This is a genomic window from Protofrankia sp. Cj5 (assembly GCF_917627405.1).
GTDB lineage: Bacteria > Actinomycetota > Actinomycetes > Frankiales > Frankiaceae > Protofrankia.
The window spans coordinates 1-56,553 of the sequence record NZ_CAKJTO010000017.1 but is presented as its reverse complement, the minus strand read 5'-3'; the positions used below and the strand labels follow the sequence as shown (position 1 = coordinate 56,553).

At 69.9% G+C, this 56,553-nt stretch carries 50 protein-coding genes and 2 pseudogenes; 32 read left to right on the top strand and 20 right to left on the bottom strand.

Annotated features, from left to right (window positions below):
- The 6 genes from MJ777_RS06205 to MJ777_RS06180 form a co-directional block, all read left to right on the top strand.
- Window positions 1-870: peptidoglycan-binding protein (locus MJ777_RS06205; protein ID WP_239374015.1), on the top strand; the 870-nt coding region annotated here is incomplete at its 5' end.
- A 20-nt stretch (window positions 871-890) separates the two neighbouring features.
- Window positions 891-1,532, top strand: coding sequence for an ABC transporter ATP-binding protein (locus MJ777_RS06200; RefSeq protein ID WP_255720375.1), 642 nt, complete (start codon window positions 891-893; stop codon window positions 1,530-1,532).
- A complete protein-coding gene (locus MJ777_RS06195; protein ID WP_239374012.1) occupies window positions 1,532-2,728 on the top strand; it encodes an ABC transporter permease in 1,197 nt (398 codons plus the stop codon). The genes MJ777_RS06200 and MJ777_RS06195 overlap by 1 nt, the downstream gene beginning before the upstream one ends.
- A 174-nt stretch (window positions 2,729-2,902) precedes the next feature.
- Window positions 2,903-4,057: a glycosyltransferase family 1 protein gene (locus MJ777_RS06190; protein WP_239374009.1), complete on the top strand. Its 1,155-nt coding sequence runs from the start codon at window positions 2,903-2,905 to the stop codon at window positions 4,055-4,057.
- A 164-nt stretch (window positions 4,058-4,221) separates the two neighbouring features.
- Window positions 4,222-5,352, top strand: coding sequence for a glycosyltransferase family 1 protein (locus tag MJ777_RS06185; protein ID WP_239312062.1), 1,131 nt, complete (start codon window positions 4,222-4,224; stop codon window positions 5,350-5,352).
- Between the two features lie 240 nt (window positions 5,353-5,592).
- Window positions 5,593-6,498 (top strand): glycosyltransferase family 2 protein, encoded by a 906-nt coding sequence (locus tag MJ777_RS06180; RefSeq protein ID WP_239374018.1) that lies wholly within the window; start codon window positions 5,593-5,595, stop codon window positions 6,496-6,498.
- Between the two features lie 106 nt (window positions 6,499-6,604).
- Here MJ777_RS06180 and MJ777_RS06175 read toward each other — a convergent pair whose 3' ends face one another.
- Complete coding sequence (locus tag MJ777_RS06175) at window positions 6,605-9,955, bottom strand: NAD-glutamate dehydrogenase domain-containing protein (protein WP_239373991.1); 3,351 nt, start codon at window positions 9,953-9,955, stop codon at window positions 6,605-6,607.
- A 141-nt stretch (window positions 9,956-10,096) separates the two neighbouring features.
- Between MJ777_RS06175 and MJ777_RS06170 the strand changes: the two genes are divergently transcribed.
- Entirely contained in the window at window positions 10,097-11,170 is a 1,074-nt protein-coding gene (locus tag MJ777_RS06170) for a sugar phosphate nucleotidyltransferase (RefSeq protein WP_239312073.1), read from the top strand.
- Between the two features lie 97 nt (window positions 11,171-11,267).
- On the opposite strand, the gene MJ777_RS06165 is transcribed toward MJ777_RS06170, so the two are convergent.
- Window positions 11,268-12,110, bottom strand: coding sequence for a DUF3105 domain-containing protein (locus MJ777_RS06165; protein WP_239312075.1), 843 nt, complete (start codon window positions 12,108-12,110; stop codon window positions 11,268-11,270).
- A 250-nt stretch (window positions 12,111-12,360) separates the two neighbouring features.
- Between MJ777_RS06165 and MJ777_RS06160 the strand changes: the two genes are divergently transcribed.
- From MJ777_RS06160 to MJ777_RS06150, 3 genes and pseudogenes are all read left to right on the top strand, one after another.
- Window positions 12,361-12,702 (top strand): hypothetical protein, encoded by a 342-nt coding sequence (locus MJ777_RS06160; protein ID WP_239345935.1) that lies wholly within the window; start codon window positions 12,361-12,363, stop codon window positions 12,700-12,702.
- Window positions 12,703-12,713: 11 nt separating this feature from the next.
- Window positions 12,714-12,776, top strand: a pseudogene (locus tag MJ777_RS23020) (hypothetical protein); the annotation flags it as partial.
- 4 nt (window positions 12,777-12,780) lie between these two features.
- Complete coding sequence (locus MJ777_RS06150; protein ID WP_239373988.1) at window positions 12,781-13,128, top strand: hypothetical protein; 348 nt, start codon at window positions 12,781-12,783, stop codon at window positions 13,126-13,128.
- A 36-nt stretch (window positions 13,129-13,164) separates the two neighbouring features.
- Here the strand turns inward: MJ777_RS06150 and MJ777_RS06145 are convergent, their stop codons facing one another.
- The 4 genes from MJ777_RS06145 to MJ777_RS06130 all read right to left on the bottom strand — a co-directional run bounded on the left by MJ777_RS06145 (window position 13,165) and on the right by MJ777_RS06130 (window position 17,559).
- Window positions 13,165-14,196 carry an Rpn family recombination-promoting nuclease/putative transposase gene (locus tag MJ777_RS06145; protein ID WP_239373986.1) on the bottom strand — a complete coding sequence of 344 codons (1,032 nt, stop codon included), beginning with the start codon at window positions 14,194-14,196 and terminating at the stop codon, window positions 13,165-13,167.
- Window positions 14,197-14,545: 349 nt separating this feature from the next.
- A complete protein-coding gene (locus MJ777_RS06140) occupies window positions 14,546-15,859 on the bottom strand; it encodes a coenzyme F420-0:L-glutamate ligase (RefSeq protein ID WP_239373983.1) in 1,314 nt (437 codons plus the stop codon).
- Window positions 15,852-16,871: a 2-phospho-L-lactate transferase gene (gene cofD, locus MJ777_RS06135; protein ID WP_239373980.1), complete on the bottom strand. Its 1,020-nt coding sequence runs from the start codon at window positions 16,869-16,871 to the stop codon at window positions 15,852-15,854. The genes MJ777_RS06140 and cofD overlap by 8 nt, the downstream gene beginning before the upstream one ends.
- A gap of 112 nt (window positions 16,872-16,983) precedes the next feature.
- Window positions 16,984-17,559 (bottom strand): TetR/AcrR family transcriptional regulator, encoded by a 576-nt coding sequence (locus tag MJ777_RS06130; protein ID WP_239345940.1) that lies wholly within the window; start codon window positions 17,557-17,559, stop codon window positions 16,984-16,986.
- Between the two features lie 441 nt (window positions 17,560-18,000).
- Here MJ777_RS06130 and MJ777_RS06125 point away from each other — a divergent pair, with 441 nt between their 5' ends.
- The 3 genes from MJ777_RS06125 (at window position 18,001) to MJ777_RS06115 (ending at window position 22,232) form a co-directional block, all read left to right on the top strand.
- Entirely contained in the window at window positions 18,001-18,279 is a 279-nt protein-coding gene (locus tag MJ777_RS06125; RefSeq protein ID WP_239308134.1) for a hypothetical protein, read from the top strand.
- Between the two features lie 169 nt (window positions 18,280-18,448).
- Complete coding sequence (locus MJ777_RS06120) at window positions 18,449-21,130, top strand: bifunctional FO biosynthesis protein CofGH (protein ID WP_239373976.1); 2,682 nt, start codon at window positions 18,449-18,451, stop codon at window positions 21,128-21,130.
- A gap of 862 nt (window positions 21,131-21,992) precedes the next feature.
- Window positions 21,993-22,232: a WhiB family transcriptional regulator gene (locus MJ777_RS06115; protein ID WP_239308173.1), complete on the top strand. Its 240-nt coding sequence runs from the start codon at window positions 21,993-21,995 to the stop codon at window positions 22,230-22,232.
- Between the two features lie 32 nt (window positions 22,233-22,264).
- On the opposite strand, the gene MJ777_RS06110 is transcribed toward MJ777_RS06115, so the two are convergent.
- From MJ777_RS06110 to MJ777_RS06100, 3 genes are all read right to left on the bottom strand, one after another.
- Complete coding sequence (locus tag MJ777_RS06110; protein ID WP_239308135.1) at window positions 22,265-22,519, bottom strand: hypothetical protein; 255 nt, start codon at window positions 22,517-22,519, stop codon at window positions 22,265-22,267.
- Window positions 22,520-22,606: 87 nt separating this feature from the next.
- The gene (gene manA, locus MJ777_RS06105; RefSeq protein ID WP_239373973.1) at window positions 22,607-23,821 is read right to left on the bottom strand and encodes a mannose-6-phosphate isomerase, class I; all 1,215 of its coding nucleotides are present in this window, start codon (window positions 23,819-23,821) and stop codon (window positions 22,607-22,609) included.
- A gap of 309 nt (window positions 23,822-24,130) precedes the next feature.
- Window positions 24,131-24,697: a metallopeptidase family protein gene (locus MJ777_RS06100; RefSeq protein WP_239308137.1), complete on the bottom strand. Its 567-nt coding sequence runs from the start codon at window positions 24,695-24,697 to the stop codon at window positions 24,131-24,133.
- A 161-nt stretch (window positions 24,698-24,858) separates the two neighbouring features.
- Here MJ777_RS06100 and MJ777_RS06095 point away from each other — a divergent pair, with 161 nt between their 5' ends.
- From MJ777_RS06095 to MJ777_RS06080, 4 genes are all read left to right on the top strand, one after another.
- Window positions 24,859-25,206 carry a DUF3499 domain-containing protein gene (locus MJ777_RS06095; RefSeq protein WP_239308138.1) on the top strand — a complete coding sequence of 116 codons (348 nt, stop codon included), beginning with the start codon at window positions 24,859-24,861 and terminating at the stop codon, window positions 25,204-25,206.
- 214 nt (window positions 25,207-25,420) lie between these two features.
- Complete coding sequence (locus MJ777_RS06090; protein WP_239308139.1) at window positions 25,421-26,785, top strand: phosphomannomutase/phosphoglucomutase; 1,365 nt, start codon at window positions 25,421-25,423, stop codon at window positions 26,783-26,785.
- Window positions 26,782-27,009, top strand: coding sequence for a Trm112 family protein (locus tag MJ777_RS06085; RefSeq protein ID WP_239308140.1), 228 nt, complete (start codon window positions 26,782-26,784; stop codon window positions 27,007-27,009). Before MJ777_RS06090 ends, MJ777_RS06085 begins: the two co-directional genes overlap by 4 nt.
- A gap of 85 nt (window positions 27,010-27,094) precedes the next feature.
- The gene (locus MJ777_RS06080; RefSeq protein ID WP_239373970.1) at window positions 27,095-28,321 is read left to right on the top strand and encodes an SIS domain-containing protein; all 1,227 of its coding nucleotides are present in this window, start codon (window positions 27,095-27,097) and stop codon (window positions 28,319-28,321) included.
- Window positions 28,322-28,342: 21 nt separating this feature from the next.
- Here MJ777_RS06080 and MJ777_RS06075 read toward each other — a convergent pair whose 3' ends face one another.
- Window positions 28,343-30,841 carry a transglycosylase domain-containing protein gene (locus MJ777_RS06075; protein WP_239373967.1) on the bottom strand — a complete coding sequence of 833 codons (2,499 nt, stop codon included), beginning with the start codon at window positions 30,839-30,841 and terminating at the stop codon, window positions 28,343-28,345.
- 403 nt (window positions 30,842-31,244) lie between these two features.
- Between MJ777_RS06075 and MJ777_RS06070 the strand changes: the two genes are divergently transcribed.
- Complete coding sequence (locus MJ777_RS06070) at window positions 31,245-31,448, top strand: hypothetical protein (RefSeq protein WP_239308143.1); 204 nt, start codon at window positions 31,245-31,247, stop codon at window positions 31,446-31,448.
- A gap of 41 nt (window positions 31,449-31,489) precedes the next feature.
- Here MJ777_RS06070 and MJ777_RS06065 read toward each other — a convergent pair whose 3' ends face one another.
- Window positions 31,490-31,909 (bottom strand): MerR family transcriptional regulator, encoded by a 420-nt coding sequence (locus MJ777_RS06065; RefSeq protein ID WP_239308144.1) that lies wholly within the window; start codon window positions 31,907-31,909, stop codon window positions 31,490-31,492.
- Between the two features lie 146 nt (window positions 31,910-32,055).
- Between MJ777_RS06065 and ahcY the strand changes: the two genes are divergently transcribed.
- Window positions 32,056-33,327 carry an adenosylhomocysteinase gene (gene ahcY / locus MJ777_RS06060; RefSeq protein ID WP_239308145.1) on the top strand — a complete coding sequence of 424 codons (1,272 nt, stop codon included), beginning with the start codon at window positions 32,056-32,058 and terminating at the stop codon, window positions 33,325-33,327.
- A 176-nt stretch (window positions 33,328-33,503) separates the two neighbouring features.
- On the opposite strand, the gene MJ777_RS06055 is transcribed toward ahcY, so the two are convergent.
- Window positions 33,504-34,502 carry an RDD family protein gene (locus MJ777_RS06055; protein ID WP_239373964.1) on the bottom strand — a complete coding sequence of 333 codons (999 nt, stop codon included), beginning with the start codon at window positions 34,500-34,502 and terminating at the stop codon, window positions 33,504-33,506.
- Window positions 34,503-34,742: 240 nt separating this feature from the next.
- Between MJ777_RS06055 and MJ777_RS06050 the strand changes: the two genes are divergently transcribed.
- Window positions 34,743-35,750 (top strand): stage II sporulation protein M, encoded by a 1,008-nt coding sequence (locus tag MJ777_RS06050; protein WP_239308147.1) that lies wholly within the window; start codon window positions 34,743-34,745, stop codon window positions 35,748-35,750.
- Between the two features lie 137 nt (window positions 35,751-35,887).
- Here MJ777_RS06050 and MJ777_RS06045 read toward each other — a convergent pair whose 3' ends face one another.
- The 5 genes from MJ777_RS06045 to MJ777_RS06025 form a co-directional block, all read right to left on the bottom strand.
- Window positions 35,888-37,183, bottom strand: coding sequence for a DUF58 domain-containing protein (locus tag MJ777_RS06045; protein WP_239308174.1), 1,296 nt, complete (start codon window positions 37,181-37,183; stop codon window positions 35,888-35,890).
- A gap of 68 nt (window positions 37,184-37,251) precedes the next feature.
- Window positions 37,252-38,241: a MoxR family ATPase gene (locus MJ777_RS06040; RefSeq protein WP_239345959.1), complete on the bottom strand. Its 990-nt coding sequence runs from the start codon at window positions 38,239-38,241 to the stop codon at window positions 37,252-37,254.
- A gap of 134 nt (window positions 38,242-38,375) precedes the next feature.
- Entirely contained in the window at window positions 38,376-39,662 is a 1,287-nt protein-coding gene (locus MJ777_RS06035) for a DUF4350 domain-containing protein (RefSeq protein ID WP_239373961.1), read from the bottom strand.
- Complete coding sequence (locus MJ777_RS06030; RefSeq protein ID WP_239308149.1) at window positions 39,659-40,300, bottom strand: DUF4129 domain-containing protein; 642 nt, start codon at window positions 40,298-40,300, stop codon at window positions 39,659-39,661. Before MJ777_RS06030 ends, MJ777_RS06035 begins: the two co-directional genes overlap by 4 nt.
- A gap of 5 nt (window positions 40,301-40,305) precedes the next feature.
- Window positions 40,306-41,361 (bottom strand): hypothetical protein, encoded by a 1,056-nt coding sequence (locus MJ777_RS06025; RefSeq protein ID WP_239373958.1) that lies wholly within the window; start codon window positions 41,359-41,361, stop codon window positions 40,306-40,308.
- Window positions 41,362-41,835: 474 nt separating this feature from the next.
- On the opposite strand from MJ777_RS06025, the gene MJ777_RS06020 reads away from it, so the two are divergent.
- The 4 genes from MJ777_RS06020 to secA all read left to right on the top strand — a co-directional run bounded on the left by MJ777_RS06020 (window position 41,836) and on the right by secA (window position 47,755).
- Complete coding sequence (locus MJ777_RS06020) at window positions 41,836-42,672, top strand: ComF family protein (RefSeq protein WP_239308151.1); 837 nt, start codon at window positions 41,836-41,838, stop codon at window positions 42,670-42,672.
- A gap of 194 nt (window positions 42,673-42,866) precedes the next feature.
- Entirely contained in the window at window positions 42,867-43,592 is a 726-nt protein-coding gene (gene hpf, locus MJ777_RS06015) for a ribosome hibernation-promoting factor, HPF/YfiA family (RefSeq protein ID WP_239308152.1), read from the top strand.
- Between the two features lie 123 nt (window positions 43,593-43,715).
- The gene (locus MJ777_RS06010) at window positions 43,716-44,426 is read left to right on the top strand and encodes a response regulator transcription factor (RefSeq protein WP_239308153.1); all 711 of its coding nucleotides are present in this window, start codon (window positions 43,716-43,718) and stop codon (window positions 44,424-44,426) included.
- Window positions 44,427-44,803: 377 nt separating this feature from the next.
- On the top strand, window positions 44,804-47,755 hold the full coding sequence (secA, locus tag MJ777_RS06005) for a preprotein translocase subunit SecA (protein ID WP_239373955.1): 2,952 nt from the start codon (window positions 44,804-44,806) through the stop codon (window positions 47,753-47,755).
- Window positions 47,756-47,938: 183 nt separating this feature from the next.
- Here secA and MJ777_RS06000 read toward each other — a convergent pair whose 3' ends face one another.
- On the bottom strand, window positions 47,939-48,520 hold the full coding sequence (locus MJ777_RS06000) for an Rv3235 family protein (RefSeq protein ID WP_239308155.1): 582 nt from the start codon (window positions 48,518-48,520) through the stop codon (window positions 47,939-47,941).
- 33 nt (window positions 48,521-48,553) lie between these two features.
- Window positions 48,554-49,855: a LysM peptidoglycan-binding domain-containing protein gene (locus MJ777_RS05995; RefSeq protein WP_239373934.1), complete on the bottom strand. Its 1,302-nt coding sequence runs from the start codon at window positions 49,853-49,855 to the stop codon at window positions 48,554-48,556.
- A gap of 203 nt (window positions 49,856-50,058) precedes the next feature.
- Between MJ777_RS05995 and MJ777_RS05990 the strand changes: the two genes are divergently transcribed.
- Complete coding sequence (locus MJ777_RS05990; protein ID WP_239373931.1) at window positions 50,059-50,268, top strand: hypothetical protein; 210 nt, start codon at window positions 50,059-50,061, stop codon at window positions 50,266-50,268.
- 23 nt (window positions 50,269-50,291) lie between these two features.
- Window positions 50,292-50,870, top strand: coding sequence for a hypothetical protein (locus MJ777_RS05985; RefSeq protein ID WP_239308157.1), 579 nt, complete (start codon window positions 50,292-50,294; stop codon window positions 50,868-50,870).
- A gap of 19 nt (window positions 50,871-50,889) precedes the next feature.
- Here the strand turns inward: MJ777_RS05985 and MJ777_RS05980 are convergent, their stop codons facing one another.
- Window positions 50,890-51,138, bottom strand: coding sequence for a helix-turn-helix domain-containing protein (locus MJ777_RS05980; protein ID WP_239308158.1), 249 nt, complete (start codon window positions 51,136-51,138; stop codon window positions 50,890-50,892).
- 290 nt (window positions 51,139-51,428) lie between these two features.
- Here MJ777_RS05980 and MJ777_RS05975 point away from each other — a divergent pair, with 290 nt between their 5' ends.
- From MJ777_RS05975 to MJ777_RS05950, 6 genes and pseudogenes are all read left to right on the top strand, one after another.
- Complete coding sequence (locus MJ777_RS05975) at window positions 51,429-52,205, top strand: SAF domain-containing protein (RefSeq protein ID WP_239308159.1); 777 nt, start codon at window positions 51,429-51,431, stop codon at window positions 52,203-52,205.
- Window positions 52,202-53,515, top strand: a complete 1,314-nt coding sequence (locus MJ777_RS05970) for a P-loop NTPase (RefSeq protein ID WP_239308160.1) — start codon at window positions 52,202-52,204, stop codon at window positions 53,513-53,515. The genes MJ777_RS05975 and MJ777_RS05970 overlap by 4 nt, the downstream gene beginning before the upstream one ends.
- A gap of 566 nt (window positions 53,516-54,081) precedes the next feature.
- A complete protein-coding gene (locus MJ777_RS05965) occupies window positions 54,082-54,576 on the top strand; it encodes a transcriptional regulator (protein WP_239308176.1) in 495 nt (164 codons plus the stop codon).
- Window positions 54,577-54,684: 108 nt separating this feature from the next.
- A complete protein-coding gene (locus MJ777_RS05960; protein WP_239308161.1) occupies window positions 54,685-55,662 on the top strand; it encodes a patatin-like phospholipase family protein in 978 nt (325 codons plus the stop codon).
- Between the two features lie 126 nt (window positions 55,663-55,788).
- Window positions 55,789-56,271 carry a hypothetical protein gene (locus MJ777_RS05955; RefSeq protein ID WP_239308162.1) on the top strand — a complete coding sequence of 161 codons (483 nt, stop codon included), beginning with the start codon at window positions 55,789-55,791 and terminating at the stop codon, window positions 56,269-56,271.
- Between the two features lie 90 nt (window positions 56,272-56,361).
- Window positions 56,362-56,553: pseudogene (locus MJ777_RS05950) on the top strand (1-pyrroline-5-carboxylate dehydrogenase); the annotation flags it as partial.

Sequence of the window (56,553 nt, the reverse complement as noted above, 5' to 3'; positions counted from 1 at the left end):
TTTGAGTCCACGGCGGCCGGCACGCTCACCTGGCTGCCCAACGTCGGTGACACGGTGGACCGGGGCCATGCCCTGCTGCGCGCCGATGAGCAGCCGGTCGTGCTGCTCATCGGCGACCTGCCCATGTACCGCCCGCTCGCGCTCGACACGGTCGGCAACGATGTCAGGCAGTTCGAGACCAACCTACAGGCACTCGGGTACACCGGCTTCACGGTCGACCAGCGGTACACCGCCGAGACCGCGGCCGCGGTCAAGCGCTGGCAGCGGGACCTGGGCCGGCCGCAGACCGGCACGGTGGACGTCGCCGCGGTCATCTACCTGCCCGGACCGGTCCGGGTCGCCAGCCGGGTGGCCCGGCTCGGCGCGGCCTCGACCGGCCAGCTGCTCACCTACACCGGCACGACCAAGGTGGTGACCGCCCAGGTCCCGGCGCAGAACACGGCGTGGGCGGTCAAGGGCGCCACCGTGGACATCGTGCCGCCGGCCGGGGCTGCCGTACCCGGCGTGGTGGCGGACATCAGCACGCAGGTGAGCACCCAGCCCAGCGGCGACGATGTGAACGCCCCGGCCGGCGGCGGTGCCCAGCAGGCCACCGTGGCGGTCACTGTCACCATCGCGAACCAGGACGCGCTCAACGGGCTGGACCGGGCGCCGGTGAAGGTGCGGCGTGTGCTGGAGCGGCGGGAGAACGTGCTGACGGTACCGGTCATCGCGGTGCTCGCGCCGATCGAGGGAGGGTATGCCCTGGAGATCGTCGACGGCGGCCACAGCCGGGTGCTGCCGGTGCGGACCGGGCTGTTCGCGGACGGCCAGGTGGAGGTCAGCGGCGCTGGCATCGACGCCGGTATGACGGTGAAGGTAGCGGCGTGAACCCGGCTGCGGTGGTCCGGATGCGCGATGTGTCCAAGATGTACCCGGGCGGGGTCGCCGCGCTCCGCAACGTCGATCTGACTATTCACAGCGGGGAGATGGTGGCCGTCGTCGGCCGGTCCGGTTCCGGGAAGTCGACGATGCTCCATATCATGGGTACCCTCGACCGGCCGTCCAGCGGCAGCGTGTACCTGGACGGACACGATGTGGCGGCCCTGCCCGACCGCCGGCTGTCCGCACTGCGGGCGCGCCGCATCGGCTTCGTCTTCCAGAACTTCCACCTCGCCGACGGTGTGCCGTGCCTGGACAACGTGGCGGACGGGCTGCTCTACGCCGGCGTCCCGATCCGCGAGCGTCGCCGGCGTGCCGAGACGGCGCTGGACCGCGTCGGGCTCGGCCACCGGCTCCGGCACCGGCCGCACGAGCTCTCCGGCGGTGAGCGGCAGCGGGTCGCTATCGCCCGCGCCGTGGTCGGTGCCCCCGCGCTGCTGCTGACGGACGAGCCGACCGGCAACCTGGACACCGGCTCAGGCGCCGCTGTGCTGGACATCCTGTATGAACTTCACACGGCCGGCACCACCGTCGTGGTCATCACCCACGACCGGGAGATCGCTGACCGGCTGCCACGCCAGGTGCGCCTTCGTGACGGGCAGGTGGTCTGATGGCCGGCGCCCTGCCCGCCGCCACCCGCCTCGGCCTGGCCGACACGCTCCGGGCCGGTTCCGCCGGCCTGCGTTCCCGCCCGCTGCGGGTGGGGCTCGCGACCCTGGGCATCTCGCTCGGGATCGCGGCGCTGGTCGCGGTCCTCGGCGTCTCGTCGTCCAGCCGCGCTGATCTGGACCGTCGGCTGGACCAGCTCGGCACCAACCTGCTCACCGTCGTGCCCGGCCAGACCGTGCTGGGGGAAGGAGCCGAGCTGCCGGCCGAGTCGGTGCGGATGACGGCCCGGATAGCCCCGGTGTATTCGGTGTCGGCGACCGGGCGGATCAACGCCTCGGTCTACCGCAACGACCACATCGACGTGGGCGACACCGGCGCCATCGCGGTGCTGGCCGCCCAGCCGGGACTGCTGGGCACAGTCGGCGGCGGTGTCGCCGAGGGGCGCTGGTTCAGCCGCGCGACCTCGATCCTCCCCGCTGTCGTCCTCGGCGCCCGAGCCGCGCGGGAACTCCAGGTCCACCTGCCCGGCACCCGGGTCTGGCTGGGCGGCCAGTGGTTCGGCCTGGCCGGCGTGCTCGAGCCCGTCCCGCTCGCCCCCGAACTGGACAACGCGGCCCTGGTTGGATGGACCGCCGCGCAGACGGCTCTCGGCTTCAACGGCCACCCCACGACGCTCTACACCCGATCGGCGGCGCCCGAGGTGGAGGCTGTCCGTTCGGTGCTGCCAGCCACCGTGAACCCGCAAAGCCCGTACGAGGTCCGGGTCTCCCGTCCCTCCGAGGCGCTTGCCGCCCAGCGCGTCACCCACCGCACGCTCGACGGTCTCCTCCTCGGGCTCGGCGCGGTAGCCCTCGTGGTCGGCGGGGTCGGCGTGGCCAACACCATGGTCATTTCCGTCCTGGAGCGGCGTGGTGAGATCGGCCTGCGTCGGGCCCTCGGTGCCACCCGGGGACAAATCCGCCTGCAGTTCCTCATGGAATCGCTGCTGTTGGCCGGCCTCGGCGGCGTCGGTGGTGTGATCATTGGTGTGCTCGCCACGGGCGGGTACGCGCTCACGCAGCACTGGCCGGTGGTCATTCCGCTGGCCGCCTGGCTAGGTGGCGTGCTTGTCACGCTGCCGGTCGGCGCGGTCGCGGGTCTCTATCCCGCCATCCGCGCCGCCCGCCTCACTCCGGTCGCCGCGCTGACCACGCCATGACAGGAGCTTTTTCGGTTGATCCTCCGGTTGGTCCGGGCGGGTGCCCGGCCGGGAGCGCCGCCGGGCTGCCCACGGCCCGTCGCATCGCCGCGACGGCGCCCGGACACCGGCTCCGCGCCCTGGCGGGACCCATACCGGTTGACGCCGGCGATCACTGCGCAAGGATGCTGTTCCGTGCGGATCGGATTCCTTGTTGAACAGATGCTGGCACCGGTGCCGGGTGGGACCGGGCGGTACTCGGCGGAACTCGCCGCCGCGCTCGCCCGGACAGCGCGGCCGGGTGACGTGGTCATCAGCTGGTGCGCCTGGCGGGGCAGCCTCGAAGCGGACAGCGCGGCCGTGCCGGGTGTGGTCGGTCCCATCCGGTTACCGCTGCCCCGGCGGGGGCTTGCCGCCGCCTGGCCGCGCGGCCACGGGCCGGCACCGAGCGGCGTGGGCGTGGTGCACGCCCCGACGCTGCTCGTCCCGCCCCGGCGGGACGGGGTGGGGCTCGTGGTCACGATCCACGACGCGGTGCCGTGGACCCATCCGCACACCCTGACCCCGCACGGGGCGCGGTGGCACCGGCAGATGGGTGAGCGCGCGGCTCGCCGGGCCGACGCCGTGATCGTGCCGACCAGGGCCGTCGCCGCCGACCTCCAGCTACATCTGGCGATCCCGGACGACCGGCTGCACGTCATCGGCGAGGGGGTGGCCGACGCGGTCAGGACCGTCCCGGCGGACGCGGACGCTCGCGCGGCCCGGCTCGGTCTGCCCACCGGCGGGTATCTGCTCACCCTGGCCACCCTCGAGCCGCGCAAGGGCCTGGACACCGCGCTGGCCGCGCTGGCCGAGCCCACCGCGCCCGGCCTGCCGCTGGTACACGTCGGTTCACCGGGCTGGGGCGGGCTGGACCTGCGGGCCGAAGCCCAGCGGGCGGGCCTCGACAGCGGCCGGGTGCACCCGCTTGGGCGCCTTGACGACCCCGACCTTGCCGTCGTCCTGTCGCGGGCCACGGCGCTGCTCGCGCCCAGCCGGTCGGAGGGGTTCGGGCTGCCGGTCCTCGAGGCGATGGCCCATGGCGTCCCCGCGGTCGTCTCCGACATACCCGCCTTCGCGGAGATCGGTGGGGACGCCGTGGTCACCGTGCCGGTGGCGGACCCGGCGGCGCTCGCCCAAGCGACCGCCGCCGTGGTCGCGGACGACGGCCTGCGGCGTGGGCTGGCTGTGGCCGGACGGGCGAGAGCAGCCGCTTTTAGTTGGAATGGGGCGGCAGAGACCGTCTGGTCCCTCTACCGTCAACTTACCGACTCCCGGGCCTTGACCACCAAGGATCGGGGGCCGGCGTAGTCTTGCCAGCGGGCCGAAGATGGCGCAATCGTGGATCTTCCAGCGTTGTCGGTGGCCCTAAGGAACCTAGTAGGCCAAAGACCGTGCGGGCGTGATCTTTCGTGCGGCTGGAGGCCCTGAGGGAGCTAGCGGTGAGAAACATGCCGCCAGTCGGAAGGAGCGCCGTGTCTCCCCGGGTGCTCGTCGACGCAACCGCGGTTCCAGCCGATCGCGGCGGCGTCGGTCGCTATGTCGACGGGCTGGTGGCTGCCCTGGACGCGGCAGGCGCCGACCTGGCTCTCGTCTGCCAACGGTCCGACTATGAACGGTACGGCCGGTTGGCCCCGCACACGGACGTGGTGCCGGGGCCGGCCGCGATCGCCCACCGGCCGGCCCGTCTCGCCTGGGAGCAGACCGGCCTGCCGCTGGTCGCCCACCAGGTGGGGGCGCAGGTCATCCATTCGCCGCATTACACTATGCCACTGCGTACTTCCCAGCCCGTGTGCGTGACCATCCATGACGTCACCTTCTTCACGGAGGCGGAGATGCACACCGCCGTGAAGGGGACATTCTTCCGCTCGGCGATGCGCACGGCCGTCCGCAAGGCCAAGAGAATCATCGTTCCGTCCAAGGCCACCCGGGACGAGCTCATCCGGGTCCTGGACAGTGACTCGACGGCGACGGACGTCGCCTACCACGGTGTGGACACATCGACCTTCCATCCGCCCACGGAGGAGGACAAGCGCCGCGTCCGCCTCCGGCTCGGCCTGGCTGACAGCCGGTATGTCGCTTTCCTCGGCATGCTCGAGCCCCGCAAGAACGTGCCGAACCTGATCCGCGGCTGGGCCGAGGCTGTCCACGGGCGTGCGGACGCGCCCGCGCTGGTGCTTGCCGGCGGCTCGGGCTGGGACGACGACGTGGATGCCGCGGTCGCTTCGGTGCCGTCCCACCTGAAGGTCATCCGGCCGGGCTACCTGCGTTTCTCCGACCTCCCCGGCTACCTGGGCGGGGCGTTGCTGGTCGCCTACCCGTCCCATGGGGAGGGTTTCGGGCTGCCCGTGCTGGAGGCCATGGCCTGCGGCGCGCCGGTACTGACGACTCCGCGGCTCTCCCTGCCCGAGGTGGGCGGCGACGCGGTCGCCTACACGCAGCCGGACATCGACTCGATCGCCCACGAGATGGGCGCGTTGCTCGACGACGCCCAGCGGCGCGGGGCGCTGGCGCGGGCCGGGCTCGCCCGCGCCAGGGAGTTCACCTGGGCGGCGAGCGCCGAGACGCATCTGGCGAGCTACGCGCGGGCAGCCGCTGACACCTGACCAGGCGGCCCTGGCCGGCCGGCCGGCCAGGGCCCGCACAGCCTGCCCCGATGCCCGACCCCGATGCCTGGCCCGGGAACGCCGATGGCATCCTGGCCCGAGCGGAACGTTCTCACATACACAGGGTGGGCGGGCGGGGATGATGAAGGCGGGCTGGTGAACGTGCGGGACGCGGCAGCTTCGGCACGTTCACACGATCAGCGGGGCGAGCGGCCGGAGCCTGCCGCCACCGAACCGGAGATTCGTGTCGTGGTCGTGGGCTACCACTCCGGTGAGGTGCTCGGTCCGTTCATGGACTCCCTGACCAAGGCCACGGCAAGGTCCTACGAGGTGGTTGTCGTGGACAACTCGCCGGTGCTGGATGAGGGCACGGCCAGGGTGGCCGAGCGCGGCGAGGTCCGGCTGGTGCGCGCTGGGAGCAACCTCGGGTACGGCAGCGCGGCCAACCGGGGTGCGGCCGGTGCCGGTGCGCCGTGGCTGGTGGTGGCCAACGCCGACATCGCGTTCACGCCTGGATCGCTCGATGAGCTTCTGGACGCGTCGGGCCGCTGGCCGGGAGCGGGGGCCTTCGGTCCGGCGATCACGAACCCGGGAGGTGTGCTCTACCCGTCCGCCCGCGAGCTTCCCTCGCTGGGGCGCGGGATCGGCCACGCCCTGCTCGGCTGGTGCTGGCCGGCGAACCCGTGGACGACGGCCTACCGCCGGGACCGGGCCACCCCGGTCGAGACGACCGCCGGCTGGCTGTCGGGGTCGTGCCAGCTGCTGCGGCGGCAGGCGTTCGAGGCGGTCGACGGCTTCGACGAGGCGTACTTCATGTTCATGGAGGATGTGGATCTGGGCCGCCGCCTCGGCCTGCTCGGCTGGCAGCTGGTCTACGTCCCCACCGCCGTCGTCGAGCATCTGGGCGGTCATTCCACGAAGCGCACCTCGCGACGGATGGTGATCGCGCATCATCGCAGCATGCTCCGCTACCTGTCCCGGCAGTACCCGTCGCGGCGTTACCTGCCGTTGCGGCTCGCTATCGGGGTGGGCCTGGGGCTGCGGCTGCTCCTCGCGCTCGCGCTCGCGGACGACAGCGCGGGAGCCCGGGTGACCCGGTCCGCTGCCGAGCTGCCGGCCAGCCGCCGCCCCAGCGCGGGCCACTGAGAGCGCGGACGGCTGAGAGCGCGGCCGAGAACGACCGCGAGGATCGGGCGGGCCGCCGTCCGCTGGGGACTGGCAGGGGGACGCTGACAGGCCGCCGTGCTGTGGATCACTGTCGCGGGATCAGCTCGCTCAGCCGGCCGGCCACGACGGAGATCATGGCGCTGGACAGACGCGGCGCCGCGGCCACATCGTCGACGACGGCGCGGACCCGGTCGGCCCGTGCCCCGGTCGCGATTCTGTCGATGGCCGCGTCCAGGTCGAACTCGGGCGTGGCCATGGCCGCCTCGGTCAGCGCCGACCGGGCACGGGCGACGTCCGCCCGCAGGGTCGCCGCGGCGATGTGCTCCCAGTACGACTGGCCCGGCAGCTGCGCGCCCCGGCCGATGAGGTGCGCGAGGCCCAGGCGTCCCAGGCCGAGCCGTGTCCCGATGGCCGTGTAGGCGTGCAGCACGTCACTTGGTTCCAGGTCGTTGCGCAGGGCGATGTCGACGATGTCGAGCGCCGGGCTCATCGCGTCGAGCCACGCGACGCGCTCGGCGAGGCGCGCGGGCAGGCCACGCTCGTAGAGCTGTTCGGCCAGCCGCAGGATGCCGGCCAGCTCCTGATCGGACCCGGCCGTGGCGAGCACCGATGGCAGGGCCGCCGTCACCTCCCGCATCCCGTCGGCGTATCGGGTGATCTCCGCCGCGATGTCCAGCGGCGACCGGCGGGCCCGCAGCAGCCACAGCGCGGATTCCTCCTGGACGAAGTGGCAGTGCAGCAGCGCCTCGGCGGTGGGATCGGTGGAGCCCACGGCCGGGCGTGCCCGGCTGCCGCCGTCTCCGAGGCAGTGGGTGTCCATGGCCGCCCAGATGTCGGTCAGGCCGAGCAGCTCCCGGGTGATGACGAAGGCCCGGGTGCCCTGGACGGTGTCCGCGCCGGTCAGTTCACGCAGCCGGTGGAGGAAGCCTGCGCCGACCCGGTCGATGACCGAGTTGGCGAGCTGGGAGGCTATGATCTCCCGCCGCAGAGGGTGCCGGCCGAAGTGCTCCCGCAGCAGCTCCCGCAGTGACGCCGGCAGGTAGGTGTCCAGGGTGGGCCCGCCGACCGGCTCGTCGGGCAGGCTCGACGCCAGCAGCGACCGGGCGACCATCCGCTTGGCGTAGGCGTGCAGGACGGCGATCTCCGGTCGGGTGTAGGTGCGTCCCGCCGCAAGCCGGGCGTCGAGCTCCTCGGCGTCTGGCAGGCTCTCCACATCCGGGTCGATCTCGCCGGTCTCCACCAGATGGCTGATGAACCGCGACAGCCCGTCCGCCATGGACATGGCATGCCGTTCGGCCGCGCTCAGCGCCAGGGCCTGGCGGGCGGAGTCGGTCAGGACCGCTCGCGTGACGTCACCGGTGGCCGACACCAGCAGCCGCTCGCGATCGGCCCGGTCGATCGCTCCCTTGTTGATGGCCAGGTCAAGGCCAATCTTGATGTTGACCTCCCGATCGGAGCAGTTCACTCCGGCGGAGTTGTCCACGAAGTCGGTGTTGCAGCGTCCGCCGTGCATGGTGAACTCGACCCGGGCGGCGTCGGTGAGGCCGAGGTTCCCGCCCTCGGCCACGACCCGGGCGCGCAGCTCGGTCGCGTTGACTCGCATCCCGTCCCGGGCCTTGTCCCCGACCGCGCCGTGTTCCTGCGTGCTTGCCTTGACCCAGGTGCCGACACCGCCGTTCCACAGCAGGTCGACCGGTGCCCGCAGCACCGCCCGGACCAGGGCGTCGGCGGGCAGCGCGTCGTCGCCGACCCCCAGCAGCTCCCGTACCTGTTCGGTCAGCGCGATCTGTTTGGCCGACAGCGCGAACACGCCACCGCCGGCCGACAGCACCGACCGGTCGTAGTCGTCCCAGCTGCTCCCGGGCAGCGCCGCGAGGCGTTCGCGCTCGGTGAATGAGCGGGCCGGGTCGGGGGCGGGGTCCAGAAATATGTGTCGATGATCGAACGCGGCGACCAGCCGGATGTAGCGGGAGAGGAGCATGCCGTTACCGAAGACGTCCCCGGACATGTCACCGATGCCGACGACGGTGAGCGGTTCGCGGTCGGCGTCCACGCCCAGCTCGGCGAAGTGACGGCGGACGGATTCCCAGGCACCCCGGGCGGTGATGCCCAGCGCCTTGTGGTCGTACCCGCTGCGGCCACCCGAGGCGAAGGCGTCGCCGAGCCAGTAGCCGCTCGACGCCGCCACCTCGTTGGCGAGGTCGGAGAAGCGTGCGGTGCCCTTGTCCGCCGCGACCACCAGGTAGCTGTCCGGCTCGTCCCGGCTGACCAGGCCAGGCCTGCGGACGGTGACACCGCCGACCCGGTCGTCCACGAGCGCCAACAGCGCCCGCATGAACTCCGCGTAACAGGACCTGGCCAGCGCGGCCAGCTCGTGGGGGTCCGCCGGTGGACGCCGCAGGACGAAGCCGCCCTTGGCGCCGTCCGGCACGATGATGGCGTTCTTGACCCGCTGGGACTTCATCAGGCCGAGAATCTCGGTGCGCAGGTCCTCCTGGCGGTCGGACCACCGGATGCCGCCCCGGGCCAGCCGCGCCCCGCGAAGATGCAGCGCGTCGAACCGCCCGGAACTGACGAAGGTCTCCGCCTCGGGGACCGGCGGCGGCAGCCAGGGCAGCCCCGCTGACATGATCTTGATGGCGAGCGTGTCCGGCGCGTCCACCGTGAGTGCCTCGGGCTCGGGACGGCGGCCGGAGCCGGGAGACGCCGCCGGTGGGTAGAACGTCGTCCGCACAACCGCGAGGACGAGGTCGCGCAGCCGGCGCAGGACTGTGTCGTCGTTGATGCTGGTCACCCACGCCAGCGCGGCCTCCAGCCGGGCGTGCAGCCGGCTGCCGTGCGCGGGGCTTGCCCGCAGCGGGTCCAGCCGGGCATGGAACAGCGCGACGAGATCGTGCGCGTAGGACGGGTGGGCGGTCAGGATCCGGTGGGCGTAGCGGGTGCCCAACGACGTCCCGGCGAGGCGCAGGTAACGGAACATGGCCCGCAGCAACGCCACCTCCCGGGCGGTGAGGCCAGCGGTGAGGACGAGCGCGTCGAGGCTGTCGCTGTCGATGTCCCCGCGCGCGAGGCCCGCCAGGATGCCGCGCAGGCCGTCCATCTGCTTGATGGCGGCATCGGCGAGCTCCGGTGTGGTGCGCACGTGGTATTCGTCGAGGCTGGCTGTGCCGCCAAGCGGGTCCGGTTGCTTCGGCAGGCTGCGATGGGTTGTCGCGCGCAGGCCGAGGTTGGTCAGCACCGGTATGACGTCGGCTATGGGCGGCCCGTCGCCGTGCCAGGCGAGCCACACCGTGAGCGTGGCGGGACCGCTGCCGTCGGTGCGGGCGGCGGCGAAGCCCGGTTCTCTGCCGTCGGCAAGCGCGGCCATGGCCGTCTCGGCGCCCGGCCGGACGTTGCTGGAGGAGACCCGATAGTCGGCGGGCCACTGGCGCACCACGTCTTCAGCATCGCCAGTGCGGCCCGTCCGCGCATTCCGGCGGGCCGTCCGGGCTGGTGAGCGGGTGTCCGCGACCCGACGTCACCGCAGTGCCCCAACATCGTGCGTCGGGGCGCGGGGCCTCTGGGACACTCACGCTCTATGGACGCTGTGATGCTGGTCGGGGGACAGGGTAGTCGCCTGCGCCCACTGACGATGTCAGCACCGAAACCGATGCTTCCGGTCGCCGGCGTTCCGGTGACCGCCCACATGCTCGCCCGCGCGCGCGATGCCGGGATCACCCGCGTTGTCCTCGCCACCGCGTACCGGGCCGAAGTATTCGAAGAGTACTTCGGCGACGGCTCCGCGCATGGTCTGGAACTGGAGTACGTCACCGAGGCCGAGCCGCTGGGAACGGGCGGCGCGATCCGTAACGTCGTGTCGCGGCTGCGCGCCGCGCCGGGCGAGCCGGTGGTCGTCTTCAACGGCGACATCCTGTCCGGCCTGGACATCGTCGCGCTGGTGCGCCGTCACCGGGACACCGACGCGGCCGTCACCCTGCACCTGACCGAGGTTGGTGACCCGCGCGCGTTCGGCGTGGTCCCCACCGACGCCGACGGCCGGGTCACCCAGTTCCTGGAGAAGACACCCGACCCGCCGACCAACCGGATCAATGCCGGCTGCTACGTCTTCCGGCGGTCCGTGATCGACGGCATTCCGGCCGGCCGGCCGGTCTCGGTCGAGCGGGAGACCTTTCCAGGACTGCTGGCGTCCGGCGTTCTCGTGGCCGGTTATGTCGACAGCACCTACTGGCTCGATCTGGGCACTCCGGACGCGTTCATCCAGGGGTCGCGGGACCTGGTGACGGGGCGGATCGCCTCCTCCGCGCTGCCGGGACCGGTCGGTGATCAGCTGCTGTTGCCGGGTGCCTCCGTCGCCGGGGACGCCAAGATCAGTGGTGGCGCGGTGGTGGGCGCTGGCACGACGGTCGGTGCCGGCGCCACGGTGGACGGTGCGGTGCTCTTCGACGGAGCGGTCATCGGTGAGGGTGCTGTGGTGCGCGGGTCGGTGGTGGGCGCTGGCGCGGTCATCGGCGCGCGGGTGTCACTTGACGGGGTCATCGTGGGTGACGGCGCGCGGATCGAGCCCGGCAACGAGCTGCGGGCTGGCGTCCGGGTGTTCCCCGGTGCCGTTCTGGGGGCGGGCAGCATCCGCTTCAGTTCGGACCGCGCGTGAGCGCGGTGAGGCGGCGCCCGCCCGCTCCAGCCCGGCACCCCGGTCGCGTTCCGCTCAGCGCTGGTGACCCGACAACAGCGCCCGCGTCAGCGCCGCGTCACCGCGTCGCGGCGGCCGTGTCCGCTGGCGTGGGCGTGCCTGCTGAGGCAGGCGTGCCTGCTGAGCTGGGCGCGGTGGTCCCGGGACCCGGTCCGGTGGGCTGCCGCGCGCTGCCGGCGATGGTTGGGCTCAGGTCGAGCGGGCCACCGGCCGCACCGGACTCGGGTGCGGTGGGGGAGTCCCACACCGCACCGGCCGGGCTGGGGTTGGCATAGGTCCCCACGAACTCCTTGATGGCCGCCTCGGACACGACCGCGCACCGCTGGGTCCGGTCCCAGGCGGTCAGTACGAAGTGCTTGTTCTCGGTGAACTCGCCGCGTTCCCAGGGGACGGCGATGAACCGGTCACCGGCCGACTCCGCGGCGGCGCGCAGCGCGGTCACCTGGTCGTCGGGGAGTTTCGCGTCGTACCAGCCGATGACGAAGCCGTGTTCCAGGTTGTGGACGGCACGCTCGATCCGCAGGTTGGGAATGCGCTCGTAAAAACGGTAGGCGTCCGGCAGCGGGCTGGAATCGTGGTTACCCGATGACGGCGGCGCGACGGTGTAGTCGACGGTCTGGTTGGCCGCGACGTGGGTGCTGCCGTGGGAGGCGTCGTTGACGACGCCGGTGCATCCGGCCGCGGTCGCGGCCGTGCTCGCCCTGGTGACGTAACCGACCGAGCGGCTCTGGTCCTTCGCCCGGTTGTCCAGCAGCGCGTACACGATGATGCCGGCCAGTAGCGTCAATGCGGCCAGGCCACCGATTCCGTAGATCAGAAAGGAACGTCGGCGCTCCTGGCGCCGCTGTTCGCGCCGGAGCGTGTCGAGCCTCGCGTTGCGTTCCGCACTCTTTTTTCCCACAGCGCACGATCCTACGGAGGGCCGGCCGGCATCCACCCGGCTCGTCCGTCCTGGTAGGCCCCACCGGGGGGCGTACGGACCTCAGTTTCTGATCACTCGACTGGCGAACACCCAGCCGCGCCCGAAGATCCTCTAAAGCAACGCGGAGAGCATCGATTCCTTCGACTACCCCTACCTGCCGTTCTACGCCGGCACGGCCTACACAGCGCTCTCCAAGTCCGAGAAGGCGCGAACCTTCGCCCAGCAGGCGGTGACGTTGTACGACGCGGCGGCGGCGAACTGGCCGGTCGCGCGGGCCCTGGCCCGGGTCGACCTCGCGCTCGCCGCGGTGCGACAGAAGGAACCGGACGGGGCGTGCGCCGTGACCGTCGAGGCGCTGGAGATCTGCGCGACCGAACGCCCGGTGGATCTGATCGTTCGCCGCACTGGTGAGGTCGTTCGGGAGCTGCGCCCCTACCAGGAGCTGTCGGCCGTCCGCGACCTGTACGAGCGCCAGACGAACCTGTCCCGCACGGTCCGCGGCACGCAGCGGGCCCCTTCCAACCCCGGCGCCGGTTCAGCGGCACATGATCGACAGGCGGACATCCTCTAGTAGATCTTCATCTGAGCGGTAAGGTCGCGTTCGTCGCCGGTGGTTCCCGCGGCATCGGCCGGGCGATCGCGTCCCGCCTTGCGGCCGAGGGCTGCCGGGTCGGGATCCGCGGACGCGATCGCCGACGCCGCCCTGAGCGACCCGGCCCTCGACCCCGACCGCGGCAGCTTCACCACCGCCCTGCAGACCGCCCGTGACCAGGTCATCAAGGCCGCCGGCGTGATCGACGGCGAGACCGTCGACCTCGTTGGCGTTATCGGCCGCGCGGTCCTGGCTGATCTGCTCCCCGACCGGCGCCTGCGTATCAGCCCCCGTGTCGTCAAACGCGCGATCTCCAACTATGCCGCCAGCACTGCCAAGGGCCGGCTTCACGGACCCAGCTACAAAGCCACCGTCAGCGTTGACATCCTCGCCCCAGCACCTTGACAGAGACCACCCCCGCCAAACTTCACGGCATTGGGGCTAGCCGAAGAGCTGGTCGAGGGTGTCGGCGGTCAGAACGCGGACGGTCCAGGTCCGCAGCTGGTCAGCGGAGGCGTTACGCACGGTGGTGAGCAGCGTCTCGGGAAGCGGGCCGAACTTGAGCGTCAGCTGCTGGACGAGGGTCTCGACACGGCCCTCGGCGCGGCCTTCGACCCGGCCTTCGACACGGCCCTCGGCGCGGCCTTCGACCCGGCCTTCGACACGCCCCTCGACACGGCCTTCGGCACGGAGCTGCTCGGCGATGGTCATGTAGGCCTCCTCCGCGTCAGAACCAAGAGCGGTAATCAAATCATGCAGCTGATCACGGATCTCTGCCTCCCCGACCAGCTCAATGTAACGCAGGAGAGCAGCGAACTCCTCCCTACCATCAGGACCATCCAGAACCGCCCGCAACTCATCCGCCCACGGCCCCAGCTCCTTCACCAGCCACGGATTCCCCGGAGCGATCTTCAAAAGGAGCAGCGTCAACCGCACCGACGCCGTCAACGGCCGCTCCCGCAGCGCCCGCGCATCAACCCCGACCAGATCATCGAGAAGAAACCGGAACCGGGGCAGATACTCCCGCCACGCCTCGATCAGCTCCACGTCCAGGTCGACCAGGTCGGCTACCTCCACCGGTGCGGTCCAGGCACGGTCGTTGTGGTGCACGACCAGCGGGATCACCGCGGGCAGCCGGCTCGCCCGGGGATGATCGGCCAGGTAGCGGTCCCAGATCCGCACGACATAGCGCAGCATCCGGAACGCCATCACCGGGTCGTTGCCGCTCTGGTGCTCGATCAGTACGTAGACGAACGCCTCCCGGCCGTCCAGCGGCGCGGTGAACAACAGATCGGTATGCCGCCACCGCAGCGTGGCATCCACCAGGCTCCCGGGCACGAGCGCCAGCTTGTCCAGGTCAAGCCGGGCCACCAGCCCTGGTGGCAGTACCGCCCGCACCTGGGACGCCGCGTTCGACGGCGTCCCTAAAATCCGGCGGAACACCGCGTCATGAGGTGTGGACGGATTCGACATGACCGCACCGTACCGACACCCACCGACGCACCAGCCTGCCGCCACGCAACATGGCAGTGGCCGCTTTTGTCGTCTCCGCGTGTATTGCCGATGGGTGGCCCTGATGATGGTGACCGCCACGTCACTTCCTGCCGCCGGCCGCACCCCAGCCGGAGCGTCCATCACGGCGGCGCCATCCGCGGCCATCAGGCACCGCCCCCGGTCAGCGCCCGCGCCGCTACCGGCCGGGATCCGTCACCGGGCGTGATAAGGGCAGGTACGAGGGCCGACACAACCAGGCTCGCTTTGGCCTGGTTCTGCGTGGATGCTGTCCGAGCCTCCCCGAGGGACGCCTCTACCGCGGACGGCTCTACCGGGCGACGACGAAGGCCGCGACATCCCGCGCCGGGCGGTCGGCAGGTGCCTGCGCCGGATGCCCGATGCCCACGGCGCCCATGGGCTGCCACTCATCCGGCAGCCGCAGGACGGCGCGGACCACCTTCGGGCAGAACAAGGTGCTCGACACCCAGCATGATCCCAGGCCGTCCGCGGCCAGGCAGATCAGCATGTTCTGCACGCCGGCCCCCATCGCGACCAGGAACATCCGCTCCTCGGCGGCGGCCCGCCGGCCATCCGGGTAGGCGTGGGCGCCGTCGGCGGCCAGGCAGGGGACGACGAGCACGGGTGCCCGGCGCAGCACGTTCCCACGGGCGAGCCGGCGCGCGACCGCCGCCTCGCCGAAGCCGTCGGCGACCAGGTCCGCTGCCCACGCCGTGGCCATCGCGTCGAGCAGCTGGTCGCGGGCTTCGGTCACGACCACGAACCGCCACGGTGTGGTGTGGTGCGGCGCGGGTGCCGTCAGCGCCGCCGCGAAGGCACGCTCGATGGCGGCCGGATCCACCGGCCGGTCGCTGAACTCCCGGATGGTCCGCCGGGCGGTGACCGCAGCCCGCTGGGCTTCAGCGGTGCCGAGCCGGAACATGTCCTCGGCCGCGGGGCGTACCAGCGCCCGGGCCCCTCGGCCGTCGTCGGCGAGCGGGCGCAGCCCGCGCACCAGCGCCACCGGCACGCCGGTCAGTTTCCCCTTGACCAGGTCGGCGGCGGCGGCCAGCTCGTCCGCTTCGGCGATCTCGGTCATGCCCAGTTCGTTGCCGTACGGGTCGACATCGCCGATATGGCTGCGCAGCGCGGCCATGCCCGCGACGCCGATCGCGTGGTCGGTCAGGCCGGCCCGCCACGGCCGGCCGGCGGTGTCGCTGATGATGACAGCGACCCGTACGCCCAGGCGGTCGCGCAGCCCGGCCGCCAGCGCCCGAGCGCTTGCGTCCGCGTCGACCGGCAGCAGGGCTATCTCGTTTTTGATCACATTGGACGCGTCCACCCCGGCGCTGGCGATGACGAATCCCTGCCGGGTCTCCACGATTCGGGTCGGCCCGCGCCGGGCCACCTCGCGGACGGTCTCGGCCTCGACGGCGGCCAGCCGGGCCGTCTCCCGGTCGCCGTCGACGCGCAGCAGCCGTCCTTCCGCCTTGGAGACGATTTTTGAGGTGACGACGAGGACATCGCCGTCGCGCGGCTGGAGGCCACCGGTGGCCAGCGCGGTCACGATGAGCGCGGCGAGGTCGTCACCGGTGCGCACCTCGCCGATGCCCGATATGGCGATGATCTCCAGGGTGTCAGACACCGGCGAGTTCCAGGGCCGCGCGCACGATCTCGGCGGTCGCCGCGACGTCGGTCATCAGCAGCGGCCGGGCCCGCACGGTGACTCCGGGCACCTCGGTACCGGTGTCGGCGGTGTCAACCAGCCAGCCATCGAGAATTCCGTCCCGGGTAACCGGGTCGCGGACGGTCGTGCTGTCAGCGGTTGCGCTGTCAGTGGTTGTGCCGCGCTGGGCGGTGTGGTGACGGGCACCGTAGTGGGTGCCTACCGCGCCCGCACTGGTCGCCACACCGATCGCGGTGAGGCAGGCGTCCGCCATGCCGCGGACGGGCGCGCCGCCGATGATCGGCGACACGCCCACGACTGGAGCGGGCGTCTGTGCCAGCGCCGCGCGTATCCCGGGCACGGCGAGGATCGACCCGATGGACACCACCGGATTCGACGGCGGGAGGAGCACGACATCGGCGTTGGCAAGCGCGTCGAGCACGCCGGGCGCGGGTCGTGCGGCCTCGGCGCCTATCGAAACGATCTCTATGGCTGGTGTGGCGGCACGCATCCGCAGCCACCACTCCTGAAAATGCACGGCCCGGCGGCCTGCGTCGGTCATCACGACGACGTGCGTCTCGACCCGTTCATCGCTCATCGGCAGCAGGCATACCCCGGGTTTCCACCGGTCGCAGAGCGCGGCTGTGACGTCGGTGAGCGGGTAGCCGGCGGCGAGCATCCGGGTGCGCACGAGATGCGTGGCGAGGTCGCGGTCGCCGAGCCCGAACCAGGTGGGACCTGCCCCGTAGGCCGCCAGCTCCTCGGCCACAGTGAATGTCTCGCCATGGCGGCCCCAGCCACGCTCGGGGGAGACGCCGCCGCCGAGCGTGTACATGACGGTGTCGAGATCAGGACAGATCCGCAGGCCGTGCAGGGTGATGTCGTCGCCGGTATTGCCGATCACCGTGATTTCGGCATCCGGCAACACGGCCTTCACTCCGGTCAGGAAGCGGGCTGCGCCGATGCCACCCGCAAGAGTTGTGATCTTCATCCGATACCCACGTCCCGCCGTCCTGTCACCGGTCGCTCCCGTCCGCGCGGTGTCCTGACCGTAGCCCCGGCGGGACGAGCTTCCTCGACGGCACCCGCCGTGGTCGGATGTCTCAGGGGGAGAGGGCCGTGCCCGTCCGCGCCTGCGGCTGGCGGGTTGTGAACGACGCAAGCAGATAGCGTACGAGGCTGCTGGTCGGCCGTGCGGGAGCCGGGTTGGCCAGGCCGCCCTCGATGGTGGCCACGACCGCGTCCGCGGCGATTTCCCGATCGGGCTCGGTCACCCGGTCCGCGACTGTCGCCAGGGCCAGGTCGTGGAGCCAGGCATGCAGGCGTTCGTGGTACTCCATGACTGTGGGTGAGTGTGGTGCTCGCTCGGCCACACATGGGTGCAGGGACCGCCGGCGTTCGACCGAGTCGAGGGCGGCGAACAGCTTCTGGGCCGGATCACCGGCGAACGTGTCGATCCGGTCGACCTCACCGTCGAGGAGCCGGTTGAGAACCGCGGCGAACGCATGGTCTTTTGATCGGAAGTACCAGTAGACGGACCCTGGCTCGATGCCCGCGGCTCGCGCGATTTCGGCAATGGATGTGGCGGCGAAGCCCCGGGCGAGGAACTGCTGTTCAGCGACGGCCAGCAGCGCGTCAATCCGCTCCTCGCGCGGAACCTCCTGGCGGTTACGCGGCACCTGATCAGTTTAACGGCCCGGCGTCCCGCGGGTCGCGGGACGCCGGGCCGTCCGGTCACATTGACCGGGGCCGAAGCCGGCATGATCATATTTTTCCGCGCTGCCAGTGGGCCATCAGGCCCCGCCGCGAGGTGCTCGATGGATGCCATCGGATGGCCTCGGCCCGCGGCGGTGGATCGACGGTGGATGCGTCGGGTGCGCGATCCCGAATCGGAATGTTCATCAGCTGCTTTCACCGAAAGCAGCTGATGATCTTTTTGAGTTCTATCTCTTGATTTTGCTTCGAGAGCGTGGTGAGACTGATGGCATGCGCCGATCCGCGTAGCGGACCAGCGCACTGGAGCAGCGGGTGGTCTGCCAGGCGACCTGCACGTCCGGCCTGCTGCCCGCCGCGGCTGCGAACATCTCGCACCCAGCGCTGGAACAGCGGAAGGACGGTCCATGCCTGAGATCACGAAGAGGCCGCCGATCGCGATGAGGCACACTCTCGACGCCCTCACCGCCACACTGGCCCGGGCCCTGGCTGGCGCGCGCCACCCGCAGGTGGAGGCTGCCCGGCGGTCTCAGCTGCGCCAGTGGGCAGGTCGTTCGCCGACACAGCGCGACGCCGCCGCGGAGCGCTGCGACCAGCTCGCGGCCCGCTGCCGGATGTACCACACCCTCGGTGTCGTTGGTCGGTTCCGCAGCGTCAGTCCGTCGTGTCCGGGCCGGTCGGGATGATCGGCCGACCTGGCGGCGACCGCGGGCAGGTCGTTCGGTCGCCGATCGTTGGGCGGTGATCCCGGCGGCTGGCTCGTGCGGCGGAGAAGGAGCGCGCTCTGGGGCGTGGGCCGGTGGACGCTCCTGGCGATGCTGATTGCTAGATGACCATTGGGGTTCGGGGGAGCGGATGACGAGAGCAGGGAAGCCCGCCGACGGTTCGGTCGGCATCGGCGCGCGGCCGGTACCGACCGCCGTACCGGTGGCGCCCGGTGCCGCGGCACTACGGCGCGCGCTGCGGCGGGCCCGTGACGGCGCGCTCCTCGATGCGGTGGAGGCGGCTGTCCTGATGGCCGCCCGTGGAGACGATCTTGCCGATCTGTCCGGGTCGGCCGCGCGGGTCCGTGCCGCCGGACTGCGCTCGGCCGGCCGGCCGGACACGATCACCTATTCGCCGAAGGTGTTCATCCCGCTGACCAGGCTGTGCCGGGACAGGTGCCATTACTGCACCTTCGCGACCGTCCCGCGGCGGTTGCCCGCGCCCTATCTGAATCTCGACGAGGTCGTCGCCATCGCCCGCCAGGGCGCGGCGGCAGGATGCGCGGAGGCGTTGTTCACCCTGGGGGACCGCCCGGAGGATCGCTGGCCCGCCGCGCGCGAATGGCTGGATGCGCACGGCTACGACTCGACCACCGGGTATCTGCGGGCGGCGGCCATCGCCGTTCTGGAGGAGACCGGGCTGCTGCCGCATCTGAACCCGGGCGTCCTGTCGTGGGAGGAGCTGGCCCGGCTCAAGCCGGTCGCCCCGTCCATGGGGATGATGCTGGAGACGACCGCGGCCAGGCTGTGGTCTGAGCCAGGCGGCCCGCACTACGGCTCGCCCGACAAGGAGCCGGCGCGCCGGTTGCGGGTGTTGGAGGACGCCGGTCGCCTGGCTGTCCCGTTCACCACCGGCCTGCTGCTGGGGATCGGCGAGACCCGGTTGGAACGGGCCGAGACCCTGTTCGCGATCCGGGAGGTGGCGCGGCGTTACGGCGGTGTCCAGGAAGTGATCGTGCAGAACTTCCGGGCCAAGGACGGCACGGCGATGGGTGGCGAGCCGGACGTCGGCGCGGCGGAGCTGGCGGCCGCGGTCGCGGTCGCCCGGCTCGTTCTCGGGCCGTCAGTCCGGTTGCAGGCGCCGCCGAACCTGGTCGATGCCGACGAATGCGCGCTTCTGCTTGCCGCGGGCATCGACGACTGGGGTGGGGTGTCCCCGGTCACCCCGGACCACGTCAACCCCGAACGCCCCTGGCCGGCGGTGGAGACGCTGGCCGCGCTCACGCGGGCGGCGGGCTTCACGCTACGGCCGAGGCTGACCGTCTATCCGCCCTATCTCGGCGAACCGTGGCTGGACCCGCGGCTGCGATCCCACGTCGACGCCCTGGCCGGTCCGGACGGCCTGCTGCGCTCCGCGGCCACCGCGGTGGGGCGGCCATGGCAGGAGCCCGACGGCGGCCTCGCGAACAGCGGCCGGGTCGATCTGCACGCCGCGATTGACGTCACCGGCCGCCAGGCCGACCGCCGAGCGGACTTCGCCTCCGTGTACGGCGACTGGGACGCCCTGCGTGCGCGGGTCAGCGCGGCCGGTACAGGTGCTGACGGAGTCGTCGGCACGGGGGCGCGTGCGCGTGCGGGGGTGCCGCCGGCGCGCCTCGACGACGCGGAGCGGGCCGCGCTGCGCCACGCCACCCGGGACCCGGCGGGGATCAGCGACGCGGACGCACTCGTGTTGTTCGGCGCGGCCGGCACGGCCCTGGCGGAGCTCTGCCGGCTCGCGGACGACCTGCGCCGGGACACGGTCGGGGACGACGTCACCTACGTCGTCAACCGGAATATCAATTTCACGAATGTCTGCTACACGGGATGCCGGTTCTGCGCGTTCGCGCAGCGGCGCAACGACGCCGACGCCTACACCCTCTCCCGGCAGGAGGTCGGCGCCCGTGCCGAACAGGCGTGGGCGGCCGGCGCGACCGAGATCTGCATGCAGGGCGGCATACACCCGGACCTGCCCGGGAGCGCGTACTTCGAGCTGGCACGCGAGATCAAAAGTCGGGTGCCAGCCGTCCACCTGCATGCCTACTCGCCGATGGAGGTCGTCAACGGCGTCACCCGGACAGGCCTGTCCATCCGTGACTGGCTGACCGCCGCTCGTGAGGCGGGTGTCGACTCGATTCCCGGGACGGCCGCGGAGATCCTCGATGATGACGTGCGATGGGTGCTGACCAAGGGCAAACTGCCGGCCGCGAGCTGGGTGGAGATCATCACAACCGCGCACGAGATCGGTCTGCCGTCGTCCGCCACGATGATGTACGGGCATGTCGACACGCCGGCCCACTGGCTGGCCCATCTGCGGCTGCTGCGGCGCATCCAGGAGCGTACCGGAGGGTTCACCGAGTTCGTGGCGCTGCCGTTCGTCCATCACAGCTCGCCGATCTATCTGGCTGGCGTGGCCCGGCCCGGCCCCACCGTTGAGGAGAACCGGGCGGTACACGCGATGGCCCGGCTGTTGCTGCACGGCGCGATCGACAACATCCAGTGCTCGTGGGTGAAACTCGGCGTGGACGGCTGCCATCAGGTCCTTCGCGGTGGTGTCAACGATGTCGGTGGGACCCTCATGGAGGAGACCATCAGCCGCATGGCGGGCTCCCAGCACGGGTCGGCCCGATCCATCGCCGAGCTGGAGGCCATGGCGGCCGGCGCGGGCCGGCCCGCCCGCCAGCGCACCACGACCTACGGAGCCGTCGGCGCGGAGCGGTTCGCCGCGGCCCGCCCGGATGCCGCGGCCGGGTCTGTCGGCGGTGCGCGCAGGGTCCTTCCGATCATCTCCTGACGGGTCCTCGGTCCCGATCTCGCCGTCCCGGTGATGTGATCGTCTGCCCGGCCGGACAATGGTCCCCAAGGATCGTCATCCACCCGGGGCCCGTGTTCTGGATGCCGGCCGGGCTGCGGCCTCGGGCCGGGTCCCCATCGCGATCGATGCCCGCGCGCCGCCAGGGCCGTTGATGCCGGTTGCGAGCGCTGGTTGTCCCAGCGTGCCGTCGACGTCTCGGAAGCACGGTGTCCACGGATGTCAGGTGGATGAGAGGAGATGTCATGAGCAGGACAATTCATGACGGACTCATGCAATTTCGGACGGTAAGATGGCCTGGTCGGGGGGTGCGAGGGGTTGACGTGTGTTGCTCAGGGCGGCGAAGGGGGACCCTCTGTAACGGCATCTTGCTACCGTGAGCTATTGTCTGATCGCTGGTTGTAGAAGATGTTGCGCTGGTGGGGTTGACGTCGCTGAGTTCGGCGCGTGTAATTACCGGCGTGTCATTTCCCCCGCCGGTGGGGAAAGTGCGATAAAGCACTCGCCCGGCCGGTGTGGACACCAGTCACCTGCGCGCCGGCGCCCGGGGGGTGGCCGACCGCACCGCGACGGGTCTGGAGGAGTCCACATGGAACGCACCGACGCGGGCGTCCGCATCGTTCTCGCTGAAACGCACCGACCCCGCGCCGCGCTGTCCGCCGGGATGGCTGTTGACCGATGGCCGAGGCAGTCTGACCCCGGCCACCACGGTGGCGGAGAGCTGGTTACCGTCAAATTTGATCTTGATGCTGGCCCCGACGGTGAGCCTGCCGGATCGGCGCATCCCGATGAGACAGCCACCGAACATTACGATCATGATTCGGCCAACATCATCGAACTCGATATGGACGACATCCTCGCCGACCCACCGGAGTGGCAGGAGCGCGCGCTGTGCGCCCAGACCGATCCGGAGGCGTTCTTTCCGGAGAAGGGCGGCTCGACCCGCGAGGCCAAGCGCATCTGCTCGGGCTGCGAGGTCAGGAGCGAGTGCCTGGAGTACGCGCTCGACAAGGATGAGCGGTTCGGGATCTGGGGCGGCATGTCCGAGCGTGAACGGCGCAGGCTGCGCCGCCGAGCGGTCTGACCGTCGCGAGGGGAAGGCCGGCGGGCAGGCGTTCACCGCACGGTGAACGCCCGATCGTGCCCAACGGGCACGTCACCACCAGCCGAGGGCCTCGCGGGTGGGCACGGCGCCAGCCGGCGGATCCCGGTGGCTGCGGCCCGGCTGGCGGCCCCGGCCGGCTCGGCACGGTCGGTGTCAGCGTTGACCGGGCCGGACGCGGGGCGACGCGCGTTGGAGCGCCCGAGGATAGGACTGTCCGGCTCGTGGCTCCCCGCATCCCGCCCGGCCGCGTTGTCGTCGGTCGCCACCCAACACCAGGGTGACTCCCTCCTCCGCCTCGCGATGCACACACCCCAGCCCCGCTCCTTGATCCACGCCCCTATTGCCGGTCGCTCTTATCCAGGCGAGGCGAGGAACACCCGGCCCACACCGGTGAGCCTGAGCCGTGTCGACTCCGATGATCCCGGGGCGAGCAGGGCCGCCTGGCCGCGGTGAAGCCTGATGGTGCCCGTGCCCGTGCCGCCTACCTCGACGGTGCCGTCGGTGACCAGCAGGATGGCCGGACGCGTGACCGTCACGCCGTCACCGCCTGGTGGGGCACCGGCCGGCAGGTCGCAGATCGCCTCAGCCAGCAGGAAGTCGTCAACAGGAACATCCCAGGTACGCACGGTGATCCCAGTCGTCGCCAGCGTCGTCCGGGGGATGAGCACCGGGGCCGGGGCCGGCGTGGGGTCAAGGACATCCAGCAGCTCGTCGACGTCGATGTGTTTCGGTGTCAGGCCGCCGCGCAGCACGTTGTCTGACGTAGCCATGATCTCGATGCCGACGCCGTGGACATAGGCGTGCAGCAGGCGTGCGGGCTGGAACAGCGCCTCGCCAGGCCGCAGTGATATGTCGTTGAGCAGCAGCGCCGCGGCGATTCCCACATCGCCGGGGTGCGTCGCGGCAAGCCGGCGCACCAGGTCGGCGGCGGACGCCACCGCCGGTGCCGCCGGTGCCGCCGGTGGTTCGAGCATCGCGGCCGCCTCGGCCAGACCGCGGGCAAAACCGTGTGCCTGGTCGGCGGGCATCGTCAGCAGCGTGCGCAGGACCGTCGCGGCGCCCGCGGCCGGATCCCGCTCAAGCGGCGCGAACGCGGCCTCGAGCGGCGGATAACCCAGGCCATGCACAACGGCGAGGGTCCGCTGCGGGTCACGGACGCCGGCCAGCGCGCGGAAAGGCGTGAGCGCGACGATCAGTTCGGGTTTGTGATTGCGGTCCCGGTACCGCCGCTGGGCGGCATCGCGCGGTACGCCGGACCGTTCCTCGTCGTCAAAGCCGGTCTGCGCCCGTGTCGTGTCCGGGTGGACCTGCAACGAGAGAGCCTTCTCCGCGGCGAGAACCTTCAGCAGGAAAGGCAGCGGGCCGGCGACATCGGCGGCTGGCCGCCGCCCGTTGGCGGTCTCGACCTCGGACGGGGCGCCTGGATGGGTGCCAAGCCACAGCTCCGCGGCTGGTTCGCCGGTGGGCGTCTCACCGAGCAGGTCGTAGATGGCGCTGGGCGAGCCCCAGTCGTAGGTGCGCACCCGCCCGAACAGCCGCAGAATCCGGTCGGGCGTCCCGGCGGTCACTGTTGTCCGTCCTCCTTCTGGTGAACTGCTCAGGGCGCTTGCGCGCTGCTCAGGGCATGCGGTCCGGAGGGCATGCGGGCACGGCCGCGCGGCTGCTCAGCCGGCTGGCGCAAGCCCCGAGCGAGCGGAAGGTGTGGTGTCTGTGGGTGTCCTGGCCTGGTCGGGAAACCGGCATACCGCGTCCGTCACATGCCTGGGGACAACCCGCGGGCGAGAGTGAGAGCGACCGGCAACAGGGACGCGGCGTCGCGGTGTTGGGGCACGCACCTCAACTTCGCTCCTTGATCCACACCCCTGTTGCCGGCGCTCTTATTCGTCTTCGTGCCAGCCGTGGCCTTCCGGGTCGATGACCTCCGGTTCCACGCCGAGCATGTCCGCGACCTTGTGAATGAGAACGTCCAGGATGAGTTCGGCGAGGTCGTCGGTGTCCATCGCGCGGGCTTCCAGCGGCCGGCGATAGATGATGATTCGGTGCGGCGTCGCGGAGCGTCCCCGGCCGGCGGGCGGCTGATGGTGCGCCAGCGGCACGGGTTCGTCCGGGCCGAGGACAGCGGGCAGGGGCGGAACGTCCTCGACCGCAAACTCGACGTCCGACAGTTCGGCGGACCAGCGGTGCTCGAGGTGCTCCACGGCATCGAGGACGAGGTCGTCGAAGCGTTCCCCACGGCTGCGGTAGGCGGGGACCTCCGGGGGGAGGAGCGCACCGCGCAGACCGCGCCCGCGCCGGTCCCGGCGACGCGATACCGGGATGGGAGGCTGAGCGGCCGGGAAGTCCGGCCCGGGGGTTCCCCAGGATGCGCCGGGAGAGGCGTTGTCCGCCATGGCGTGAGCGTACGGCTCGCGAGCGGCAACCGTACCGACGCCCTCCGGATCCATCGGGTGAATTTCCCCTCGGTTACTCTGACGTATCCAGGTGTGTCCGTCGGTTCAGCTGGTAGGTACGGAGCGTCGTTGACTGCTTACCATGGCTCCGCGGCTGGCTGCGACACGGCGGGTGGTGGTGGCCGTCGCCCGTTCCGGGGGCTACCGTCCGGAACGTGAAGCCTCGGCGCTGCTCCCGCTCGGCATGTTCAGCGGCCGCGGTCGCCACGCTCACGTACGCCTACGCCGAGTCGACGGCCGTCCTCGGGCCACTCTCCCCATACGTCGAGCCGCATTCCTACGACCTGTGTGGAACGCATGCCGACCGCCTCACTGTGCCACTTGGTTGGGCGGTCGTGCGGATCGAGGGTGAGCCCAGGCACAGTGCAGCCTCTGATGATCTTGAGGCGCTCGCGGACGCGGTTCGTGAGGTGAGCCGACCAGCAGGCCGCGAGGATCCGCCCGATCCGTCCACACCCGCAGGTCGACGCGGTCATCTGCGGGTGCTGCCCCGACCGAGCTGAGGCCGCCCTGGCGCCCGTCCGGCGGGCATATCCGCTGGGGCGGGCCGTCCGGCTCGCCGCGCGTCGTGGCCAGTGCAGCCGGAGTGGACCCGGCGTCGGTAGGGTCATCGGCGTTGGTACCAGTACCAGTGTTGGCCAGCGTTCCTTGTGCCGCGGGCGCGCGAGCGGAGTGATGATCGCGTATCTGCCGGTCAACCGGGGGAAGGGCGGAAGGGTGCGCGATCTATCGCGGATCTTCAAGGCATATGATGTGCGGGGGATTGTGCCGTCGGAGCTGGACGCGGACATCGCTCGCGCGGTTGGCGCCGCGTTCGTGCGCGTGCTCGCGGCCCCGCGGGTCGTTGTCGCGCGTGACATGCGCGGCTCGTCGGTCCCGTTGTCGGAGGCGTTCGCCGACGGCGCCGCGGGCCAGGGCGCGGACGTCATCATGATCGGGCTTGGCTCGACCGACCTGCTCTATTTCGCCGCCGGTTCGCTGGACATCCCGGGAGCGATGTTCACCGCCTCCCACAACCCGGCCACATACAACGGCATCAAGCTGTGCCGGGCCGGTGCGGCTCCGATCGGGGTGGACAGTGGTCTCGGTGACATCCGGGCACTGGTCGAGGCGGGGGTCCCGGCGTTCACCGGGCCGCGTGGCGCGATCACGCACCGGGATCTGCTGGCGGCCTACGCCGAGCACCTGCGTACCCTGGTCGACCTGTCCGCGATCCGGCCCCTGCGGCTCGTGGTGGACGCGGGTAACGGTATGGGCGGCCTCACCGTCCCGGCCGTGTTCGACGGCCTGCCGTTGACGGTCCACCCACTGTACTTCGAGCTGGACGGGTCGTTTCCCCATCACGAGGCCAACCCGATCGAGCCAGCGAACCTGCGTGACCTACAGGCCGCGGTCCGCGCCACCGGCGCTGACATCGGGCTCGCTTTCGATGGCGACGCGGACCGCTGTTTCGTCGTCGACGAGCGCGCCGAGGGCGTCTCACCGTCCACCATCACCGCGCTGGTCGCTGAGCGGGAACTCGCCCGGGAACCGGGGGCCACGATCATCCACAACGTGATCGTCAGTAATGCCGTGCCCGAGCTCGTCTCCAGGCTTGGTGGCGTCCCGCTGCGCACCCGTGTCGGTCATTCGTTCATCAAGGCGGAGATGGCCCGCACCGGCGCGGTCTTCGGCGGCGAGCACTCCGGCCACTTCTACTTCCGGGATTTCTGGCGGGCCGACTCCGGGATGCTCGCCGCGATGCACGTCCTGGCCGCGCTCGGCGAGCAGGACCAGCCGCTGTCGCGCCTTCTTGATGGCTATGCCCCGTACGCGCTCTCCGGTGAGATCAACTCTGTGGTCGCGGACGCCGGAGTTACCATGGCCGAGATCGAGAAGGCGTATGTGGGCCTCGCGACCGGTATCGACCATCTCGACGGGCTGACCGTCTCTCTCGGGGGCGGTGTCTGGTTCAACCTTCGTCCGTCCAACACCGAGCCGCTGCTGCGCCTGAACGTGGAGGCCCCCGACCATGTCACGATGTCCCGGGTGCGGGACGAGGTCCTCACCCGCATCCGTCCCGGAAGGGAGACCGACCGTTGAGTCTCGATCCACTCCTGCTGGAGATTCTCGCCTGTCCGTGCCCGGCCCATGCCCCGCTACGCGCGGAGACGCTCGCCGGTGAGCCCGTCCTGGTCTGCACCTCGTGCGGCCTGGCTTTCCCGGTCCGCGACGAGATCCCGGTGATGCTGCTCGATGAGGCCGTCCCCTTCGGCGGGGACGTGCCGGCCGCGGATGTGCCGGGCGGGGTTCCCAGCTCTCCCTGAACCCGAACAGGCCTGGCTGCCTCCGTTGTCCGCGGGTACCTGTCAGGATGCTCCTTCGGGTAGCTGCGGGGAGGGCGGGCGGCACGTGCGGGAACTGGGACGGGCGCTGGGGGCGATCGTGGACGAGGCCATTCTGGATGACGTCGCTCGGCTGACGGCGGCCGATCCGGCCGGAATGTTGCTGCATGTGGCGTCATCGGCCCGCCAGGTCAGGGAGTCCGCGGCGCTGGCCGGAGAGGCCCGGCTCGATTCACTCGCCGCCGGCGGTCGCCCACGTGCCGTGTTCGTTGCCGGGGCCGCCGGCTCGGAGGCGCTCGGCGCGGCCTTGGCCGCTGTGGCGGGGCCGCGGTGCCCGGTCCCGGTGTTCGGGGACAACGGCTACAGCCTGCCCGGGTGGGTGGGTGTCGCCGACGTCGTGTTCGCGATGTCGGCCTCGGGACGCGATGCGCGGACGCTGACCGCGTTGCGGGAGGCTGATCGTCGCGGTTGCCGGGCGGTCGTCGTGGGCGCACCCGATTCGCCGCTGGCCGTGCTGGCCGGCCGGGCGCGGGCGCTGTTCGTTCCCGTTCCGGTGGTGGATGACAGGCCCACCCGCGCGAGTTTCTGGGCGCTGCTGGTCCCCGCGGTGGTTGCCGCGCGTGCTCTCGGCCTCGTCCCCAGCGAGGCCGGGGGACCGGGCGCGATCGAGGCCGCGGCGGAGCGGCTGGAGGAACTGGCCGTGCGCTGTCGACCCACCAGCGAGACCTTCGTCAGCCCCGCCAAGGAGCTGGCGCTCGCGCTTGCCGGTTCGTTGCCGTTGCTGTGGGCGACCACCCCGCTGGCCGCCGCCGCGGCCCGTCGCGCAGCCGATCAGCTGGCTGCCGATGCTGGTTACCCCGCGTTGCTCGGCACGCTGCCAGCGGACGCGGGCGCCCAGGCGGGCGTCCTGGATGGCGCGTTCGGAGTCCGCGCCACCAGGGGCGGTGCCGCTGGTGCCACCATCGGCGGCGGTGCGGCCGAAGATCTTGAAGATTTCTTTCGCGACCGGCTGGCGGAGACGGAGCAGGTGCGGCTCCGTCTTGTGCTGCTGCGTGACCAGACCGAGGAGCATCCGGCGGTCACCCGGCAGGCCGATGCCGCGATCGCCGCCGCCGCCGAGCGTGGGATCGGGGTCACCGAGCTGACCGCGCAGGGGGCGAGCCGGCTGGAACGGCTGGCGTCCCTGGCCGGCCTGTTCGATTACGCCGGTGTCTACCTCGCCCTTGTTCTTGGCCTTGATCCCACCCCGGTCGCCGCGGCCCGCGATCTCGACGTCCGCCCGGCACCGAACTGACGCCGACGGCCAGCCCGTCGGCTAGCGGGACCGGGCCGCTGTGGCTGGCGGTGCTGTCGGCAGGATGGCGCCCAACGACGGTGTGGTAGCTCCGGGCTGGGCTATCGTGACGCCCGGCAGCGGCCCAGCCGTCGTGGGTGCGGGTGCCGGTTGCGGCGGGGGAGTGGAGAGCAGACCGCCCTTGGTGCCTTGGGCCACCGTCGGATCGGCCTTTGACATCGGCATTGCCGGCACGCCGGTGAGCGCTTGGCGCAGCGAGCGGCCCCAGATGATCGCTGGAAGATCCCCGCCGAACACCCGGGGCCATGTCCGGCCGTCGGCGACGACTCCTTTGAGGGGGTTCCCCTGCGCCCCCTTGGGATTGCCGACAGCGACGGAGGCGGCTATCTGCGGGGTGTAGCCGACGAACCACGCAGCCGAGTAGTTGTCCGTGGTGCCGGTCTTGCCGGCGGCTGGCCGCCCGATCGCCGCCGCGTTCGGGTATCCCGTGCCCTGGGTGATCACTCCGGTGAGGACGCTCGTCACCGTGTCGGCGACACCGGCGGACACCGCCCGCCGGCAGCTGGGTGCGGGGGCAATGTCCACGTTCTGCTGGCTGGAGTCGGTGGCCGACAGGACATAACGCGGGTCACAGTGGACGCCGTGGGCGGCAAGCGTGGCATAGGCGTCGGCCATGTCCAGCGGGGTGACACGCTCGGAGCCAATGGCTATCTCCCCCTTTGCGGGGGAGACTTCCTTCAGGTAGGAAGCCGGGATCCCGAGCCGGGTCGCCATGCTGACGATGGCCGGTACGGAGATTTTCTCCGCGAGCTGGATGTAGTAGGTGTTCACCGAGTCCCAGGTTGCCTTCGACATGTCGTAGATGCCGCTTTCCTCCGGTTCGGCGTTGGCGAAGCCGGTGGGACAGTCACCGCCGCTGCGCGGATCCCCCCGGGGGAACCGCTTGGAGACGTAGCATGCGGGCGAATAAAACTGGGTGTTGAGCCCGTACCCCGCCTCCAGCGCGGCGGCGAGCGCGAAGGTCTTGAACGTGGAGCCGGGCTGGAACACCGCCGTGGTCGGCAGCGGCTCCTTGGTCTGATTGGCCGCGGCGTTGGAGCCGAAGGCCCGGTTCACCGCCATCGCCAAGACGTTGCCGGTGCCCGGTTCGATCACCACCTCGGTGGCTGACACCGGGTTGCTCGGCGCTATGACGGCATTGACCGTGTCCTGGACCGCGGCCTGGATCTTGGGTTGCAGGGTGGTCCTGACGACCAGCCCGCCTTCGTGGACCCGCCGGGCACGCTCGGCCTCGGTCGCGCCGAGCGCGGGATCGGCCAGCAGCTGGGTGCGCACGAAATCGCAGAAGAAGGGCGCGGTCGACGTCTCGCACGAGTCCTGCGCCGCGGCCGCGGCGGCACGCACCACCGTGACCGGGGTGGCCTTCGCCGCATCCGCGGTGGCCGAGTCGATGTAACCGAGTTCGGCCATCCGGTCCAGGACGACGTCCCGGCGCACCCTGGCGGCATCGGGATGGTTCACCGGGTCGTACAGGGACGGGCTCTGCACGAGCCCGGCCAACAGCGCCGCCTGGGGGAGCGTCAGATCGGTGATACGTACATGGAAGTAGTTCTGGGCGGCGGTACCGACGCCGTAGTTGCCGTTGCCGAAGTAGGCGATGTTGAGGTAGCGCTCGAGGATCTCGTCCTTGGTGAGGCTGTTCTCCAGGGCGACGGCGTACCGGGCCTCCTGGAGCTTGCGCTGGAGGGACGTCCCGGCGGCGTCCTCGCGCTGTTGCTTGGTGCGCGCGTTCTGGAGCAGCACGTTCTTGACATATTGCTGCGCCAGTGTTGACGCGCCCTGTTGGACGTCGCCTGCCGCGCTGTTGCGCAGCGCCGCCCGGACGACTCCCTTCACGTCAACCCCGCCGTGGATGTAGAAACGCGCGTCCTCGATGGAGACGATGGCCTGCCGCATGACCGTTGGAATGGCCTTGCCGTCGACCACAGTGCGGTTCTCCTGGCCGCGCAGGGTCGCGATGACACTGCCGTCCGCGGCGAGGATGGTGGAAGTCTGGGGCAGCGGTGGCGTGACCAGCTCGGCGGGCAGGCTCAGGTAATGGTCGGCCGATGCCTTGGCGAACAGGCCGACCGCGCTGATCATGGGTAGGAACAGCAGCGCGAGGCCGATGCCCGCGGCGGTGACGACCAGCCCGATCCGGCTGAGCCGGCCCCGCCGGCCACCACCGTTGCCGCCGCCATCGCCGCCGGTCACCACGTCGCCGGTCACCACGTCGCCGTCATCGGCTGCGGGCGCGCTGGCGTCCATGCTCGGCGGCGGCTGTCCGTTTCCGCTGGCGGTAGCGGAGCCGGCGGTACCGGCCGCGCTCGCCAGGCCACCGCCGTTCGCCAGGCCACCGCCATTCGCAAGGCCACCGCCGTTCGCAAGGCCATCGTCCGGTCTGTCGGAACCCGCCGCGACAGCGGCGGCATCCGATGCGCGACGCTGCGCTCGTGCGCGGAACGCGGAGTCTCTCTGCACGGCGGTAACGTCACCTTCCATGATTCAGTGAGCTTCGGCCCACGGGGAGATTCTGACCGACCCCCGTGGCGGAGCTGTACCCGGCGCGCTTGCCCGCCCCCGCATGGGGCTACGTTGTGCGCGGCGCCGCCAGGCTGTACGCGGAGCGGTCGATTGGGTGCGGCTGGTCACCGTGCCGTACCTCGGAGATGTGCGTGTGCATGTGCGGCGGCATGAGCGAGCCCACGTCCTGCCAGGCCCGCGGGGAAGGTCCCACATATCCGGATTGTGCTTACCGTGCTCCGTGCAACCGCGTTCCATACAGTGGTCCCGTGGCCACGGGACCACTGTATGCCGGCCCACTGCGTGCCGGCGTGGAGGCGGACAATACTAACGATATCGGTAATTTCGGCGGGCAGGCCAGGTGAGCGCTGAACCAGCCGCGGGCGACCGGCCCGAGTCGGTCACCCGCGAGGTCAACATGTTGTGTCCGACCTGTGAAGGCCTTGGGTGTGTGACGCTGCTTCAGGTGGCCAGGCTGAGTGGTGAGCCGTGCCAGCTCAGATCCACGACGGCCTGCCCGGACTGCGTGACCACTGGCTACCGCCCGCTCACGCCGCCCATCTGACCGCGGGGGCCTTCCGGGGCCTCCGGCGACAGGGGCATGGATCAACGGGAGATCCGCAGTAGGCGGCGCGCCTTTTGCGCGTCGAAGTCGAGGGCTTCGACCGGCGTGGAGGCGAGCCGGTGGACGAGCTGGCCCAGTCGGTGTACGTCGGCGGCCACCGCTGGATCGGCGAGGACGCGCAGGGCGAAGGCCAGGTCGCGCGGGCCGACGCCGTAATGCCGCTCCAGCTCGTCCGCGTAGGCGGCGGCGGCGAGGTCGCGCTCGCCGTACTCGCGGTGGCCGCCGCTGGAGCGCGAGGGCGCAAGCAGCCCCAGGGACTCCCGGTATCGCAGCATCCGCGCGGTCGTCTCGAGAACGCCGGCCGCACGTGTGATCGGCAGGCGCTCGCCGGGGCGCAGGCGCACGCGAGTCCGGATTGTGTCGAGTATGCGTGGGGCGTCCAGCACTTTTGGTATGGTCATGATTACCACCGGCCATCTTGACAAGAAAAAGTCAGCTTACTTGACAGGGCGGGCGGGTGACCGGAAGGCTGCTGGTCGACGTTCGATCACCGTTTGTGTGCTCCCCGTTGTCTGACGCCCGCAGCACCGTTGACAGGAGAACCCCAATGGCGGACCTGCCCAAGAACGACATAGCCGATCTCGCCTTGGCCCAGCAGGGCAAGACCCGAATCGAGTGGGCGGACCGGGCCATGCCGGTACTCCGGCAGATTCGCGACCGGTTCGCTGTCGAGCAGCCGTTCCAAGGTGCGAAGATCGCGGCCTGTATGCATGTGACGACCGAGACGGCCAACCTCATGCGGGCGCTCGCGGCTGGTGGCGCCCAGCTCGCCCTGTGCGCGTCGAACCCGTTGTCCACACAGGACGACACCGCCGCCGCGCTGGTCGCCGAGTACGGTATCCCCACCTTCGCCCGTAACGGTGTTGACCGCGACGGCTACTACGCGCATATCAACGCCGCGCTCGACGGCGCTCCGCACTATGTCTTCGACGACGGCTGTGACCTGGTCAACACCTTGCACACCACCCGAACCGAGCTGCTCGCGGGTGTGCGCGGCGGGTGCGAGGAGACGACCACAGGGGTTATCCGGCTACGGCAGATGACCAAGGACGGCGCGCTGCGCTTCCCGATGGTGGCGGTCAACGACACCGACACCAAGCACATGTTCGACAACCGGTACGGCACCGGCCAGTCAACACTGGACGCGATCTTCCGTGCTACCAACACGTTGCTTGCGGGCAAGACCGTCGTGGTTGCCGGCTACGGGTACTGCGGCCGCGGTGTGTCCTCGCGCGCCAAGGGCATGGGCGCGAACGTGATCGTCACCGAGATCGATCCGACCAAGGCGCTGGACGCGGCCATGGACGGCTTCCGCGTCCTGCCGATGATCGAGGCCGCCGCCATCGGAGATGTGTTCATCACCGTCACCGGTAACCGTGACGTCCTGCGCCGCGAGCATTTCGAGGCCATGAAGGACGGGGCGATCTTCGCAAATTCGGGGCACTTCGACATCGAGATTGACATCACGGCCCTGTCCGACCTGGCGGTCGCGGGCCCGCGCCGGGTGCGTCACCAGACCGACGAGTACGTCCTGGCCGATGGCCGTCGCCTGCTCCTGCTCGCCGAGGGGCGCTTGGTGAACCTGGGAGCCGCCGAGGGACATCCGGCCGCGGTCATGGACATGTCCTTCGCGGACCAGGCGTTGACCGCGGAATGGCTGACCAGGAACTGGCAATCCCTCGCCCCGGGGATCCACGATGTCCCGGTTGAGATCGACAAGGAAGTCGCGCGGCTCAAGCTCGCGACGATGGGTCTCACGATCGACGTCCTCACCCCGGCCCAGGAGACCTACCTCAACTCCTGGGAGCACGGTTCCTGACCTTAGCGGTCGCCGCCGGAAGTTCGTCCAGGGTCTGCCGGCGCCAGACGGCGCCTCGCGTCATCGCTCCCCGCACATCGCTTCGCGATGCACGGGTACCCCGGCTCGTCGGCCCCGGTAGCACACCGCTACCGGGGTCTCCGCCGACCGGCGCTGTCAGCCATGCCGGCGGCGGATCAGGCCGGGGGGACGAAGGGCCCGGGCGCCGGCTTGTCAGCAGGCTCGATCAGCCGGGTGGCAGACGATGCGGGGTCCTCGGGTCCCTGTCCCGGTGGGACCTGCTGGCCCTCCGGCAGATACGGGTACGGATACGGATACGGCCGGAGTGGATCCGGCGCTGTCGGGCGCTGATAGCCCGGATGCTGGGAACCCGCGTTCCAGGCTCCCGGTTGCCACGGCGCAGCTCCCGGTTGCCACGGCGCGGGGGCGTCGGCGAAGCGCCGCCGCGCCCGCGCGGTGCGTTCGGCAAGGACGGCGGACAGGTACGCCCAGCCAGGCGTATCCGGTGGCGGCGGCGGGGTGACGACCGCCCGTACGGATGCGGCGAGTTGGCTGCCGATCCGCTCGCGAGCCGCGGGCGAGAGATCCTGGACCCGCCCGAGGAACTGGCGGATGGCGAGTGCCAGGGCGTCTTCGACCGATGACAGATCCAGCGTGGTCGCCCAGTAGGCGAGTTGCGGGGGCATCGTCACCGGCGCGCTGGTGCCGCGTGGGATCCGCTCCTGCAGGACGACCGTTCCGGCCAGGAGGTCGCCCAGCCGCCTGGATTTTTCCGAGATCAACATGCTGATCACGGCGGGGATCCCCAGCAGGGCTCCGGGCCGTTCGACCACAGCGCCGATCAGGCCCCGGACCAGGGCATGCCGGAACCGGATCGGCCCGCCATCATCCCGCACGACACGCAGTCCCATGGCCGCCTTGCCGAGGGTGCGGCCCTTCCAGACGGTCTCGGCTGTCACCGGGTAACCCACCAGTACCGTGATCACAACGAGCAGATAGACGGTGGCCGCGAGCGCGTCGTTGTCGGGAGCCACGATCCTGAAGGCAACCCAAGCCATGATCATGAGAGCGGTGAGCTGAAGGCTGAAGTCGACGATCCCGGCGATGAGCCGCGAGCCGAGCCGGGCGACTCGAAGGTCGATCGTGACGGCCTCGCCGGTGATGAACTGGCTCAAGCCGCACCTGTGGTCCGTGCCGTTCCGTACATGATTGTTTTTCCCGTCCTGTGGTCGGTCTCTCCGCGCATCTGTGCAGCCTGCCGGATCCCGGGTGATGCAACTCCGGCGGAAGCGCCGGTTATCCTGATCCAGTCTGTCCCCACCCGTCCGGTGTGCGCGCGGTAACGGCCGTGATTCAGATGCAGCGTTGCGGTCCGGGTATGGAGCGTGGCGCGGCGGTGGAGAGGCGGGAAGATTGTGGATCTTGACGCGTATGTCGGTCTGCATCGCGCTGAATGGGCGCGCCTGGAAAATCTTGTCAGGCGCGCGGCGCGGCCCCGCCGTATGTCCGGCGTCGAGCTCGACGAACTGGTGGATCTCTACCAGCGGGCCGCGACCCATCTGTCGGTGATCCGTAGCCGCTGTCCGGACCCGATACTGGTCGACCGTCTCGGTGGCACGGTGACCCGGGCGCGAGCCGTTGTCACGGGCGCGCGGGACCCGGGCTGGCATGTCGTCGGCAGGTTCTTCACCGTGACCTTCCCGGCGGCGGTGTACGCCCGCCGCGGCTGGGTGCTCGCCACCTGCGCGGGCTCACTCGCGGTTGCCCTCGCCCTGGGCCTGTGGGTGCTGAACTCCCCGGCCGCCTACAGCGGGTTGCTCCCCCCGGACGAGGTGGCGGCCATGTGCCGGACGGATTTCGCCCGGTACTACTCGGAGAACCCCGCCGCTTCGTTCGCCGCGCACGTGTGGACGAACAACGCCTGGGTGAGCGCCTCGGCCATCGCGCTCGGTGCGTTGGCGGGCCTGCCGACCCTGGCGGTGCTGCTGGCCAATGCCACCAACCTGGGGCTTGTCGGCGGTTACATGACCAGTTGCGGTGAGTCAACACAGTTCTTCACGCTGATCCTTCCGCACGGGCTGCTGGAACTGGCCGTGGTGTTCACCGCGGGGGCGGTCGGTCTGCGGCTGGGATGGTCCATGATCGATCCGGGTCCGCGCCGCCGGGCCGAGGCCCTGGCGATGGAAGGCAGGGCCGCCGTCGTGATCTCACTCGGGCTGGCCGTCGCGCTGGCGTTGAGCGGCTTGATCGAGGCGTTCGTGACGCCGTCATCCCTGCCCGCCGGGGTGCGGATCGCCATCGGTGCCGTCGCCCTCGCGCTGTTCGTCGGCTATGTCCTTGTCTACGGCAGCCGTGCCGTGGCCGCGGGGGAGACGGGCGACCTGGAAAAGGATCTTCTCATCGACCTTGCGCCGACCGTCTGACCGGGCTTTGTGACTGGCTGACCGGGGCTGACCGGGGCTCCGTGGGCCGTCTCGGTCGATCTTCTGGTGATCTGTTAGAGCGTGTGTGAGATCGGGCTTTCGATCAGTGAGCCGGAATGACGATCTCACACGCGCTCCTACAGGCGGCCGGCGGATTTCAGGCTCAGGTAGCTGTCGGTGACAGCGGACGCGTAGGTCGCGGGTGGGGCATCCACGACCTGAACGCCGTGCCCGCGGAGCAGGCCGGTGAGCTGGCGCCGCTGGAGCAGCGTCTGCTCGGCCGCGGCGGCGGAGTACAGCGCACGGACGTCCCCGCGCCCGGCCGCGAGCTCGGCCAGGCGCGGGTCGCTCACGGCCGCGACGATGACGGTGTGCCGGGCGGTCAGCGCGGGCAGTGCCGGCACCAGGCCTTCTTCGATCACCGCCGGGACGAGTTCGGTGAACAGTACGACAAGTGATCGTCTGATAGCTATGCGCAGCACCGAGGAGGCAATCGCCTGATGGTCGGTCTCGGTGAGCACGGGTTCCACCAGCGCCAGCGCGGCGCTCATCCGGACCAGCGGATTCGGGCCGCCAGCCGCGGGGAGCGTGACGCGGGCGGCGGCGTCATGGGCGATCAGGCTGACCCGGTCACCGGCACGGGCGGCCACCGCGCCGAGCAGCAGGGCGGCGTCCATCGCGTGGTCGAGGCGCGGGGTGTCGCCGATGCGGCCCGCGCTGGTCCGCCCGGTGTCGAGGAGGCAGATGACCCGGCGATCCCGTTCCGGCCGAAACGACTTGACCGCGACGGTGCCGCGCCGCGCGCTGCTCCGCCAGTCGATCATCCGTACGTCGTCGCCTGGAACGTAGTCGCGCAGGCTGTCGAATTCCGAGCCTTGCCCGCCCCCGCGCAGCGTGGCGTCACCCTCGATCTCCCGCAGGCGGGCCAAGGCGGCGGGCAGGTGGCGGCGGGAGGTGAACGGCGGCAGCACCCGCAGCCGCCAGGGTGCGGCATGCCGTCCCTGTCGGCCAGCCAGACCGAGGGGGCCCAACGAGCGGACGGTTATCCGGTAGGGGTGACGATCACCCCGCCGGGTGGGCCGCAGCACCAGGTCGCAGAATCGTCGCTGCCCCGTTGGAACGGTCACCCGCCAGACACGTGGCGTGGCACCTGACGAGGGCGGCCATGCGTCCCGGACCTGGGCGCGGACCGTCCGGCGGCCGGTGTTCGTCACCGCCAGCACAAGTGGCACCGTCGTTCCCAGCCGTGCGGTGCTTGGCCCGGAACGGGTGAAGACCAGCGTGCGCACCCCGCCGGCAAGGGCGAGATCCACCGCGATCGCGGCGATCAACAGGCCATTGGCCAGCAGCAACGTCCATCCCGGGGCGGGGGAGAACACAACGGCCAATACGCTCGCGAAGGCGAGCGCCGTTGCCCGCCGGGTGACAGCCACCTGGGACTCCTTCGGGCCTCCGGGCACCCGAGCACGATCATGATCGTGTGCCCTTCGGTGGTAGCGCGCTACCGCGGTACGGGCACCGTGGCGAGCACCTGGTTGATGACGCTGTCCGCGGTGACGCCCTCGAGCTCGGCTTCGGGACGCAGCGCGATCCGGTGCCGCAGGGTCGGCCGGGCGAGCGTTTTGACGTCGTCCGGCGTCGCGTATCCGCGGCCGGACAGCCAGGCCCAGGCCCGGGTCGTGGCCAGCAGGGCGGTGGCGCCGCGTGGGGAGGCCCCGAGCTGGACGGCGGGCGCGGCCCGCGTCGCCCGGGCCAGATCGACGATGTAGCCGAGGACCTCCGACCGGATCTGGACGGCGCGGACCGCGTCGCGGGCGACCGCCAGCTGGGACGGCCCGGCGACCGGCCGGATCCCGGCCGCCGCCAGATCGGACGGGTCGAAGCCGGCGGCGTGCTGGGCCAGCAGCCTGATCTCGTCGTCCCGTTGCGGCAGCGGCACGGTGAGCTTGAGCAGGAAACGGTCGAGCTGCGCTTCCGGGAGCGCGTACGTGCCCTCGTGCTCGATCGGGTTCTGGGTGGCGATGACCGTGAACGGCACCGGCAGCCGCCGTGGTGCCCCTTCGACGCTGACCTGGCGTTCCTCCATCGCCTCCAGCAACGCGGCCTGAGTCTTCGGTGGTGTCCTGTTGATTTCGTCCGCGAGCAGCAGGTTCGTGAACACCGGCCCTTCCCGGAAGGTGAACCGGGACGTGGCCGTGTCATAGACCAGCGATCCGGTGACGTCTCCCGGCATCAGGTCGGGGGTGAACTGCAGCCGTTTGGTCTCGAGGGAAAGCGCTGTGGCAAGCGCCCGGACCAGCAGGGTCTTGGCAACCCCCGGGACGCCTTCGAGCAGCGCGTGCCCGCGGCAGAGCAGTGCCACGACAAGGCCGCTGACAGCGGCGTCCTGGCCGACGACCGCCTTGCCCACCTCGTCCCGCAACGCGATCAACGCCTGGCGGGCCGATTCGGGATCGTCTTCGGGATCGTCCGAGGTGCCCCGGTCCGGCAGCGCCTGGGCTGCCGGTCGGCCGGGATACAGGCGCGGTTCGGCCACCGGTGCCCCGGTGGCCGCCTCTTTCCGAGCTGGTGTCCGCGCCGCGGCCGCTGCCACGGCATCGCTGTCGCTGGCTGTCCCGGGCGCGCTCACTGTGTCATCACCTGCCTGTCCAGCGCGTCGAGCCGCTGCGCCAGCTCCACCAGTTCGTGATCCGTAACCGATGTGCGCGCCGGCTGGGACATGCCGGTGGCCGCGGCCATGGGATGACTCATCCCGGAACCGTACAGGAGTGACCTGATTTCTACTGGTGGCTGCCCGGTCCGGTCGGCAACCGAGATCACGAGCGTGTCCGGATCCGGTTCGGGATGCGCCGCCGCCGGTTCCCGCCAGGCTGCCGGGCGGGGCCGGGTCGCCAGCCCGAGCCGTTCGGCCAGGCGTGCCCGCAGCCCCGCCCGCAGCGCCGCCGCGGCCAGCTCCCGTGCCTTCCCCGCCGCGTAGAGCCGTCCTCGCCCCTCGACGGTCTCAGCCGCTCGTACCACGACCGGCAGCGGTTCGGCCACCGGTGGCCCGAGCCTGCGTCCCCGCCACAACGCGAGGACGACCACGGCGAAGGCGATCTGCAGGCAGCCGAGCACGACCCGGTCGGGAAGCAGGTCCGCCAGGCTGCTCCTGGCGGCCACCGAGCCTGGTCCGCCCGGACGCGGGAGCACCCATGTCACGCCCGGGTGCCGGTTGAGCAACCCGATCGCAAGTGCCGCGTCGCCCTCCTTTGCCAGCTGCTTGTTGGTCATGAACTCGGCGCTGCCGGACACGACGAACCGTCCGGCCGGGGCTCCCGAGGCGGTACGGACCGGCTGTTCCAGCACGACCAGGGTCGCGGCCGAACGCATTGGGTAACAGGCTGTCACACCGGTGGCGTCCGGTTGAGTGACCCGGAAGCCCGATCCGCCGCCCACGACGGCGGCCCGTGCCACCACGGCCTCGGGCAGCTGGCATTCTGGCGCACGCGCCGCGGCCGGCACACCGCCGGTGTTGGCCAGCGGCAGATCCAGGTTGTTGAGGACCGCGGTGGTCGGCTCGAGGAGCAGTACGTCACCGCCACGGCCGACCACCGCGGTGAGGGCGTCGAGGGTGGCAGGTCTGACACGTTCGGGATAGCGCATCACGATCGTGGTGTCGCGGGCAGCCGCCGTGGCCGCGACAGGATCATCGCTCACCGTGACGCCGACGCCGCGCGCCCGCAGGATCTCGGCCAGTGCTCTGGTCCCGCCTGGTGCGGCCGACGCCGGATCGAGCGGGCGATCGCTGGATTTTTCGATCATGGCGGACGCCGCCGCGTAGGCGACGACAAGCAGCGCCAGGACGGCGCCGATCCGGACACCACGGCGGACCGCCCGCGGATCGGGCCTGGCAGGTAGCGCGGTGGTGGTCACACCGGCACCGCACCGCGTGCGGCCTGACCCACCGGGCGTGGGCGCATGCCGGTGAGCGCCTCATCCGCCCGGACGACGAGCCGGTAGGAAGCTTCGGACGCGTCGAGCGCGCCATACCAGATCTCGCTGAACACGGTCACCGCGGCGGCCAGCGCGGGCGTGCTCCCGGCGTCTATCCGGGCGACCTCGGCGACGAGTTCGCCCGCGGTACGCCCTGGCCGGGGCTGTAGCACTCCGGTCTCCTCCAACATCCGCACGATTGCCCGCAGCCGTGACCGCACCGCTTCGGCGAACGCGCCCGCGAGCGCGAGGCCGTCGGCTTCGGCGCGCAGCGTGGCGGCGGACAGCGGGCTGCTGAGAGAAAGATCGTCCGGGTCCGTCCGCGAGCGCCGTCGGACCGGGCCGAGGCGCAGCCACACGACGCCCGCGGCCAGGGCCGCCACGATCACGATCGCCGCTATGCCAAGCCCGCGTCCCGACGGCTGTGTGGCGCTGGTCCACAGGTCGGTCAGCCGATCGCCGATCCAGTTCAGCACGCGCTCGGACCATCCCGGGCCGGCCTCGTGATAGATCGTCCTGGAAAGCTCACGGCGGGCTTCGCCCGCCGCCCCGTCATGGGTGACCGTTGGCCCGACCATGACGTCTACTCGTACCTCCGGTCGTTCGTCGCGCGCTCCCGCACCGTCTGGACGAGCGTCACGTCCAGCCCCTCCAGCCGGATGCGGCGGTCGATGTACAGCAGCACGATGACCCCCGCGCTGATGGGCGTGGTCACAGCTCTGGCCGCGATGTTCATGACGGCGGTGAGGAGGAGACCGAGTGCCGTCAGCGTGCCGTTGGACGGATCGGTCAGGGAACCGCCGCCGACAGCGATGATCACGGCAAGAGGGATCAGGAGGATGGCCGTGAGGATCCCGACCATGATCTCGGCGAGCAGCAGGATTCCGAAGGTCCGCCACCACGTGCCGCGGACCAGCGTCCACGAACGCCGCAGGGCTGTCGAGATGCTGCCGCCCTCGAGAACGAAGGCGGGAGTCGCCATGCAGAGCGCGACCATGACGAAGATGGCGCCGACAAACAGCCCGATGAGCCCGAGCACGGTCAGGAGACCTACCGCGATCGATAGGCCGATCAGCCCTCCGAGCCGAGGCTGGATGCGCCGCAGAGCCTCTCCGGCGCTCATCCTGCCACCCAGGACGGCCTCGCTGACCACCGCGCTCAGCATCCCGGCCAGGACGATGGCGAGAACGCCGTAGAGCACGAAGGTCACGGCTGTGGCGAAGCCCTCAGCCGCGGTGGACGTCCGCTGGCTCCAGGCGGTCAGCAGGGTACTGATGATCTGGACCACGGCGGTTGCGGCGATGGTCAGCCCGACGGTCGCCCCGGGGTTGCGGCGCACCGCGGTGAAGGCACCGTCAAGGATCTCGCCGACCGCGAGCGGGCGCAGCGGGATGATCCCCGGCTTTTCGGCCTGATGCCATGATCCGGGCTGTCCTGGTCCGTACTGGCCAGCATCGCCTGGCGGTTGCTGGTTCCAACCGGGTGGGGGCTGTGGCTGGCCCCATCCGGTTGGCGGCGGTTGCTGGTGCCAACCAGGCGGGGGTGGTTGTGGCTGGCCCCATCCCGGCTGTTGTGAGCCCTGGACGGGATCAGGCCCACCGTGCTGCTGAGGCTGCCCCCAGCCGGCGCCGTCGGTCATATCGCTCTCCCTGCGAAATCAAGGTCCCTGGAGCTTCTACCGGTGTGAGCGGCGGTAGCTCCCCACAGATCATTCCGTCCTCGGGCGGTTTTTCAGACAGCCCGGCCCCGCGTGCTGTTCCCGGCCGGGTCAGCAGCCGGCGAGCTGTGTGCTCACCTGGGTCCGTCCGGTGGGTGATCATTCCAGCTTTCCGCTTGTATCCCCCGCGATCGGTAGGTGCACGGCCATGGCCGGGATCGTGTCAGGCCGCCGCGGCCGTACGGCGAGCGGCCTGGCAGGACGTTCGCGTCGGTCCGCGCCGTATGCCGTTGTAGGCGATCATGATTCCGCGGGCTGGCGCCAGACACAAGTAGATGGAACAGGTATCGCGTACCACCGGTGGTTTGCGGGCTGCCGCCACCGTCCACAACCTGTTTGTCCACAGGGTTGGAAACACGCTGGCCCGGCGGGCGCGACGGGACGAGCATCCACGTTATGCCCAACACGTACATCAGCGCCGCATTCGATATTTTTCTCGATCTTCTCCTGCCGCGTTTCTGCGCCGGTTGTGGTTGTCCGGGCCCGGCGGTCTGCGCGGTCTGCGCCGGCTCCATCGATCGTCCGGCATTCCTCGCCGCTCCGGGACAGTTGGCCACGCCGGAGCGGCGGGGGCCACCACCGTACTGCTTTGCCGGCGCTGTTTACGACGGTCCGTGCCGGCAGCTTCTGCTGGGGTTCAAGGAGAAGGGGCGGCTGGATGCGCTGGGGCCGCTTGCGTCGGCGCTTGCCCGCGCGGTGCTCGCGGCCCGAGCCAGGCCGGCACATACCGGTCCGGTCATCCTCGTGCCGGTGCCGTCGAGCCGGTCCGCGGTTCGGCGGCGTGGTTTCGACCATGTGCGCAGGCTCGGTGACGGTGCGGCAAGGGCGCTGCGCCGGGCCGGTATGCCGGTACGGGTGGCCGCGATGCTGCGGCCGGTCCGGCCGTTGGCTGATCAGGCAGGCCTCACCGTGGCGGAGCGCGCGACCAATCTCAGCGGTGCGTTCGTCCTGCGTCACCGTGTCCGGCCGGTGGGCGGGCGCCGTCTCGTCGGCGGTCCGCCGTGGCGAGACGGCGCCAGGCAGCGCTTGCCGTCGCTGGCGTTGTTCATCGTCATCGATGATGTTGTGACAACGGGTGCGACCCTGGCCGAGGCCGTTCGGGCGCTGCGGCTCGGCGGGGTGCCGGTATCAGCCACCGCGGTAGTCGCCGCGACATTGGCGCGTCATCGCCCTTCCCGAGATGACCGGCCCCAAGGTGTCCATTTGCCTGCGACCGGGGTACCGGAGGGTTAAAACTGTCGTCACCCGCACCGGCGCCGCGGGAGTGGATCAGCGAAGCGACGGACCAGGGCGCTCGGGGTCCGGGCGGAAGGAACGAGGCAGCAGATAAGCCCTGACGTACGACATGGCATCGGAAGGTTGGTCTGGCCCGTTGCCGCGGGAGCCGCTGGCCGTCACCACCTCCGGTCGACAGGAAGGTGAAGCGAGTGGACATCGTTTTCAAGGGAAGGCACACCGCGGTTCCCGAAAGGTTCCGCAAGCACGCCGAAGCCAAGATTGCGAAGTTGGAGCGGTTCGATCACAAGGCCTTCCGGGTGGATGCGGAACTCTCCCGTGAGCACAACCCGCGTATGGCGGATGTCTGTGATCGCGTCGAGCTGACCGTGTTCTCACGGGGCCCGGTCATTCGAGCCGAGGCAGCCGCCGCGGATCCGTTCGCCGCCTTCGACCTGGCCGCGGCGAAGCTCACCGAACGGCTACGGCGTGCCGCCGACCGCCGCAGCCGCCACAACGGTGCGGCACGTGGCTCGTCGGGTCAGCTTGCGCGAGCTGTCGGCGGCCCGCGGGCAGGCCTGGCTGGCTCCACTGGCCGTGAGGCCGATGTCCACGCAGCTGTCGATAGCGACGCAGATTACGGGGATCCGGACTGGTCACCCATGGTCGTCCGTGAGAAGATCCATCGAGCCACGCCGATGACCCTCGATGAAGCACTGTCGAACATGGAGCTGGTCGGCCACGATTTCTACCTCTTCCGGGACATGCGTACGGGCCTCCCGAGCGTTGTGTACCGAAGGTGTGGATATGACTACGGAGTGATCCGGCTTGAGCTGGGCGAGCATGAGGAGCCCGGCGCGGACACTGCGGGACGAGATCACCGGAACGACCGGGGCGAGAGGTATGACGAAGCTCGTGGCGCGGTCGCAACGGTGTAAACGTAGGCGGGTCTAGCCGACGTGGGACCATCTGCCGTGGACGTCTTCAGTCACGTCCCCGCCACCCCGTGCACCAGCGCGGGGTGGCGGAGGCGCGGGCCGTTGCGACGCGAAGGAGGTCACATGACGGGGGATGGGCGTCAGCTTCGGGAGGACGCGTCGTCGCCACCGACGGATCCCGTACGGGTGCTCGTCGTTGACGATCACGCGCTTTTCCGGCGCGGCCTGCAGATGGTCCTCGAGCAGGAGAGCGACATCGAGGTTGTCGGCGAAGCCGCGGACGGTGCGGAAGCTGTCACGATGGCGGTGGACATGGCGCCGGACATCGTCCTCATGGATGTCCGGATGCCTCGCCGCGGCGGGATCGACGCGACCAGCGCCATCAAACAGGCGGTGCCCAGCGCGAAGATCGTTATGCTGACCATCAGCGATGAGGAAGTGGATCTCTACGACGCGATCAAGGCGGGTGCCATGGGGTATCTGCTCAAGGAGATCTCGATCGACGAGGTTGCCACCGCGATTCGCGCCGTGCACGGTGGGCAGAGCCTGATCAGCCCTTCCATGGCGTCGAAGCTCCTCACCGAGTTCGCGTCAATGATCAAAAAAACGGATGACCGGCCACAGCTGCCGACCCCTCGACTCACCGATCGTGAGATGGAGGTCCTGCGGCTTGTGGCCAAGGGGCTCAACAACCGTGATATAGCCAAGCAGTTGTTCATCAGCGAGAACACGGTCAAGAATCACATCCGCAACATCCTGGAGAAGCTTCAGCTGCACTCACGCATGGAGGCGGTGGTCTACGCGGTTCGGGAGAAGCTTCTGGAGATCACCTGAGATCGTGTCGGCTGGACGTCGGGCGGCGATTCAGGTGATTGTCGAGTGGGTCCTGTGGCCGCGGGACGCGCTCGGGGCCGCTTCGATGTGCCCACCGGCATCGCCCCCGCGGCCGACGGACGGTGTATCGGCGTTTTCGGGGCACCGATCCGGGGTCTCAAGCGTTGTGCAGGCTGAAGTCCGTGCGGATGTTGATCTAAGATGATCATTATTTCCTTTCACGTGGAGGAAAATAATGATCTTACCGTCACTGGCTGGTCGGGTAGTCTGTTGACCCGCCGGACCTGTCGTACGGCCGGATCGATCAGCGCGGACGGACTAGCCTAGTCTCGTTGCGTAGGTGACCCCGCTGACCAACCGCCCGAGGAGTTTCGCCCGTGGTACTTGAGAAGATCCTCCGCGCCGGTGAGGGTCGCATTCTGCGCAGGCTCAAGGCGATCACAGAGCAGGTGAACCTCCTCGAGGATGACTTCGTCGGGCTCACGGACGCCGAGCTCCGCTCGATGACCGACGAGTTCCGGCATCGGATCGACGAGGGGGAAACCCTTGACGAGATCCTCCCCGAAGCGTTTGCGGCCGTGCGCGAAGCGGCCCGCCGGACCCTGGGGCAGCGGCACTTCGATGTGCAGATCATGGGTGGCGCGGCGCTGCATCTGGGGAACATCGCCGAGATGAAGACCGGCGAGGGCAAGACCCTCGTGTCCACCTTGCCCGCCTATCTCAACGCGCTGTCTCGCAAGGGCGTCCACATCATCACGGTCAACGACTACCTGGCGCAGCGGGACGCGGAGAACATGGGGCGGGTGCACCGTTTTCTCGGCTTGACGGTTGGCGTCATTCATCCGCAGATGCCGCCGGCCGTCCGTCGTCAGCAGTACGAGGCCGACATCACCTACGGCACCAACAACGAGTTCGGATTCGACTACCTGCGGGACAACATGGCCTGGAGCGGCGAGGAGCTCGTCCAGCGCGGGCACAACTTCGCCGTCGTCGACGAGGTCGACTCGATCCTGATCGACGAGGCTCGGACCCCGTTGATTATCAGTGGTCCGGCGGACAACCCGACCCGTTGGTACACCGAATTCGCCCGTATCGCGCCGATGCTCGTGAAGGACACGGACTACGAGGTCGAAGAGGGCAAGCGAACGGTCGCGATCACGGAGTCCGGGGTGGCGAAAGTCGAAGACCAACTGGGCATCGACAACCTCTACGAATCCGTGAACACGCCGCTCGTCGGGTACCTCAATAATTCGCTGAAGGCCAAGGAGCTTTACCGCCGGGACAAGGACTACATAGTTACGGACGGCGAGGTTCTTATTGTCGATGAGTTCACCGGTCGTGTCCTGCATGGCCGCCGTTACAGCGAGGGAATGCACCAGGCGATCGAGGCCAAGGAAAAGGTCGAGATCAAGCAGGAGAACCAGACGCTGGCCACGATCACCCTGCAGAACTACTTCCGTCTGTACGACAAGCTGTCCGGTATGACCGGAACCGCGATGACCGAGGCGGCGGAGTTCCATCAGATCTACACACTTGGCGTCGTGCCGATTCCGACGAACAAGGCGATGGTCCGGGTGGACCAGCCCGATGTCGTTTACAAGACCGAGATCGCCAAGTTCGATGCGGTCGTCAACGACATCGCCGAGCGCAACGAAAAGGGACAGCCGGTTCTTGTCGGCACGACCAGCGTGGCGAAGTCGGAGTACCTTTCCAAGCAGCTGACCAAACGTGGTGTGAAGCATGAGGTGCTCAACGCCAAGCATCACGAACGGGAAGCGGCGATCATCGCCGAAGCAGGCTGTAGGGGCGCGGTGACCGTTGCGACCAACATGGCCGGCCGTGGCACTGACATCATGCTCGGCGGCAACCCGGAGTTTCTCGCGCAGGCCGAGCTGCGGGAGCGTGGCCTCAGTCCGATCGAGACCCCGGAAGACTATGAGACCGCTTGGCCGGAGGCCATCGAGAAAGCGCGGGCGTCGGTCGGCGCTGAACATGACGAGGTCGTGGAGCTCGGTGGGCTGTATGTTCTGGGCACTGAGCGTCACGAATCACGCCGGATCGACAACCAGCTACGTGGACGAGCCGGCCGGCAGGGTGACCGCGGTGAGTCCCGGTTCTATCTGTCGCTGGGCGACGACCTCATGCGGCTGTTCAATGCCGCTGCCGTCGAAGGGATCATGGACAGGCTCAATATTCCCGACGACGTGCCGATTGAGTCGAAAATCGTTACCCGTGCGATCCGATCCGCGCAGACACAGGTCGAAGGCCAGAACTTCGAGATCCGAAAGAATGTCCTGAAGTACGACGAGGTGATGAACAAACAGCGTACTGTCATTTACGAGGAGCGCCGCAAGGTTCTCGAAGGTGCGGACCTGCACGAGCAGGTCCGTCATTTCATCGATGACACGGTGGACGGCTATGCCCGCGGCGCGACGGTAGACGGCTACCCCGAGGAGTGGGACCTCGACACTCTTTGGTCCGGTCTCGGTGAGCTCTACCAGGTGGGCGTGGAAATTCCGGCTCCCGATGAGCGTGATGGACTGACGACCGAAACCCTGATCGAGGAGCTGCAGGTCGATGCGCACAATGCGTATGACCGGCGGGAGGAAGAGCTGGGCGCCGGTCCGGACGGTGAACCGCTCATGCGGGAACTGGAGCGCCGGGTCGTGTTGGCGGTGCTTGACCGAAAATGGCGTGAGCACCTTTACGAAATGGACTACCTGCAGGAGGGAATCGGCCTGCGGGCGATGGGACAGCGTGACCCGCTCGTCGAGTACCAGCGGGAAGGTTACGATATGTTCCAGACGATGATGGAGGGTATCAAGGAGGAATCGGTCAGGCTGCTGTTCAACGCCGAGGTCCAGGTTGCCGCTCCGGAGGACGCGGACGCCCAGAGCGGAAGCCCGTCGGACGGCACCGCGGTCGTCCCGGCCGACAGCGCGGCGCGGACCGCGGACGGTGCCGCTCTTGTCGCGGCGGTACGGGCCGCCACCGCGGGTGCCGCTGTCACCGCTCCGGCCACCCCGGCTGAGCGCGCCGCCCCGAAGACGGCTGTTGCCCCCTCAGCGCCCATGCCGCCGCCGGTATTTGTCAAGGGCCTGGAACCACGCCGTCCTATTGATGATCTTCGTTACACCGCGCCTTCCGTGGACGGCGGATCCACAGTGGTCACGACTCGGGCGTCTTCCGCTGGGCTCACCGCGGCGACAGCTGATCCAGCGGTGACAGGAAGCAGTAGCCGGCCCGCTCGCAACGCGCCGTGTCCGTGCGGATCTGGCCGCAAGTACAAGCGTTGCCACGGTGATCCGGCAAACCGCAACATGGCGTGACAGGGCATGCATGAGCTGGTTTGGGCGCTTAGAGCGACCGGCAATAGGGGACGCGAGGTGCGTGCCTTGGCCCCGCGACGCCGCGTCTCCTGTTGCCGGGCGCATGCCTGCGGCGGTCCGTCCCAGATGGCCCTTGGGGCGAGCGCCTTCCCGGGGTTCTCTCAGGGGGCGTCAACGGGTCTGTCAACGGGTTTGTAGCGCCGTGACCCGCCAACGGCCACTGACTGTTTCCATGCGCAGCGCGAGGGCCGACACACGCTCGCCCCGCGCGATCACCGCGGCGACCTCGGCGACCCCTTCCCGAGGCTCGCATACTCGCACACAGCGCAGGGTGTAGCGCCGCCTACGGACGTTGTCCCCGGCCAGCCGCTCGAGGTCCGCCTGGACCCGCGGGGAGGTCCAGGCGGCAAGATGGGTCACGGGCCGGATGCCCGTCATGGCCTCCACGATGGCGCGCACGACCACCGCGGCGACGGCGCGTGCCGACGGGGGGGCGGAGCGGTTATCCGAGGTCGCCATCGCCCCGGAGCGGGGAGCGGGGCGCCCTGTCCCAGGCCGGTTGGCCGCCTGTTGCGCAGGGATATCCACACGGGTGTCAGGCATAGCGAGAAGCACTGGTGCCGCGGCGGAGCCGGTGGGCGGGGCGGTGAGCCAGGCCGCTGCCTGCGGATCGTCATCATAAGGCGGATCGGTGGGCATGATCGGTATTTGGTAAAAACGACCGGCACGGATGGAGTGCGCACGGGTGGGTGCAGCAACGGTCACAGCGTTGTTCTCCAGTCGGCGGGGCGGGCGGGGTCAAGGCCCGGGGCGGGGCGGCTGGAGCCGCTGGCCGGGCAGGATCTTGTCGGGGTCAGGGCCAATCACGTGCTCGTTTGCGGCCCACCACCGTGGCCATTCCCGCGCGATCTGCGCGGTGGTCGCGCCTGGTCCGAGACTGCGGGCAGCGATTGCCCAGAGGGTGTCGCCGCGGAGCACGACGATCTCGGCCAGGTCAGTTGTGGAGGCGTCGTTGCTGTTTGTCGATGTCGTGGGCTGTCCGGCCGGTGCCGCGCTGGAATTTCCGACGCCACGTGGCGCGGCACCGGCTATCGGGTCGTAGGGCCTGGCAAGATCCGGCCACACCGGGGATGTTCCGGTGGATGCTGAAACAGTGGGTGACAACGGTGCCGCGGGGCTCGTGGGGACCGTCGTAGCTGGCGGCTGCGCTGTTGTGGCCGATACCGTCGACCTTTCCGCGGAAACCGTTGACGCGCCGCTTGCCGTGCCGGTGGCCGGGGGACGTGGGGGATGTGCTGATGTGGCCGGGGGACGTGGGGGATGTGCTGATGTGGCCGGCGGGGTCGCGGCCGGCGGCTGGGTGGTCGTTGTGAAGGTGGGAACGGCGCCGGCCGGATCCGCTGGAGCGGAGGGCCGGGAGAGGTCGGGCCAACTGGTTGCGGCAATAGTTGATCTTGGCTCGGTCGGTGCCGATATCGGTGCCGGTGGGGCGGCCCGCGGCGCTGGTGTGGCTGGGTGTCCTGCGTCGGCTGGTCGCTCGGGGGCGGCCTGGGAGCTCGCGGGCCGCCCGTGCTGGGGCGTGGCGGTCCGGTCATCCCGCGACGGCGCGAGCTGGGGCGCGGGCGGTACGTCTGTCGGAGCGAGCGTTGTGGGTACGCTCGGGCGGGCCAGATCTGGCCATGCGGTGCTGGTCGACGGGATTGCCCCGGGAATCGCGGCCTCCGTCGGCGTCGCGGCGAACGCTGGCACGGCTGTCCCCGCGGCGAGGGTTATTCCGAGCGCTATCTCAAGGACATGCCGCAGGGTTCGGGGCAGGATGCGCCGAGCCATGGCCGCGGCTGCTCGTCCGCCGGCACCTGGCAGCGTTGCCAGTACGCCCAGGACGAATCCCGCGCACAACCACAGCAGACATGTCCAGGCGGCAAGGCCGACCACGGTGATGAGCGCATGTTCAGGATCTGCTGTGACCCATTCTGGTACGGCGGTGAGGCCAGGTGGAAGGTCCGTCCACCGTGGGCCCTCTTTGATCATTAGAGCTGTCAGCGCCGCGGCGGCGGCCACTCCCGCGAGAAAGACGGGCAGGCGCCGGCCAGCTGACATCGGCGACCTCCGGGGTGCTCGGTGGATGATGATGAAACATGTTGTTTGACTGTGTTTGCTTGTGTAGTCCTCCGTCGGACCTCTGTCAAGACGTTTTGTGGCGTTTACCGGCTCTTGCTAGTAGAACATCAGGTGCGGCCTGGGATATAGCGGTATGTAGAGTCGATACTCATGGCCATGCCGCAGGGCGTGTCTGATGGATGGTGCCCCCGACGACGCTCGCCCGACGGCGTTTGGATGCGTCGCCGTCGTTGTTGTGGTTGGGGCGAACCGTCAGACGGGTCGCGGGCTGTGTTGCCGACGAGCCGAACGGGGTTGCCGACGAGCCGAACGGGGTTGCCGACGAGCCGAACGGGGTTGCCGACGAGCCGAACGGGCTCGTCCTGGCCGCGCCGGGCGCTCTTGCGGCCTGACCGGGAGCGGAGGAGGGGCCGGGTTGCGCTGGGAAGCTCTGTTCGCTGATCTTGAGATGCAGTGGGATGCCGCTGAGGCGGCTGAACTCGATGCGGAGCTTGTCGACAGAAGCCGTCGCGAAGCCGCGCACCTGCGGTTGCTCGACAGGCTGCGGCCGGCGGTCGGATCGTCGCTGCGGATCGGGGTGCTGCTGGGTGGGCGGGAGCGGGAAACGGGTCAGGTCCTCGGCGGCCGGCTTGCCGCGCTCGGGGTGGACTGGCTGCTTCTGCAGGAGAGCAGGGCCCAGGAGGTCCTGCTTCCGCTCCGTTCCGTCCTCTGGCTGCGCGGCCTGACCGCGGTGTCCGCCCAGCCCGGCCACGAAGGCCCGTTGGCCGCGCGGCTGGACCTGTCGTACGCGCTGCGCGGCGTGGTGCGGGATCGTTCGGTCTGTTCGGTCGTGCTGCTGGACGGCACCGCCGTGATGGGCACCATCGACCGGGTCGGCGCGGACTTCGTCGAGGTGGCCGAACACGCCGATGACGAGTTCCGCCGAGCCCGGTCAGTACGTGCGGTGCGGACGATCCCGCTGCCGTCGGTCAGCTTCGTCCGCCGGACAGCCTGACAGCCTGACAGCGAACTACCTAGTCGGCATACCGGTCGTCGACGAGCGCATCGCCGCGGCCCAGCGGATTCGCGACCACGAACGCGCGAGTCTGCTCGTATGCCCGTTGGATGTAGGCCTCGAGCTCGGTACGTTCCACCCGCCACTGGCCACGCCCACCGATTTTGATCGCCGGGAGCTCACCCGAGCGCACCAGCGCGTAGGTCTGGCTCGACGAGATGTTGAGAATCTCCGCCACATCGCTGAGCTGAAGGAAGCGCTCGTTCATCGGTCTGTCTCCCTGGCGATGGATGGGTCGTGACTCCTGTGTATCAGAGTCTGAGGGCAGGATCGCCTGTGAATGCCTCTACTTGTGGATAACAGCTGTCATTCGCCTGATTGTGTTGGTAGGTCCAGGGGTGTCGTCGCAGACCACGTACGCTCGGCGACCAGGGAGCCGCGCATGCCCTGACCGCCTGGTCTGTGCCGCGGCGCCTGCTGCCCGCCAATCGACTGTTCCTGACTGGCCAACGACGCCGCTGTCGCGGGCCCCGGGACATGAGCCACATGGAGGTCCGGGTGACCGACCTCACGCCCGCTGTCACTCTTGCGGAGAAACCCGCGGCCGTGCCGTCGCCGCCGGGGCGACGGCTGACCCGCCCGCGCTGGCGCGATTCCCGGCTGCTGGTCGGCGTCCTGCTGGTGCTGGTTTCCGTTGTGCTGGGCGCACGCCTGTTCGTCACCGCCGACAAGACCCGCGCCTGGGTCGTGGCGAAGGGGGATCTTCCAGCGGGGCATGTCATGGTGGCTGCCGATCTGGCCACAACCTCGGCGTATCTGAGCCCAGACGCCGCGAAGCGCTATTATCCCGGTGAGCGTGCTCCGGAGATGGTCGGGGCGGTGCTCGCTCGTCCGGTTTCAGCTGGGGAGCTGGTCAGCGGCGCTGACTTCATACGAAGTAATGTCACATCGACACGATTGGTGTCGGTGGTTGTGAAGGACGGTCGGGCACCTTCCCTCGTTCCGGGTGATCATGTGGATCTTTTCGCCTACCAGCGATCGAGCGCCGTGATCCCAAGCGCGGCACCGCAGGCTGGCCAGTCCGCTCAGGCAGCCCAACCGGCGGCGGGAGGCGCCGGTACGGAGGTGCTGGTGCTGCATGACGTCGAGTTCATCTCGCGGGAAGCTCTCACCGGTGGTGCTCATTCGTTGACCTTGCGAGTTCCGGTCGATTTTGCGATCAACGCTGTGGCGGCATCGCAGGGTGAACGCGTCGACGTCGTCAAGCTCGAGCGCGGCGCCCGCGGTGAGGTTGGCGGAGCGGGCCCGAGCGCTGTTCCGGGCTACGGACAATGAGCCTGCCGATCCTCACCGCGGTGACCAACTCGGTGGTCGAGTCGGGGCTGGTGACCGCGTTCGGCCGCCGTGACCTCGGGGTGACGGTCGTCCGGCGGTGTGTGGACCTGCCCGACCTGCTGGCCGCCGCCACGACGGGCGCCGCGCGGGCCGCGTTGTTGTCGGCGGACCTGCGCCGGTTGGACCGGGAGGCGTTGACGCGCCTGGCAGTCGCCGGGGTCGCGGCCATCGGGCTGATCGTGCCAGGCGACGAGGAGGGCGAGCGGAGGCTGCGCCAGCTCGGCGTCGCGGCGGTGATCGCGACTGACTCAACCGCGGAGGTGGTGGCGGCCGCGGTGGTGGAAGCGGCCCGGGCGCTTTCCGACCGTGGCCAGGCGGCATTGCCCAGCGGCGCCTACGGCGAGCCGATGGCGAGTTTCGCCGCCGTGGCACCGGTGGTGCCGATGCCCGAGGCCGCGGATCTGCCCGAGCTCGGCGCGGGGCGAGTGATCGCGGTTTGGGGTCCCACCGGCGCGCCGGGCCGTACCACGGTGGCATTGTGCCTGGCCGCCGAGCTCGCCGGCATGGGACTGCCCACGCTGCTCATCGACGCTGATGTCTACGGTGGATCGATCGGTCAGCTGCTGGGGCTGCTGGAAGAGGCGCCGGGGCTTGCCGCCGCCACTCGGTCGGCGAATCAGGGCACTCTGGACGTGCCCCGGCTCGCGGTGCTGTGCCGAGACCTCGGTGGGGGGCTGCGGGTCCTGCCCGGGATCGCCCGTCCGTCGAGGTGGCCGGAGCTTCGCCCGGCGTCCGTCGAGGTTGTGCTGGCACTGGCGCGAAGGCTGGCAAGTTTTGTCGTGGTCGACTGCGGGTTCTGCCTGGAGATGGACGAGGAACTGTCGTTCGACACGGCCGCGCCCCGCCGCAACGGGGCGACCCAGGCGGTGCTCGGCTCCGCCGACACCATTCTGGCGGTGGCATCGGCGGAGCCGGTGGGACTGGTCCGCTTCGTCCGTGGCCTGTCCGATCTGCGGGAGGTCATACCGGGGACGGATCCGTGGATCGTGGTGAACCGGCTGCGCGGCGCGGCCGTGGGGGGAGACGCCCGGCGGGAGGTGTCCCGCGCGATGGTGCGCCATGTCGGCTCGGAGCCTGTCGCTCTGGTGCCGCTGGACATGGCTGGGATGGACGCCGCGCAGGCCGCCGGCCAGCTGCTGCGTGATGTCGCTCCACAGTCCCCGGCCAGGCTCGCGATCGGCGAGCTCGCCGCGAGGGTGGCGGGCCGCCCGGTGCGCGGGCGCCGCCGGCGCTCCACGGCCCGTCACTGAGTGGTCGGCGCTGGACGTTCATCCAGGGGCTGCCGGCGCCAGCCGGCGCCTCGCGTCGCTGTCGTCAGCCCAGGTAGGACACTGCTACCGGGGCCTTCTCCGCCTCGCGATGCACGCACCCCAGCCCCGCTCTTTGATCCATACCCCTATTGCCGGGCGCTCTGAGCCCGCCGACACAACGCGTCACCAACGACGGTGAGCAGCCCGAGCCGCGAATGTCATTTTTTGCCGTGAATGTCCTTTTAATCCTCGCGCCGCGCGGTTACTGACCGCGCTTCCGGGGCAGTCTGTCTGGGTGACTGATCGTACCGAAAGACGAGCGCTCGGCAGCTGGTTTGTGCCTTGGGTCGGCGTGTCGGCGTCATTGTGGGCGTTTTGGGCGGACAAATAGACCGATCATTGCCGGGAGGCAACAATTGTGGCAAGGGGGTCACGTTTTGCATATTTAAGAGGCGAGTAACAATCTTTCATAACATTAAGTTAGGGTGAGCACCTGCGTCACCGCAGTAGGCGGGAGCAGAAAATGATCACCAAGTGCTCTATCAAGGCGGCGGGGGGTGTATCGGGTGAGCCGGGAGTACGCCAAGGCGGTGGGAACCCGTCTTCGGGCCATACGGATCCAGCAGGGAATGTCGTTGCAGGGGGTGGAACAGAAGTCACGCGGGCGGTGGAAGACCGCCGCGGTCGGCTCGTACGAGCGGGGCGATCGGATGATCAGCGTCCATCAGCTGTCCGAACTGGCGGCGTTCTACGGTGTTCCGGTGTCGGCGCTTTTGCCGGACGAGGAGGCGTTGCCGCCGCGCGAGCACCGGCCCCGTACGGTTCTTAATCTGAAGAAGCTCACGGAGGCGCCACCGGACTCGTCCGGGCTCGTACGGCGTTGGGTCGCACAGATTCAGCGCCAGCGCGACGACTATGCCGGGCAGGTCCTGTCCATCCGGGATGGCGATTTGAGGGCGTTGGCGCTGCTGCACGACACCACACCGCAGGAGTTCGCCGAACGGCTGCGGGCGTGGGGCGTGCTTGAGACCAGTTTCGGTGAGGAGGAGGCCGCCGAGTAGGGCTGTTGCCGAGCCGGGCGCGTTGACGTCATTGTTGTCAGCCATGCGCGGTGGTCGGCGGCGGGATAGCGCGCAGCCGAGATCGCGACGTACTACGGGAGGTGGCTGATGGCTGACAGACGGGCGCCCCGTCGTGGCCTGGTCCTGGGTGCTGGGGGTGTGCTCGGATCGGCATGGATGATCGGTGCGCTCAGCGCATATGAGGACGCGACCGGAACCGATGTCCGCACCATGGACATGGTCGTCGGGACATCGGCCGGAGCGGTGCTCGCCGCTCTGATCGGGACCGGCACCGGGGTCGGGACAATGGTCAACTCCGAGTACGGGCGGCCGCTGTTCGGGGATCCGGTCCTGGACTACACCCGGCTCGGCTCGGCACTGCCGCCGAGGCCGCGCATGCGGATCGGCTCCCGTCGGCTGTTGGCCGTCTCGGCACGCCACCCGCGCAGTGTCACTCCGTTGGTAGCCCTGGCCTCCCTGCTCCCGCAGGGGCGCGGGACACTCGCCGCGCTTGGCGAGCTCGTGTCCACGGCGGGTAGTACCACCGCGACCTGGCCATCCTCGGCGAAACCGTGGATCGTCGCCATGGACTACGACACCGGGACCCGGGTCGTGTTCGGCTCGCCGGGAGCGCCCCGGGCCTCGCTCGCCGAGGCTGTGATGGCTTCCTGCGCGATTCCGTCCTGGTACGCGCCGGTCATGATTGACAGCCGGCCCTACATCGATGGCGGGACGAGATCGCCGGCATCGGTGGACGTACTCGCCGGCCTGGGGCTTGACGAGGTGCTGGTGTTTGCTCCTGCCTGCTCCCTGGTCCTGGACCAGCCTCGGGGCGCGCTGGCCCGGGTCGAACGCCAGCTCCGGCGGTTGGCGACCCGGGTGGTGGTGCGCGAGGCCGAGCTGCTGCGGTCCGCGGGAACGAAGGTCACGCTCATCTGCCCAGGACCGCAGGACCTGGCGGTCATCGGCGCCAACGTCATGGACCTCAGCCGGCGGCGTGAGGTTTTCGAGACCTCGCTACGGACCAGCGCGGCGGCGCTGGCGCTGCCCGACGCCGCGGGCGGGCCGCTCGCGGCTGCCGGCTGAGCCTGCTGGTTCAACCGCTGGTTCAACCGGCGGGCGAGGGGATCAGCCGCCGGGCCGGGCCGAGCCAGGCCGGTCCGCCTTCCTGCCGCCGGCCGGGCGCCGGATAGCGCACGGCACACTGGCGTCGTGCGCGTTTATCTACCGTCAACCCTGTCGGCCGCGCGGGGCGTCCTCGTGGACCGCCTGGTTCCCGCCGGGCTCGGTTTTGCCGTCACCGGGGCCGTTCGGGAGTGGTATGCCGGGTCGGATACGGACGAGATGGAGTACGCCTTGCTTCTCGAGGCCGCCAGGGGCAGTCTCAGGCTGCTCGATGACGACCCGACGGCACCCCGGCGCCGGGTTGTGTTTGCCGTGGATGTCGACGATCATCAGGTGCGCATCCGTGATGATCTCGATCGGGGGGTGGTCGAAGTCGCGGTACCTGTGCCGATAGCCGCGGTTCGGGCCGTTCATGTGGATGATGCTGATGCGCAGGCTGTCGTTGCCGTGGCCGCCGCGGCCGTGGTCGAGGCCGATCTCGGTGGCGAGGACGCGGCTTTCCTGGTGGACGAGGCTGATGGGTATGAACTGCTCTGGTATGCCACGCAGGAGCTGGCGGATCTTCTGTAGGCGTTCGTGGACGGATCGTGTTCAGGTGTTCGGTCGCGTGGATCCGGCCGCGTGGATCCGGGCGGGCTGGTTCTCCCGTATGGGCAAGGGGTGACACAGGTGGACGCTGTCACGATCGTCCCGGAGCCGGTGAATGAGCCGGTCCGCGACTACCCCGCGGGAAGCGCGGAGCATGCCAGCCTGCGGGCTGAGCTTGCGCGGATGGCGGGTGAACGCGTCGAGCTCCCGTTGGTGATCGCGGGCGAATCCCGGCCGGGTACCGGAGAGCCATTCGAGGTGGTG

What these genes read in the sequence shown, in the direction of transcription:
- MJ777_RS06200 (WP_255720375.1), top strand. Translation starts at nt 891, where the DNA reads ATGCGCGATGTGTCCAAGATGTACCCGGGCGGGGTCGCCGCGCTCCGC.
- MJ777_RS06195 (WP_239374012.1), top strand. Translation starts at nt 1,532, where the DNA reads ATGGCCGGCGCCCTGCCCGCCGCCACCCGCCTCGGCCTGGCCGACACG.
- MJ777_RS06170 (WP_239312073.1), top strand. Translation starts at nt 10,097, where the DNA reads ATGGACGCTGTGATGCTGGTCGGGGGACAGGGTAGTCGCCTGCGCCCA.
- MJ777_RS06145 (WP_239373986.1), bottom strand. Translation starts at nt 14,196, where the DNA reads ATGTCGAATCCGTCCACACCTCATGACGCGGTGTTCCGCCGGATTTTA.
- cofD (WP_239373980.1), bottom strand. Translation starts at nt 16,871, where the DNA reads ATGAAGATCACAACTCTTGCGGGTGGCATCGGCGCAGCCCGCTTCCTG.
- MJ777_RS06125 (WP_239308134.1), top strand. Translation starts at nt 18,001, where the DNA reads ATGCCTGAGATCACGAAGAGGCCGCCGATCGCGATGAGGCACACTCTC.
- MJ777_RS06120 (WP_239373976.1), top strand. Translation starts at nt 18,449, where the DNA reads ATGACGAGAGCAGGGAAGCCCGCCGACGGTTCGGTCGGCATCGGCGCG.
- MJ777_RS06115 (WP_239308173.1), top strand. Translation starts at nt 21,993, where the DNA reads ATGGACGACATCCTCGCCGACCCACCGGAGTGGCAGGAGCGCGCGCTG.
- MJ777_RS06100 (WP_239308137.1), bottom strand. Translation starts at nt 24,697, where the DNA reads ATGGATCCGGAGGGCGTCGGTACGGTTGCCGCTCGCGAGCCGTACGCT.
- MJ777_RS06065 (WP_239308144.1), bottom strand. Translation starts at nt 31,909, where the DNA reads ATGACCATACCAAAAGTGCTGGACGCCCCACGCATACTCGACACAATC.
- ahcY (WP_239308145.1), top strand. Translation starts at nt 32,056, where the DNA reads ATGGCGGACCTGCCCAAGAACGACATAGCCGATCTCGCCTTGGCCCAG.
- MJ777_RS06030 (WP_239308149.1), bottom strand. Translation starts at nt 40,300, where the DNA reads ATGGTCGGGCCAACGGTCACCCATGACGGGGCGGCGGGCGAAGCCCGC.
- MJ777_RS06025 (WP_239373958.1), bottom strand. Translation starts at nt 41,361, where the DNA reads ATGACCGACGGCGCCGGCTGGGGGCAGCCTCAGCAGCACGGTGGGCCT.
- MJ777_RS06020 (WP_239308151.1), top strand. Translation starts at nt 41,836, where the DNA reads ATGCCCAACACGTACATCAGCGCCGCATTCGATATTTTTCTCGATCTT.
- MJ777_RS06010 (WP_239308153.1), top strand. Translation starts at nt 43,716, where the DNA reads ATGACGGGGGATGGGCGTCAGCTTCGGGAGGACGCGTCGTCGCCACCG.
- MJ777_RS05995 (WP_239373934.1), bottom strand. Translation starts at nt 49,855, where the DNA reads ATGTCAGCTGGCCGGCGCCTGCCCGTCTTTCTCGCGGGAGTGGCCGCC.
- MJ777_RS05980 (WP_239308158.1), bottom strand. Translation starts at nt 51,138, where the DNA reads ATGAACGAGCGCTTCCTTCAGCTCAGCGATGTGGCGGAGATTCTCAAC.
- MJ777_RS05970 (WP_239308160.1), top strand. Translation starts at nt 52,202, where the DNA reads ATGAGCCTGCCGATCCTCACCGCGGTGACCAACTCGGTGGTCGAGTCG.
- MJ777_RS05960 (WP_239308161.1), top strand. Translation starts at nt 54,685, where the DNA reads ATGGCTGACAGACGGGCGCCCCGTCGTGGCCTGGTCCTGGGTGCTGGG.